Below are 42,764 nucleotides of genomic sequence, written 5' to 3'. Positions count from 1 at the left end.
AGGCGGAATTCCGCCTCGCCCTCTGTGTTCGGGAAATCTGGTCTGAACTAGGCCATCTTCTTGGCCGCGTCGACCATTGCCTGGCGTGTGGCCAGCTTGATGCGCTCACGGCCGTGAGGTTCACCGGCGGCCTTTTCGGCAGCCTCAATGCGGTGGTAGCCCTCCCAGTCGATGTAGTCGATGCCCTTGTCGGCCAGCAGGTCGACAATCGCGTCTTCTTCCGGCTTCGCCGGCTGGGGCAGGCGGCCTGCTTCGTAGTCTTCGATGATGTGGCCGATGGTCTCCAGGGCATCACCCTTCGTGTGGCCGATCAGGCCGACCGGACCGCGCTTGATCCAACCGGTGGTGTACAGGCCGGGAATGTGGTCTTCCGCCTGGGCGGTGGCCATTGATTCACCGTCGATGACGCGGCCTTCGATGTTCGTGATGACACCCCGGCGCTCATCAAACGGCAGCTCCGGCAGCTTGGTGCCGAAGTACCCGACCGCGCGGTACACGGCGTCCATCGGCCAGTCGGTGGTCTTGCCGGTGCCGTTGACACCGCCGGATCCGTCGAGTTCCTGACGCTCCGTGCGCAGGGCTGTCACACCGGTTTCTTCGTCGCCGACGATTTCGACCGGAGCTTCCAGGAAGTGCAGGTGCAGGCGGCGCTTAGCGCCGGTGTCTTCGCGCAGTGTGAAGTCGGTGAGGGTTTTGGTGACCTGTTTGACCTGGTTGGATGTGCGGATGGCCTCCATGGAGCCTTCGTCGAACTCGAAGTCCTCCGGGTACACCACAATGTCGACGTCGTCCGCCTGACCGAGTTCGCGGATTTCCAGCGGGGTGAACTTCGCCTGCGCCGGACCGCGACGGCCGAAGATGTGCACGTCGGTGACAGCACTCTTCTTCAGACCTTCGTACACGTGGTCGGGAATCTCTGTCGACAGGAGGTCATCAGCCTGCTTGGCGAGGATGCGCGCAACGTCCAGAGCGACGTTTCCGTTGCCGATGACGGCGACCTTTTCAGCTTCCAGCGGCCATTCCTGTGACACGTCCGGGTGGGAGTCGTACCAGTTGACGAACTCTGCGGCACCGTAGGACCGTGGAAGGTCCACACCGGGGATCGGCAGCTTCGTGTCGATGAAGCAGCCGGTGGAGAAGATGACCGCGTCGTAGTGCTCCTGCAGTTCCTCCAGCGTGATGTCCGTGCCATAGTCGACATTGCCGAACAGGCGCAGCTGGTGGCGGTCCATTACGCGGATGAGCGCGTTCGTGATGCCTTTGATGCGGGGGTGGTCGGGTGCGACACCGTAGCGAACAAGACCGAAGGGCGCCGGCAGGCGCTCGAAAAGATCGATGCTGACATCGAAGTCACGTTCTTCTTTGGTCATGAGATCAGCGGCGTAGATACCCGCCGGACCAGCACCGACAATGGCCAAGCGCAGAGGACGACTCAAAGTATCACCTTTCCCTATATCCGACCGTCAATTGTACGCACCGCGATTTAGGAAATGAAGCTGTGCTCTATTAAGGAATACTTGCTTTCCCATCCACATGCGGGTCTACACTCGCGAATGTGACCGACGACTCAGCTTCTTCACCGATTCAGGCCACTGCGGCAACGACGCCCGCCAGCAGCGCGTCCACCGCGAGCACAGAGCTTCCCTTTGACGAAGCGCGCCGCCGCCGCGATGGGCTCATTCTGGGCATTGGCGGATACCTGTTCTGGGGAAGCATGCCGCTCATATTCGCGGCAGCCGCCCCGGCAGGTGCCTTCGAAATCCTGGCCCACCGGATCATCTGGTGCTTGGTGTTCTGCACACTGCTGCTGGTTTTTGCCCGCGGACTAGGGCGCACGTGGACGCTTGCGAGCAAACCGAAGATCTTCGGCACTCTGGCAGCCGCATCTCTTTTTGTAGGCATCAACTGGCTGGTGTTCATCCTCGGCGTACAAGCCGGCCGCGTGACAGAAGTCGCGCTCGGCTACTACATCAACCCGCTGATCACAGTGGCGCTTGGCATCATCTTCCTGCGTGAGCGCCTGCGGCCCCTGCAGTGGGCCGCAATGGGACTGGGGCTCGTCTCGGTTCTCGTGATCACAATCTCCGAGGGCATCGTGCCCTGGCTGGGCCTGGCCGTAGCTGTCAGCTTCGGCCTCTACGGTCTTGTGAAGTCCAAGGTCGGTTCCCGCGTCGGCGCACTCGAAGGCCTGACAATCGAGTCCTTCATCCTCACGCTCCCCAGCATCGCCATGCTCGCTGTCGTGGAATCACAGGGGCTCGGCACTTTCACGACGGAAGGCGCCTGGCACGCCGTCCTGCTTGTATTCATGGGACCGATCACCGCCATTCCCCTGCTGCTGTTCTCTGCGGCCACCCGCCGGATTCCGCTCAGCTGGGTTGGCATGATGCAGTACATCACCCCGACCTTGCAGTTCCTCACCGCACTGCTGATCTTCGGTGAACACATGTCGCGCGGACAGTGGTGGGGCTTCATCATCATCTGGGTGACGGTCGCACTCATCGGTGCGGATTCGATTCACGCCGGCAATCGCGCACGCCGGGCAAAGCGGGCGGTGCTGCACACCGCTGCAAACGTGGACGAACCGACTGCCGGCTGAAGTCGGCTATGCCACGGGCGCTGAACGGGAATGGGTCAGCCCACCCGGTTGACCACACCGGCGGCGAACAGTTCGAAAGCCGACTTGATGGGCCCGTCAGGAAGGTCGCGCAGAGCGTCAACGGCCTTGGCCGACCAACGGCGAGCCTCAGCGCGAGCAGCCTCCATTACGGGGTGGGCAACAAGTGCCGTGCGCGCAGCTTCAAGAGCTTCGTCCGAGGACAGGTCGGCATCCAGCAGCTCGACGATCTGCTGCGCTTCGGAATCCCCCGCCGCGGCTTCGCGGCGCAGCAGCAGCGTCGGCATTGTGGGCACGCCCTCGCGCAGGTCAGTGCCGGGAGTCTTGCCGGAATCGGCTTCGTCTGAGGCCAGATCGATGATGTCGTCAGCCAGCTGGAAGGCAACGCCGACGTTTTCGCCGTACTCGCGCAAAGGCTCCACAAGTTCGGGCGAACCGCCGGAAGCCAGAACCGCAAACTCACCGCACGCGGCAATGAGCGAGCCGGTTTTGTCCGACAGGACGCGGATGTGGTGCGCAATCGGGTCGGCCTCGTCTTCAGGGCCGGTGTACTCACTGAGCTGGCCGAGAACCAAACGCTCAAAGGTTTCAGACTGCAGCAGCACGGCACGCGGCCCCAGTTCAGAGCACAGGCTGGAGGCCCGGGCCAGAAGAACATCGCCTGTGAGGATGGCCACCGAGTTGTTCCACACGTGGTGCGCTGCCGGGGCTCCGCGGCGAACGGGAGCTTCGTCCATGACGTCATCGTGGTAGAGCGTGGCCAGGTGCGTCAGTTCGACAACGGCACCGGCTTTCACAACGTCAAAGCTGTCAGCGTCAGCCCCGGGGGTCAGCTGAGCTGCCCACTGCGCGGCCAGAAGAACCAGCGACGGGCGTACGCGCTTGCCGCCGGCAGACAGAAGATAACGGGACGATTCGTCAGCCAGACGGCTGGTCTGGCGCACGGTTTCGTTCAGGAGCGTCTCAACCTGCTGAAGCTGACGATCGAGGTTGGCGCTGAGATCAGCGCCGACAGCGGCGAAAGCACCCGGTTTGGGCTGTGTCCCCGGCTGTGCGGAGGGCGCGCTGGCTTCGCCAGAAGGTGCCATCGTCGTCTTCTCTTTCCTCAGGTTGTCAGTCGTTTCGGCTGTGCCGTGGGTCTACGACCCCTCAGTCTACGTTCACTCCGCTATTGATTCGAGGTGGCCGGCACAGCGGTGATGAGTGCCTGAACCGCGCGGTCGTGCAGGTCGCGGTGTGCCCGCGGATCGTCTTCGTAAAGATTAGCCAACAGTTTGACCGCAAAATTCATCAGGTGGCGCGAACCCATACCGTATTTGAGTCCCAGTTCCATGACCTTCGGCTGGCCGATGAGGTGGGCGAAGCCCCGCCCCAGCGTGAAGTAGCTGCCGTACTCGTCCTTAACGGCTTTGCTGAACCCGGCGAGCTTGTTCCTGTAGGCCGCCTGCGGGAAGCCGCGGTAGGTGGTGATGATCTCGGCGGCAATCCGTGCCTGCTCGAAGGCGTAGTCGATGCCCTCGCCGTTGAACGGATTGACCATGCCCGCGGCATCGCCCAGCAGCATGACGCCGCGGTCAAAGTGCGGAGTGCGGTTGAACGCCATCGGCAGCGCGGCGGAGCGGATGGGCTGGCGCATTCCCTCGGTGCCGTCCGCACCGCCGATGCCCCATTCGCCGCCCATTGCGGCAATCCAGTCCTTGAGCACGTTCTGGTAGTTGACCTTGCCGAACTGCGGGCTGGTGTTGAGGATGCCGAGCCCCACGTTGACGGTTCCGTCTCCCAAGGGGAAGAGCCACCCGTAACCGGGCATGGGTTCCCCGTCGGGGCTGCGCAGCTCAAGCCACGATTCGATGAAAGGGTCGTCATGCCGCGGTGAGTCGTAGTAGGTGCGCACTGCCACGCCCATGGGTCGATCGTCGCGTTTGCGGTGGCCCATCTGCACTGCGGTGCGGGCGCTCACGCCGTCTGCCGCAATCACGATGGGAGCACGAAAGAAGACTTCCTCCGCTGCCTCACCGTCCTTGTCAGCACGCAGCTTCCTGCCCTTGGCGTCAGCGGGAACTGCGCGGATGCCGGCAATCCACCCGTTGTTGAAAACGGGTTCTTCCGCTGACATCTGCTGGTACACGACAGCACCCTGCTTTTCGGCATGCCGGGCCAGCTGTTCGTCGAGGTCCATGCGAGCGCGCGTCAGACCGTAGGACGGGAAGCCCGTCACGTCCGGCCACGGGATTTCCATTCGGTGGCCCCCGCCGATCAGCCGCAGGCCGCGGTTGCGGTGCCAGCCCGCCTCATCGGGCAGCGAGAAGCCCAGGTGACCGAGCTCTTTGACCGCGCGGGGTGTCAGCGCATCACCGCAGATTTTGTCGCGCGGGAACGCGGTCTTCTCCAGCAGCGCCACATCGAGCCCGGCGTGAGCCAAGTGTGCGGCCGCCGCGGATCCAGCGGGCCCGGCGCCGACGATGACAACATCGGCATCGACGTTTTTCACAGTGCATCACCGGAGGGCTTGAGAGCGTGGTGGATGGCGACGATACCGCCGGTGAGGTTGCGGTACTTGACCTGATCAAAGCCTGCGTCGCGGATCATGTGGGCAAGCGGCAGCTGGGCCGGCCACGCGCGGATCGACTCAGCGAGGTACACGTAGGCTTCCGGGTTCGAGCTCACGGCCTTTGCCACTGCCGGCAGCGCCCGCATGATGTACTCCTTGTAGAAGCGCGCAAACGGCGTGAACGTCGGGGTGGAGAACTCCGCGATGACCAGCCGGCCGCCGGGTTTGAGAACGCGCAGCATTTCCTTCAGCGCCTTCTGCGGCTCCTGCACGTTCCGGAAGCCGTAGGTGATGGTGACAACGTCGAAGGTGTTGTCGTCGAACTCGAGGTCAGTCGCATCGGCGTACTGGAACTGGATTTCGGGATGACGGCGCCGGCCCACAGCAAGCATTCCCTCACTGATGTCACCGGCGATGACGGTGGCTCCGCGCTGGGCGTACGGCACCGAGCTGGAGCCGGTTCCAGCCGCCAGGTCGAGGATGAGCTCACCGGGCTTCGGGTCGACCGATCGGGTGATCTCCACGCGCCACCAGCGCGAAATGCCGAAGGTCATGGCGTCGTTGGTGATGTCGTAGCGTTCGGCAACAGCGTCGAACATCGATGCGACGTCCGCCTTGTTCTTATCCAGGTGAGCGCGATTCATGTGTCTCATAATCTCAGCCCCGCCCCGCGGGGAGCTAATCGGGCCGGTACAAGCACCGTGTCAGCGCCGATGTCAGCGCCCCCTCATTAGACTGGCCGTGTGCTCAGCGATTCAGTTTCCCTGCGGGTGCGCTCGTGGTTCATTGACGGTGTTGACCCCCACGCGCCGGCGCCCTTTGCCCACGGTCTGCCGTCGACCGTACACGAATTCTTGGCACAGCTGCCCCAAGACACGTTCAACTGCTGGGTGCGCGGCCACTCTGGTCTGGTGGGCTTCGGCCGGGTTGCACGACTGCGCGCCACAGGCGGTGAAACCGTTGAAGGCCGCACGCGTTTCGACCAGCTGTCACAGCAGTGGCGTACGGTGGCACAGCGCGCGCTGGTCGAAGACTCGGTGAATCTGCCGGGATCGGGCCTGGTGGGCTTCACGGCAATTTCCTTCACGGATGATTCCGACACGGATTCCGTCATTGACATTCCGCGCTTCATCATGGGCCGCCGGCACGAACGCGTATGGCTGACCTCCATCAGCCCGGAAGGCGGCGCTGACGACGATTTCACGCTTGAAGCCGCAGCTCTGACCCCGGTTACGGGTGCCTCCCTGCACGATGGGCGCATCAGCCAGGAACAGCACATCCGCAATGTGTCCGAAGCCGTCGAACTCATGCGGGCGCCCGGCAGCCAGTTCAAGAAGATCGTTGTTGCTCGCGACGCGGTTGTCGATACAGAGCACGACATCGATGTGCGTGCGGTGCTCGGCGCACTCAACGCCGCCTACCCCGCCACGTGGACATTCAATGTGGCCGGCCTGATCGGGGCGACACCGGAACTTCTGGTGGGCGTGCAGGACGGCGTTGTGCGCTCTCGCGTTCTTGCCGGCACTTATCAGGTGCGCGATGACGCCCAAGCTGAACTTGCGCAGGCCCGCCAGCAGCTCGCCGGTGCGAAAGACTCCCAGGAGCACGTCTACGCCACCCGCTCCCTGGAAGAGTGCCTGCGGCCCTACAGCAGCGACCTCCACGTTGACGAACAGCCGTATCTGTTGACCCTGCCCAATGTCATTCACCTGGCCAGCGATGCCCACGGCACTCTCGATTCCCCGTCCGGCAGGCCAGAAGACCGCCCGTCGATCATCGATCTGGCCAAGAGCATTCACCCCACAGCTGCGGTCGGCGGAGTGCCACGCAACGAGGCCATGCGCGAAATCGCACGCATCGAACGGGCTGACCGCGGTCGCTACGCAGGGCCAGTCGGATGGATTGACGGCGCGGGCAACGGCCAGCTGGGCATCGCTCTGCGCTGCGGCCAGCTGGAATCGCGCACCCGCATTCGGCTGTGGGCCGGCGGCGGAATCATGCCGGATTCAGACCCGCAGTCAGAACTCGCAGAGTCATGGGCGAAGCTTGGCCCCATGTTGCAGGCGCTCGGCCTCAGCCGTCCCTAACGGTCCATGGCTGACAGCTCAGCCTCAACAAACGCCCCGCAGCAGATTCAGTCCAGCGGCACTTCGCAAAGCCCAGCGCTGCCGGCCTTCGCCAGGCGGCGCAGACCATCGACCGTCGCCGGCTGATACGGCCAGTCATAGGCTTCGGCGAGAGCGCGGAAGTTCCGTCCGTGCCGGGTGGCGAAATACCGCGCAAAATGTCCGCTGAGGTGCTCGGCACCGTGTTCCAGACCGCCGAAAATCGCTCCGCCGTCGTCATTGAGGACGAAAATCTGCAGGGTGGGCAGACCGTCATCTGCACCCTCGCGCAGCAGTCCGCCCACGTCGTGCAGGGCGGCAACGTCCCCGATGATCAACCGCAGCGGGCACTCCTTCGATACGGGCCCGGTCAGCGCCATACCGGCCGCTGTCGCGATCAGCCCGTCAATTCCCGCGAGTCCCCGGCTTGCGCTCATCTGCACGTGTTCCAGGGCCTCGTCCCCGGCGAGCGCGGAAGCGTAGCGGCCCGAATTCGAACTGGCGAGGAAAACCTGAGCCACGGTGCCGTGCTCGGCAGCATTCTGGGCGGCCCCGTGGACAATCTCCCCGACCACTGCGGCTCCGGTCGGCTGTTCTGCCGAGGTGGGCGGCACCTCGTGCCATTTGGCTGCTGCTGCACGGTGCTGGGAGTGGATGTCCGAGGTGACGCTCAGCTGATCTGCGATCTCACCTGTGCTGCGGCTCAGCAGGGTTTCGCGCACGCCGGCGGCCCGCTGGATGTGAGATTCCGATGCGGCGCTGCGAGCCCACCGCTGCGTGTCAGCGTCTGCGGCCTGGCCGGCGAGCCCGGCCGAGGCCAGGTAGGAGCCGTATTCATCTGCGAGCGCCCAGTCGAGGTCAGCTTGGATTTCTGCTGTGGGCAGGTTCGCCAACAGCCGCTGGTCCTGACGGTACTGGGTGAGCCTGCCGGTGCGCACAACACCCGTGATGGTTTCGGTCAGATTGCCATCAAGAACCCCCGGGTGGCCTGGCACCGACAAGTGGAACAAGGGTGAGGAAGGTTCCGCAAAAACCGGCACCCCGAAGGCTGCGGCAAGCTCTTCGACCCTGCGTGCGCCGTAGTCACAGTCGTTGCCTGCCAGCAGAACAGTTCCCGGACGGCTGAGCATTTCGAGTGCCTGCGCAAAGCCGGCATGTACGTGCGGGCGGTGTTCGAGGCGCTCGACCTCGCCGAATTCCGGACGCCACGGCATGTCTTCTGCCTCCGGCGTGAGTTCCCCGTCGAACTGCACGTTGAACTGGACGGGCCCCGGTGTGGACAGGCCGCGCAGTCCAGAGCTCATGGCGTAGGGGGCGTTCATGCCCGCTCCGGCACCCTCAGAGCCGACCGCAGCGGCAGCCGCCGCGTGCACGGCGGAGGTGAGCGACGCCTCGTCAGCTTCGACCGGAACATCAAAGCGCAGCCGAACATCGCTCAGCAGGTGCGACTGCCTGTCAATGGTCTGGTTGGCTCCCGTGCGGCGCAGCCGCTCGGGCCGGTCAGCGCTGAGGATGAGCAGCGGAATCTGCGAGTACGAGGCCTCCAGCACCGCTGGGTGGAGGTTCGCGACCGCGGTGCCCGATGTGGTGAGCACTGCGACCAGGCCCGGTGTGCGCGGGGCGGTGTCCCCAGCGGCACTGCCGGTCTCACCGGCCGCCTCTGCCACAGCCGCTTCAGCCACCGCCGTCCGGCGCAGCCCCTTGGCCAGTCCCAGCCCGAAGAAAGCGGCATCGCGTTCGTCAATGCGCACGTGGGTGTTCACCAGCCCGGCGTCGGCGAGTTCGGCGAAGGCGTAGGTCAGCGGTGCCGAACGGGAGCCGGGAGCAATGACAACGTGCTCAAAACCGCGCTGGATGAGGTTCAGAGCGATCGTGCGCGCAGCTGCGGTGGAAGTATTCACGCACCCGATTCAACCAGACTCTAGAATGGCCCTCATGGTCTACCCTCCCAACCCCTATGCGGACGCGCCGACGCCGGAGATCCCGGATTTCAAGCGTCCCGACTCCCACCGAATCTGGCAGCTGGTTGCCGGCATCGCAGCTTTTGTCATTGCACAGGTGGTGACGATTCTCGTCTACGCGGCGATTGTGGGGGTTGGCCGGCTGGACTCCCTGACCGCTGGTTTGGGCCCAGAGGCCACGGATTCGTACGGCTTCGGGTTCGGGCTGATGGCCGGCGCTGTCACCATGTTCGTCCTGTACCTGCTGATCATGCGGTTTATTGCGGGCGCTCCCGGCCACGGCCTGCGGGGTAAGAACAAGGTGACGGAAATCCTCATGGGTACCGGTCTCGCTACTGCTGTTCTCGGTGTTTCTGTTGGTGTTATCGCGCTGTTCGGTGGCTTCCGAATCACTGGTATTACGCCGCGTGAGGAGCTTCTGCCGGCTTTTGTCCTGGCTCTGGGGGTTGGTCTTGGGCCGGCGTTTACGGAGGAGCTGCTGTTCCGCGGTTTCCTCCTGCGCATCTTCGACGCCTGGTGGGGCTGGGTGCCCTCCCTGCTCATCACCAGCGCGATCTTCGGCCTTGTGCACCTGGGCAACCCCGATGCAACGCTGTCGGGTGCGATCTTCATTGCGATCGAGGCGGGGCTCCTGCTGGGTGGGGCCTACCTCCTGACCCGCCGCCTGTGGTTGGCAATCGCCATTCACGCCGCGTGGAACTTTGTGCAGGCGTTCATCTTCGTGTCCCCGGTTTCCGGAACGGGCGAGGCGGTGGGCCTGTTCCAGGTTGAATGGTCGGGCTCGCCATGGCTGACGGGAGGGGCAATGGGCCTGGAAGGCTCTGTCATCACGGCCGTCCTCGGTCTGCTGGCCGGCATTGGGCTGCTGCTTCTGGCTGGCAAGCACGGAACTCTGCTGCCGCGCGAAGCTGTCATCCGCAGGGAAAAAGCAGCCAAGCGCTGAAGGCTCTCTGCTGACCGCTTCCGGGGCATCGCAGATTTTGCCGCCGCCAGTGCGGTTCCAAGGACAGTCCAAGGTGACCGTTACTTCCAGTTCATGCATGCGCCGTAGCCTGAGGGCTGCGGAGGTGGTCCATGGTGAAGCGCAGTCTGCGAATGTCCGTCGGAGCACGCGCGGTGCGAGCACTCACAGCCCGCCGCAGTGCGGCCGGCCTCTACCCGGCGTACAGCGAATCAACATCGTTTCTCGGCCCTGAGCCCACCGGCTTCGAAGCCGCCCATGTTCACGTGCGCGAAAAGCGCAAACTCTCACGCCGCCTGCGGGAGTTCTTCGTCTATTCGCCGGCTCTCGGCAGGACCGTCGGCGTGCGAGTTCTTCTGCCCGGCATCCCGCAGGAGCACGCTGTGCCGCTGTTCCTGTTCCACGGCGGGGGCGATGACTTCCGTTCGTGGACGGACTTGGGGCGGGCGGAACTGCACACCCGCGGCAGCCGTTTCCTCGTGGTCATGCCCGACGCCGGGGCGGCCGTCTACTCGCGTCACGAACTGGCACCCGGCCATGTCGAGGACTGGCCCGAATTCCATGTGCGCGAACTGCCCATGCTGATAGGCGACCTCTATTCGACATGCCCCGAACTGCGCGTGGCCGCGGGGCTTTCCATGGGCGGCTACGGAGCCATGAAGTACGCCGCCTGGCGGCCCGACCTCTACGCTGCCGCCGCTGCGTTTTCCTCCCCGCTCATCCCACAGGCCGCTCCCCCGCTGTTTGAAATCCTCGCGCTGCGCGCCGGAGCACCCGCGGATTCGCTGTTCGGTTCGTTCAAAGACGGCGATGCCCGGTGGGAGGCGAACTCGCCGTATGACCTCGCAGAAAACCTCCGCGGGCTCGACATCTGGCTGTCAGCCGGGTCCGGAACTCCCGACGACGCTGAAAACAGCAGCGAAAGCGCCGACGTCATGGAAGCCCACCTGCACAACCACGGCGGGCGCTTTGCCGAAAGGCTCGGCGAACTGGGCATCAAACACGCGTGGGCTCCCCGCGAGACCGGGATGCACAACTGGTTTGCCTGGCAGCGCGAACTCAAGGCGTGGCTTGCCCACGCCACACAGGCGGACCTCGATCGCAGCCCCACCGGCACACCCAGCCGCGATCCCCGGCCGCGATTCTGGACGAGTGTGGCAGACGGGGCGCCGTTCACCTTCATCAGCGGTCTGCCCGTCTTTGAGATCTACGGGTGGAAAGTCGAAATATCGCGCCGCCGCCCGCAGATCGTCACCTTCGGCGATGTGAGCCCCTCCGGCTTCACACTCAACGGCGCCGGGACCTTCCGAGTCACCTCCCCGCCCATGTTCATGCCCGGCGCGGAAGCATCCATCACCGTCAGGAGCCCGCTGGGAGTCAACCCGTACACAACCCGGGCCGACGCCTCGGGAGCCATTTCGATCACCGGACAGATGGGAGCGGCCCTGCACGACCCGATCGTGCCCGGCAACCGCACAAAGCACTTCCGCACGTGGGGCCAGGCCGCGGTGACAGAAGTCATCATCCGGGGGCAGAGAAAAGACTCAGACAAATCTGCAACCATGGAACGCTCACGCAAACCAAAAAAGCTGCCCAAAGGCGGCGGCTGACAACAGAAGGGATCCGGATGAAGCGGCTCACAGCAAGTCTGGCAGTCACCGCACTCGCACTGACGGGATGCGGCCAAGCCGGGAACGAGCAGAGCGGTCCGGCAGCTGAGCAGACAACGGCCAGCAACTCCCAACAGGGCGCAGATGAAGCCGTGCACTCCACCGGAGACCTGCGCCGGGCCATGGAAGCCGCAGGAATGGAGCCGTCCGAAGTCAGTCCCGAAAACGCCGATCCCGGACAGCTTCTCGAAAGCGCATCCGTCGAACCAGAACAGTGCCGTGTGCTGCTCGATGCCACTCAGGGTGCAGATCTGGGCACAGACGCCGGGCTGAGCGCAAAAACTGATTCGGCATCCTACTTCGCAGCCGCCAACGCGGAGGGCGCCAAGCTCACGTCCGTCGTTGAGAACGCGCGCAAAGCCGGGCAGGACTGCTCAACCATGAAAGTGACAATCGCCGACGAAACGGTTGAAACCAGTGTCACGGTTGAGGACGTCGAGGTCGACGGGGCTGACGACGCTGTATCGACGTCTGCTGACGTTGACTTCCACGGGCAGAAGCTCAGCATCACCACCATCACCGCGGCAAAGGACAATACGGTCGTCGCGGCAGTCATCAACCACAGCGGCAAGCCGGAAACTGCCGCGAAGACCATCAGCAGCATCGTCAGCAAGCTCGACTGATCACGCTTCCCGCAGCAGCTTCCAGCAGGCGGCCAGGCGGGCAAGCCACCACTCTTGCGCTTCTGCCGGGGCCCGGTGGTCTTCGGCCAGCTGAACGCTCACGTCCATCGGGTCGGTGCTGATGGTGCCGCCGTGAGGCCTGCGCGGGTGATCAACAACATCGGCGGCCAACAGGGACGCAGTGCCCAGACCGGCAGCCCAGGGTTCACGTTGCCCGCCGAGCTGTGCAAGGGCGAGCGCCAGCTGAGCTCCCGCAGCCAAACCGATGGATGATTCCAGAGCGCTCGACACGGTTGCCGGCAGACCGCAGGACTGAACAATCCTGACCGCCGCGGCAACCCCGCCCAGCGGTTGGGCCTTAACGACAATGTGATCGGCCGCGCCCAACTGTGCGACCCGCAGAGGGTCATCAGAGCGGCGAATGTTTTCATCCGCCGCAATCCTGATGCCGCACAGTTCGCTGTCGGCCTGCAGTCGTTCGCGCAGCCGAGCCATGTCCTCGACGTTCGCAACCGGCTGTTCGACGTACTCCAGCCGCTGCACAAAACCGTCCAGGGTAATAAGTTTCCGCAGGTGTGCCACGGCTTCGTCAATGCTGAGTTTGCCGTTGGCGTCCAGGCGGATCTTCGCGTTCGGGGCTGCTGCCAGGACTGCCCGCACGCGCGCCACGTCAGCGTCTTTGCTGGCAGCACCGTGTTCGGCGATTTTGATTTTGAAAACGCCCACGCCGTCAAAGCGGTCAAGCACCCCAGGAACGTCTTCCGCACTGACCGCGGGGACGGTGCCGTTGACCGGCACCCGGGCCCCCGACAACCGTCCGGAATAAGCGGGTGCCGGCGGCACCTCGTGAGCTTTGGCAGGTGAGGCTGACGAGGTGGAGGTCCCCGGGGTCAGCAGACCCGCGGACCCGTGCGGGTTGAGTGAGAACTCGATGGCCGCGGCCAGCCAGCGGTGAGCCTCCTGTGGCCCGTATTCGGGGAAGGGGCTGAACTCGGCCCAGCCTTCCGGTCCGCGCAGCAGGCACACCTGCCGCGATGTGATGCCGCGAAACCGGGTGGTCATCGGCAGTTCGACCACGCGAACATCGGTGAAGAACTCGCGCGGGTCAGCTGGCAAATCAGAAGGCAGATCAGCGGGCAGATGGGCGGCAGACAGCGAATACGGCATGGCCCCAGAGTAGCGATCGCGGGCTGCAGGCGGCGGTGTTCGGCCGTTATGTGCGGCGGAACCAGGTGAGCCTAATAGAGTGGGAGCATGAGCGTTTCGGAAATCTTCAACCCCAGCCGCTGGCGCGAAGTCCAGGGCTTTGACTTCACCGACATCACGTACCACCGGGCCATTGACGAAAACGGTGCGGACATCGGCGCGGTGCGCATCGCCTTCGACAGGCCCGAAGTGCGCAACGCCTTCCGCCCCCACACGGTCGACGAGCTCTACCGCGCCCTCGACCACGCCCGCCAGACATCCGACGTCGGCGCGGTGCTGCTGACCGGCAACGGCCCCAGCCCCAAGGACGGCGGTTGGGCGTTCTGCTCCGGCGGTGACCAGCGCATTCGCGGTCGTTCCGGCTACCAGTACGCATCCGGTGAAACCGCCGAATCGGTCGACCCGGCACGTGCAGGCCGTCTGCACATTCTTGAAGTTCAGCGTCTCATCCGCACCATGCCGAAAATCGTCATTGCTGTTGTGCCCGGTTGGGCTGCCGGCGGCGGTCACTCGCTGCACGTGGTGTGCGACATGACGATCGCCAGCCGCGAACACGCCAAGTTCAAGCAGACCGATGCTGATGTCGGCTCCTATGACGCGGGCTACGGTTCGGCGTACCTGGCGAAGATGGTCGGCCAGAAGAAGGCACGCGAAATCTTCTTCCTGGGCCGCACCTACTCGGCGCAGGACATGGCCGATATGGGTGCTGTCAACGAGGTCGTCGACCACGCTGATCTCGAAGAGGCCGCCCTGCAGATGGCTCGCGAAATCTTGGGCAAGTCCCCCAACGCTCAGCGCATGCTGAAGTTCGCGTTCAACCTGGTGGACGATGGACTCATGGGCCAGCAGGTGTTTGCCGGCGAGGCCACCCGCCTGGGCTACATGACGGACGAAGCCGTTGAGGGCCGGGACAGCTTCCTTCAGAAGCGCGACCCCGACTGGACACCGTTCCCCTGGTACTACTGACGGCCGCCAGTGCCCACCGCATTCCCCTCACCCACACCGGCTGAGGCCAGCCGCGTCTTCGCTGACGCGCTGGCAGGCCGGCACATTGCCGTGCTGCCAGGCGGTGGTGTCAAGCACCTGACCGCCTACCCGCTTTCCAGCTGGCGAGGCGCCGGGAGCGCTGGCAGCGCCGACTCACCTGGGAACGGGGGGACTGAGGGTGTTGCGAGCGCACCGCCGGCGCTGGTTGTATTCACTTCCGGTTCGACCGGCCGTCCGAAGGGCGTGGCGCTGTCAGCTGAGGCGCTGCGGGCGTCAGCGGCGGCGACCGAGGACGCCCTGTCCGGGCCTGGCCGCTGGTTTCTGTGCTTGGCACCGGACCACATTGCCGGAGCCCAGGTGATTCTTCGTTCGCTGCGCTCTGGCACCGTACCGTTTGACGGCCGTGGGCACTTCACGGCTGAAAGTTTTGCTGACCAAGCCGAGGAATTCTTCGGTGCCGGTCAGTCAGAACCCGCCTACGCCTCGTTGGTTCCAACCCAGCTGACCCGCATCCTGCGTGATCCGCGGGCGGTCTCGCAAGCGGCAAGGTTCGATGCTCTGCTCGTCGGCGGAGCGTCGTTGCACCCCCACACGGCTCAGGCCGCACGGCAGGCTGGCCTGAGGATTGTCCGCACCTACGGCATGTCTGAGACCGGCGGAGGGTGCGTCTATGACGGCCGCGCGTTCCCGCAGGTTGACGTGCGCATTGAGGATGACGGGCGGGTCGCCCTGAGCGGCCCCGTTGTCGCTGACGGCTACGTCGAGGTGGAACCCGACTCGATTACGCCCAAACCAGACCCCAGTTTCACTGCTGACACCAGCGGAAGGCGCACGTTCCTCACCTCGGACATGGGGCGCCTCGACAGTGCGGGAGTGCTGTCGATTACCGGGCGGGTCGACGATGTCTTCCAGTCCGGCGGCACTAACGTGTCTCCCCTGGCTGTCGAGGCGGTGCTGCTTTCTGAACTGGCCGATGACGGGATTGACGAGGTTCTTCTGGTACCCGTTGAGGACCGCGAATGGGGACAACTTGGAGCTCTCCTCGTGCGCGGTCGGGGCGCGGAGTACTATCGAAACTCGGCAGTAAGTCTGAAGACCAGATTCCGGCACCTTTTGGGCCCGGCTGAAATCCCCCGATGGGTGCTCCCCGTCGATGCGATTCCGGCCAAGGGCATCGGAAAACCCGACCGTGCGGCGGCGCGCGCGCTTGCTGCGCGGATGGTGTACGGCGATGCGGAGCCGGACGTGGCAGAGGTGAGGCCAGCTGGTGCAGAAGAAGCTGACCTGGCAGAGTCACCGCCTGAGCTGATACAGGATTCAACTGATACGAGGACGGACGAACGTGGCGAATAAATTGCAGCTGTGGATTTCCGGAGCACGGCTTCGGACGCTGCCTTTGGCATTCGCGCCCGTCGTCCTCGGCGCTGGTGCGGCACTCGGCCAGCTGGGCGGCCTGTCTGACCTGGTGATCGGCTCAGTGGACCCCACGGTCGACGACAACGTCAACGGCTGGATGCTTCTGTTCAAGGCGCTTCTGGCCCTCATTGTGGCTTTGGCGCTGCAGATCGGCTCGAACTACGCGAATGACTATTCCGACGGCATTCGCGGCACCGACGACGACCGCGTGGGCCCTATGCGACTGACCGCCAGCGGGCTCATCCCACCCGAACAGGTCAAGCGGGCAGCCTTCATCTGTTTTGGCATTGCCGGCTTTGCGGGGCTCCTGTTGACGATCCTGTCGGCCGCCTGGTGGATGCTCCTGGTGGGCGTGGCCGCGGTTCTTGCAGCCTGGTACTACACGGGCGGCAAACACCCCTACGGCTACATGGCCCTGGGCGAAGTCTTTGTTTTCATCTTCTTTGGGCTCGTGGCGACTCTCGGCACCACGTACACGATGGCCGGCGGTGTCAGTGCTGCCGCCTGGGCCGGAGCCGTTGCCGTGGGCCTCTATGCGTGCGCTGTGCTCATGGTGAACAATCTGCGCGATATCCCCACCGATATCGAGGCAGGCAAGCGCACACTCGCGGTGCTTCTAGGTGATCGTCGTTCGCGCATCGCCTATCTAGCGCTTGTGTTCCTGCCGTATCCGCTGCTGATCGTGCCGATCCTCACCGGCTATTCGGGCGCACTTCTGGCAATCGCATCAGTCGCCCTCGTGATGAAGCCGGTACGCGCACTCGTCCACCAGCAGACCGGTCAGGCGCTGGTTCCGGCGATTAAGCACACCAGTGTGGCCGCACTCGTCTACGCGGTGCTGTTGAGCATGGGCCTAGCGCTCTGAGCGAGCATGCTGCCCGCGGGTGGGTTCAGCGGTGCTGTTCGTCGATTTCGTCTTCGATCGCTTCGTCGCTGCCAGCCTTAGGACCGCGGTTCCTGCGCTGAGCAGTCCACTCCGTCATTGACTGGACGGCCTTCTGCTTCATCCCGTTGAGCAGCAGGTAGCTGAGCAGGGTTGCGACAATGACGGCCACGACAGTCGACAGCAGGCTGGGGCCGCTGAAGTACCAGATGACAGCAACAGAAACGGCCAGCAGGCCAATCCGGGCGGCGTTGTACAGAAGGAAATCACGCATGGTGCCTACATTGTAGTCGGGTGGGTGCCATTACCATGGGGTGCATGGCCCGCCTGCTGATCGCAATCATCGTCATCTACACGGCTCTTGCCCTGTACAGCCTTTTCGACTGCATTTCCTTTGAATCCTCTCGGGTCAAGATGATGCCGAAGGCTGCCTGGGCTGCGAGCATCATCTTCCTGCCGATTGTGGGAATTGTGCTGTGGTACCTGTTCGGACGCGGAGGCCTCGCACAGAAAGCCGATGCTGGCAAGGCTGCGCCCGCCGCACCTGACAACGACCCGGAGTACCTCAAGAAGATCTCCGACGACCTTGAGCTGCGCCGCCTGCGCGAACTGCAGCGCCAGCAGGAAGAACAGCGCAGGGCCGAAAAACTCCGCGGCAACGGACCCGAACCGCGCACATACTCGAAGGGTGATGGCAACGGTTCGGAAGATGACGGGCCTGAACCTGATGAAGAGGCGCCCCGCAGCGACAGCTGACCGGCACCTCGTGCCCTTTTCAGCACCCACACACCGCTTAGCCGGAATCTGCGCCTTAGCAACAACTGCTAAAGCGCAGATCCGTTGCTAAGGGGTGTGCGCATGCGGCTAACGGGTGTTTTCGTTGCTAACCGGTGGATACCGGCCCAAGCGCGGATCCCAGCTAACGGGTGTTTTCGTTGCTAACGGGTGTGACCGAGCCAAGTGCGGGTCCTGGCCAACGGATGTGACCGACCCACCCATACACAAAACTCGACGGGTGCATCCGCATAAAGCAGATGCACCCGTCGAGTGCTGCACAGCCGAGACCGCCCAGCGAAGCCCTCACTTAGGGGCGAGCCATGCGTGGGTTCACAGGCCCGAATACGAGTGCAGGCCGTTGAAGTACACGTTGACGATCGTGAAGTTGAAGATGATCGTGATGAAGCCGATCAGGTTGAGCCAGGCGATCGTCGTCAGACGCAGACCACGGGTGGCACGCGAGTGCAGGTACGCAGCGTAGACAACCCAGATGACGAACGTCCAGATCTCTTTGGCATCCCAACCCCAGTAGCGGCCCCAGGCGACTTCAGCCCAGATGGCTCCGGCGATCAGGGTGAAGGTCCACGTGATGAAGCCGACCGCGGCCAGGCGGTAGGACACCGATTCGATCGATGCGGCACGCGGCATGCGCTCGAGGAACGACAGCCAGCCGGCGCCGCGGCCAGCAGCAACCCGCTTTTCCCGCGCACCCTGAAGCAGCTGCACCGTGGCCAACGCCGCCGAAACAGTCAGCAGGCCGGTCGACAGAATGGCGATCGGAACGTGAATGAGAATCCAGTACGACTGCAGTGCCGGTACGAGCGGAGCCGCAGGCGTGTAGAAGACCGTTGTCGCAAGGCCGATTGACACCAGCAGGAACCCGGTGACGAATGTGCCCAGGTAGCGAACATCCTTGTAGCGCAGCGTCACAACATAGACGACACCGGCAACAGCGCTGGCAATCAGCGCGTACTCCATCATGTTGCCCCACGGTGCGCGCATGACCGAAATGCCGCGCGTGACAATCGAAGCGATGTGCAGAAGCAGCGCCAGAACTGTCAGAGACGTGCCGACATTGGCAAACACGCGACGCTTGGCATCGGCGGCGGAACCATCGCCGTGACCGCTGCCGTCACCCGCATCGTCAACGCGGTTGGAGTACACCCGGTCAGCAGGTCCGTCGAGGTTTTCCTGCACGAGCGTGCCGACAGCACCGCCCTCGTCTGCAGATCCGCCTTCAGCCGAAGTGCGCGTACGCGCTGTGCGCTTCGCACCTTTCACCGACCCCTTCGCCGCACCAGCCGAAGAACCAGCCGAGCCGGCGGCCTTCCCAGTGCGCTTCTTCTTGCCTCCGAAAAGGTCAAAAGCGTAGACGATGAAGGCGAGCGCATAGACCGCACCAGCTGAATAGATCAGAAGCATTGACCAGCTGGCGAGCGTGACGTTGACTTCCACTTATCCCTCCGCGGATTGGTGATCAGCAGACGAAAGTCTGTCTTTCAATTCTACGCCACAGCGTTCTGCCGCCTGCTTGACGCGTGGGTCTTCGCTGCGGGCAAGAGCGCCGACTTCGACTTCTCCGTCGCGCACGCGCACCCACATGCGGCGGCGCGGAATGAACATTGCCAGCGCAAGGCCAATGAACATCACCGTGGTCACCACAAGCATGAGCCCCTGCACGGGGTCGTGGCGCACATCGAGGCTGACGAACTTCGCGATCCGCTCGAACTCGATTGTGCCCAGCCCGTCGGGCAGCTCTGCCGTGTCTCCCGGCTGCATCTGGGTGATCCACTGCTGACCGTCGGGACCGTTGACGGCTTCCATGCCCGCGGTGTCGAGTTCGTAGACGTTCTGCGGAATGCCGGTATCCAGGCCGAGGTCGCCCTTGTAGAGGTTCATGACGAGTACGGGGTTGCGCAGCTCTGCGAACTGCGAGTACAGCTCGCCCTTGTCGTTGACGCCGGCTGTCGGCAGCAGGATGCCGGAAAAGCCCAGCTGGTCTTTGCCGGCCCCTGTGTCGGGAACTTTGATGACACCGCGGGATGTGTAGACGCCGTCTTCGGGCACGAACACCACGGGTCCGGAGTAGGTCACCTTGCCCTGTGCGTCGCGCACTGTCACGACTGGCGCATAGCCGTTGCCGGTCAGGTACACGCCTGCGCCGCCCACGCGGATGGGCTCGTTGACCTTGAGGTTGTGCTTGGTTGAAACGCCGTCTTTCGTTTCCGTGATGACGGCTTCGAATGCGCGCGGCTGACCGAACTGGGCGCCTTCGCTGGTCGAGTCGAACTTCGAGTCGAAGCTGTCCAGGCGCAGGCGGAAGTTCGTCAGGTTGTCGGCGTCGAAGTATCGGCCGGGCTCAAAGGAGTCGTAGGACACGAGCGAGTTGGTGAACGTGTCACCTTCGACAAGCACGCGCTGGCCGCCGTAGCCGAAGATCGCGCCGATCGCCATGACGATCGTCGCGCCCAGAATGCCGAGGTGGAAGAGCAGGTTGCCGGTTTCTCTCAGGTATCCGCGTTCGGCGGCGATGTGGTCGCCGCGGCTGACTGTGCGATAGCCGTTCTTCTTCAGGTACTCCTGTGCGGTGTCGAGGATCTCCTCAGCCGGCGCGGTGCTGGCAAAGGTCTGGTAGCCGGGCATCCGGGTGAGCCTGCGCGGGGCCTTCGGCGGCTGCGAGCGCATGGCCTTCCAGTGCTGTTTGGTTCGCGGCAGAACACAGCCCACCAGAGAGATCATCAGCAGAATGTAGACGGCGGAAAACCAGAACGACGAATAGACGTCGAACATCTGGAACTTGTCGAGGATTTCACCGGTCCGGCCGTTGTCGATGATGAAGTTCTGAACCTTCGCCGGGTCCTGGATCCGCTGCGGCAGGAGCGATCCGGGGATCGCCGCCAGTGCCAGGACAAGCAGCAGGATGAGTGCGAACTTCATGGTGGTCAGCTGGCGCCACGCCCACCGGAGCATGCCGACAAAACCGATGTCCGGCGCTTTCTGGGACGACTTTCGCGCCGCAGTGCTTGTCGCGGTCGCGTCTTGTGTCGTCGGTTTGTCAGTCATCACACCACCGTTTCGAATCCGCCGATGAGGTTCTGCATGTTGTTCATGATGATGGTCCACACCCCGGTGATCATGAGCAGGCCAAGCAGGATGAGCATGACACCGCCGAAGATCACGATGCTCCGCTGGTGCCTGCGGAGGAATTCCAGGCGCCCCATGCCCTTGTTCAACAGGTAGGCCACGATCAGGAAGGGCAGGCCAAGCCCCACACAGTAGGTGAAGGTCAGAAGCATCCCGCGACCGGTGCCGCCGTCAGCACCGAAGCCCGTTGACAGGGCCAGCACCGCCGCCAGGGTGGGGCCGATGCAGGGCGCCCAGCTGAGTGCGAACGCCGCACCGAGCAGCGGCGCACCCCACAGTCCGGCCTTGGGTTTTTTGGCAATCGGCTTATTGGTCTGAAAAGCGCGAATACCGCCCAAGAAGACAACACCGGCCAGGATGACGACAACGCCCATAACGCGGGTGACTATGTCGATCCAGTCGTGGAGCAGACTGCCGAGCGCCCCAAAAGCTGCGCCCAGGGCAACGTAAACAGTTGCAAAGCCCAGCACGAACAGACCAACCCCGCCGAGTACTGCCGAGGTGCGTTTCTGTTCGACCGTTGTCCCGGTCATCCCGGTGACATAGCCGATGTAGCCGGGCACCAGCGGCAGCACGCAGGGCGACAGGAATGACACAACGCCGGCAATCGCCGCGACCGCCATGGCCAGCAGCAGCGGTCCGTTGAGAACCGTCTGTGCGAAAGCCGAACCAAGATCAGCGGCCTGCACGAGTCCAGAGGCATGCACCACCTCGACCGCCTGTACCGTCCCGCCGGGGATCACCGTCAGTCTTCTTTCATCGCGTCGTCAATGAGGCCGCTGAGCGTGGATGCCTCAACGGCGCCGACGACGCGCGCAGCCGGCCGGCCCTCAGAATCGAGGACGACGGTCGACGGGGTTGCTCGAGGCGGCAGAACATCAGACAGCAGTCCGACCATTTCGCCGTCACTGTCAAGCATGACGGGATAGGACACATTGAAGTTTTCGACAAAAGCCTGCGCGGCAGCTTCCTGGTCACGCACGTTTGCGCCGATCAGCTGGGCTTTGCCCTCGTACTTTTCCGCAACTTCTTCGAGTTCGGGCGCTTCTTTGCGGCAAGGCGGGCATGCGGCATACCACAGGTTGATCACCGTGATGGTGCCGTCCTTGCGAATGTCCGCAAGCGAGGTCTTCTTACCGTCCAGCAGAGTGAATTCGAGGTCGATCGGCTCTGTGCGCTCGCTCTTCGGGATCTGTGTGACAACCCCGCTGCCGGACACGTAGCCCTGCTGGGATCCTGCCTGTTCGGCCACTCCCCCGGTTTCTGTGTTGCTGCACGCTGCGAGTCCTGCTGCGAGAGCACAGGCAAAAACAGCGCCCACTGCGCGGCGGGTGTGCTTGCGAATTCCGGTGCGCATTGCTGATGACGATGCGGGCCTCATGCTCCTGCCACCGCTTTCTTGGGCTGCAGGTCGGCGTTGACGTCGGTGTAGTCAACTCCGACGAGCTTGGCGCCGTCAAAGCTCAGAGTGGTCACAGAACCCAGGTTGCATTCGCGGTTGCGCGGATCGTGTGCCAAGGGCCTACCCTCGGCTGCCATGCGCGACATCCAGATGGGCAGCTGGTGGCTGACGATGACACCGTCGACCACATCGAGACCCTCCGCCTTTGCCACCCCCTCAACCCTGTTGCGCAGAGTGAACACCGCAGCCTGCATGCGGCGCACCTGGCTGATGTACGGTTCTCCCCACGACGGGCGCAGCGGGTTCCACACCAGCGGCAGATTGGCCGGTGCGAAAACCGAGGAACGGTTGACCTTCTGACCCTCAAAGCGGTTGCCAGCTTCGATCACGCGCTCATCGACAACGGGTTCGAGCCCGGTGGACTGTGCCAGCGGCGCAATCGTCTGGGCTGTGCGCAGCAGCGGCGAGCGCACCAGGCCGCGCACGTTAAAGCGGTCGTCAGCGAAGTAGTCGCTGATCCGCTCGCCCATCTGGCGTCCGCGGGCTGTCAGCCCGAAGCCGGGCAGCCGCCCGTAGAGGATGCCGTCGGGGTTGTCGACTTCGCCGTGGCGGACCAGGTGGATGCGCGAGGTGGTCATGCGGACTCCCCGTCTGTCACCTGGGCTGCTGCCTTGGCTGCGGCAGGCAGCGCGGAGACCACGCGGTCAAGGATCTGCGGGGTGTGAGCTGCTGAGAGGAACCACACTTCGAAAGCGCTCGGCGGCAGGTGGACTCCCTGTTCGAGCATCGAGGTGAAGAACGCCGAGTAGGCAGCGGTGTTCTGTGCCTGAGCATCGGCAAAGGTGCGCACTTCGCGGTCGGTGAAGAACACCGAGAACATGGAGTTCGCCGACTGGATAGTGTGGGGAACGCCCTCTGCGCTCAGTGCTTCCGTGATGGCCGGACGCAGAACATCGGCGGCGGCCTCGATCGTCGGGTAGACGTCGAGTTCGCGGGTCAGCTGCAGAGTGCGAAGGCCCGCGGCCGAGGCCACCGGGTTGCCGGAGAGCGTGCCCGCCTGGTAGACCCCGCCCTTGGGAGCCAACGCGTCCATGACGTCCTGGCGACCTCCGAAGGCTGCGATCGGGAAGCCGCCGCCCATGACCTTGCCGAATGTGAACAGGTCAGCCGGGCCATCGGGGTAGCCCAGGGTTTCGCTTTCGTAGCCGTACCAGCCGGCTTCGGAAACGCGGAAGCCGGTCATGACCTCATCCGAGATCATGAGTGCGCCGTGTTCCTTGGTGAGCGAACGGATGAGGTTGGTGAAGCCATCACGCGGCGGGACGACACCCATGTTGCCCGGGGAGGCTTCCGTGATGACAGCGGCGATTTCGCTGCCGTGCTCTTCGAAGGCCCTGCGCAGACCGTCCTGGTCGTTGTAGTCGAGGATGATGGTGTCTTCCGCGGTGCCCTTCGTAACACCGGGGGTGTCCGGCAGACCAAAGGTGGCAAGGCCGGAACCGGCAGCGACGAGCAGCGAATCGACGTGCCCGTGGTAGCAGCCGGCGAACTTCACGATCTTGTCGCGGCCGGTGTAGCCGCGGGCCAGGCGGATAGCCGACATGGTGGCTTCCGTACCGGAGTTGACCAGCCGCACCTCGTCAACCGGAGCAACCCTGTTTGAGATCTCCTGGGCCAGTTCGACTTCCGGAACCGAGGGGGTGCCGAACGAAAAGCCGCGCGCAGCGGTTTCCTGAACCGTGCTGAGGACTTCCGGGTGTGCGTGGCCGACGATCATGGGCCCCCACGAGCCGATGAGGTCAACGTATTCGTTGCCGTCGACATCGGTCAGCAGCGCACCGTCGGCAGAGTGCATGAACCGCGGGGTTCCGCCGACAGCGCCGAAAGCGCGCACCGGCGAGTTCACACCTCCGGGAATGGCTTTCAGGGCGCGTTCAAAGAGTTCCTGGGACTTCTGCGTGGGCTGGGTCATCACACTGCCTTTCTCAGATGTTCAGCTGCCCGGGTGAAGACGTCTGCCAATACCTGGGTCTCTTCGGGAGACATGAGGTCGATGAGGTGCTCGCGCACGCCTTCGACGTGAATGGGGGCGATCTTCTGCATCAGCTCCCACCCTTCGTCGGTCATGCTGCAGTTGACACCGCGGCCGTCACCGCGCGTGGAGGTGCGCTTGAGGATGCCGCGCTTCTCCAGCCGAGCGACGGTGTGCGACAGGCGGGACCGGGAAACGCCGACTTCTTCGGCGATTTCTGCCATGCGTCTGGTGTGGCCGGGTGATTCCGACACGATGACGAGGACTTCATAATCAGCCAGCGCAATGCCGGCGAGTTCGCGCAGTTCGCGGTCGAGGACAGTCTGCAGAAGCGATTGCCCCTGCAGCATCGCCCTCCAGAAACGCTGCTGCGTTTCATCCAGCCATCGTGTGGAAGTCATTGTTCATTAAGCCATTCAGCGGCTTGTGTCGCGTAGTAGGTCATAACTGCGTCAGCCCCTGCGCGTTTGAATGCGAGGAGCGATTCCAAGACCGCGGGTTTGCGGTCAATCGCACCGGCTGCCGAGGCGAACTCCAGCATGGCGTACTCACCGGAGATCTGGTAGCTCCACACCGGCACCGGCGAGGCTTCTGCGACATCTTTCAGGATGTCCAGATAGGGCAGACCAGGCTTGACCATGACGATGTCTGCACCCTCGGCCAGGTCGAGCTGGAGCTCGTGCAGTGCTTCGCGCGCATTCGCGGGATCCTGCTGGTAGGTGCGACGGTCACCGGAGAGCTGTGAATCAACAGCCTCGCGGAACGGACCGTAGAACGCCGAGGCGTACTTGGCTGTGTAGGCCATGATGACGGTGTTCGTGAAGCCGGCTTCGTCAAGAGCTTCGCGCACAGCGCCGACTTGGCCGTCCATCATGCCCGACAGCCCCAGAACATCTGAGCCGGCACGAGCCTGGGCAACAGCGATCGAGGCGTAGCGCTCCAGCGTGGCGTCGTTGTCGACATCGCCGTGTTCGTCGAGCACACCGCAGTGGCCGTGACTGGTGAATTCATCCAGGCAGAGGTCCGTCATGACGACGGTGCGATCACCGACGGCGTCCTTCACCCGGCGCACGGCAACGTTGAGAATGCCGTTCGGGTCATCAGCCTGAGATCCGCGCTCGTCGTATTCAAGCGGAATGCCGAACAGCATGATGCCCCCGACCCCCGCCTCGACCGCGCGTTCAGCGGCCTCAACCAGGGAGTCAAGAGTGTGTTGGCGCACGCCCGGCATCGAGGTCAGGTCAACGGGAGTCTCGAGTCCCTCCTTGACGAACAGCACCTCGATGAGGTCCTCGGGCTGCAGCTTCGTTTCCGATGTCAGCCGGCGCATAGCCGCCGACTGGCGCAGACGACGCGGGCGAACCGCACCGGTTGGGAGGGACCTGTCAGACATCAGCCTCTGCTCCTTCGTGAATTCCTGCGGTCCTGCGAGGGGCGGACCGGAACAATTCCTTCGGCCAGCGCGTCATCGCGGCGTTTGCGGGCGAAGTCAGACAGACCGGCGATGAGCACCGGGAGGCTGGCTTCGTCTGCCAGGACATCGACGTGCAGGCCGTGATCCTGTGCCGTCTGAGCCGTGGCCGGCCCGATGGCTGCGATAACAGTAGACGGGTGGGGTTTTCCGGCGATGCCCACCAGGTTGCGGACCGTTGAGGACGACGTGAACAGCACGGCGTCGAAGTCGCCTCCCTTGATGGACTCGCGGATGGGCTTCGGCGGCGGGGCGGCGCGCACGGTGCGGTAGGCGGTGACGTCGTCAACCTTCCAGCCGCGTTCCGTCAGGCCCTCCACGAGCACGTCCGTGGCGATGTCGGCACGCGGCAGGAGGACCCTGTTGAAGCCCTCTTCGTCGTCAAACACCGGCCAGTCTTCAAGCATGCCGCGGGCAGACTGTTCGCCGCTGGGCAGAAGCTCCGGTTCGATGCCCCACTCGCGCAGGGCCTCAGCGGTCTTATCGCCGACAGCGGCAACCTTCACGCCCGCGAGGCTGCGCACGTCCAGGCCGAGGTCGGCAAGCCACATTTTGACCGCGCGGACCGCATTGACCGAGGTCAGGCCCAGCCACTGGTAGTCGCCGTCGACAAGAGCGTGAATTGCCCGCTCCATCTGGCGAGGTGAACGGGGAGGCTGGATGGCGATGGTCGGCACCACCGTGCCCTCGGCACCGTACTCGGCGAGCGCCTCGACGGTTTCGGCTCCCTGTTCGCGTGTGCGGGGTACGAGAACCTGCCAGCCGAACAGCGGCTTGGACTCAAACCACGACAGTTCGCGGCGCTGCTCAACAACCGCGCCGAAGATCGTCTGCACAACCGTGTCGGCGTCAAACTCTTCGCGCAGTCGGTCCGGCAGCTGACCCAACGTGGTTTCGATTGAGTGCTGGTGGACGGTCGACACACCGGCGACGACCAGTGCGGGAGTGTCGGCCTCCCATTCGTCGCCGAGCATGCCCTCAACAGCCGTGATGGTGTCGGTGACAGTGCCGCTGATGACATGACCGGTGTTGGCAAACCGCGAAACATCGCTGCGGGTCATGTCAGTTGCAGACACGTAGCGCACCGAACGGACGTTTGCGTTCGTCAGGGGTGTTCCCGTGAACGCGGCGGCCGACGACGACGCCCCGACACCCGGGACGATCTCAAAGCCGACGTCACTGCCCGACAGCACCTGCGCCTCGGCGGTCGTCGACGTGAACAGCAGCCCGTCATCGGCTGCCAGTCGTACGACCATGCCGTGCTCCTGGGCGAGTTCGCCCAGTCGGCGACCGCGGGTGTGCGGCTGCACGCCCATTTCCGAAACGGGACGCAGCAGTGTGTCTTCCGGCACGTAGGTCTCAATGATGTCCCGGTGGAGTTCGTCTTCGTGGACGACAACGGCCGCAGATGCCAGGAGCTCGGCACCGCGGATGGTCAGCAGGGAGGGATCGCCGGGGCCAGCACCCAGGAAGAACACCTTGGGCACGGCCTGCTGCGGGCGGTTCTGCACAGAATCACCGCTGGTCACGGTCACCTCCGGGAGTCATAACAAGATTCGTTTCTGGGGCGTTGGCACCGCTTGCCGTGCCGGGTACAGCACCGAGGGTGCTGAGAAGTTCGTCTGCTGTCCGATAGCCGAGTTCCCGGGCAATCCGGCGCGATTCCGACTGGATTCCGCGGGACAGTTCGACCATGTTGTCGGTGACTTCGTCCGGCAGGGTGGCGATTGTGGACAGCCGGCTGAGCTTGCCTTCGTCATCGGCCATGACCGCTGCGAGTGTCAGCGCGGTTCCGTCAATCGAGGCCAGAGCGCCGATGGGGGCCGAACAGCCGGCCTGCGAACGTTCGAGGATGGCGCGTTCGGCGTAGACGGCGAGGCTCGTAGCCGGGTCGTGAAGGCCTTCGAGGGCTTCGCGGATCTCCTGGTCGAAATCGCCGTGCGCAGCATCGGGTGCGCGGCATTCCACGGCGAGGGCTCCCTGGCCTGGGGCCGGAAGCATGACCGAGGAGTCGAGGAAATCGGTGACTTCGCCCAGGCGACCCAGACGGCGCACACCCGCGGCTGCCAGGACGACACCGTCGAGCCGGCCTTCCGTCACGTGGTTGATGCGGGTTCCCACATTGCCGCGGACTCCAGTGACGGTGATGTCGGGGCGGGCGGCCCGCAGCTGGGAGGCACGGCGGGGTGAACCGGTGCCGACGACCGAGCCGGGCGGCAGTTCGACCAGGCTGAGACCGTTGCGGGCGATGAGCACGTCGGAGGGATCCACACGAGGTGGAACCGCCGCCATCTCGATTCCTGCGGCTGGGGCTGTGGGCAGGTCTTTCAGCGAGTGGACCGCAATGTCGACCTTGCCGGTCAGCAGGGCGGTGCGCACCGAGGACACGAAGACGCCGGAACCGCCCAGGCGGGCCAGCGGCGTCATGTTGACGTCGCCTTCTGTGACGACTTCGACGATCTCGATGCGCCAGCCGGTGCGGGCGGCCAGCTGCTGGGCGATCGCGGTCGACTGGCTGCGCGCCAGCTGACTGCGGCGGGTGCCCAGGCGAACGGTGCGGCCCGTGAAGTGTTCGGGTTCGACCACGTCGAGGGTGTGGTCGGCCACCGGCGTTGTGCCGTCGGCTTCGATGTGGCCGCTGCTGCCCTCTTCTGTCTGTGCGACAGAGCCGACCTTGCTGGCGCGGCGGTCCGTTTCGGGTTCGCGGGTGCGGGCACTCAGGTCGAACAGCATGTTGAGCGCGGCCGCGTAGTCAACGCCGGAATCCGCAGAAGCGAGTTCTTTCACCTTGACGGTCGGCGTGTGGATGATCTTGTCGGCCGTGCGGTGCAGGGTTTTGCTGATTTCGGCGATTGCCGCGTCGCTGACAGATGCGCCGAGTTTGTTCTTCAGGCGCTCGAATTCAGCATCGACGATCATGATGGCCTGTTCGCGCAGCGCTGTGACGGTCGGTGAGACCCGGCGGGCTGCGCGGCGCGCGGCGTCGTCGACCATGGCCTGCTCGATGAGGGCGCGGGCTTCTGCGATCACGCTGAGCACAGATTCAGACTGCGCGTGTTCATTGGCCGCAATGAGACGGCTGATGCCGTCGAGGTTGAGCACCCGGATGTGCGGAAGTTCGCCGACTTCCACCGCGATGTCATAGGGCAGCGCCAGGTCGACGAAGAACTTGTTGAGTTTCTGGTCGAGGTCCTGCTGCAGCGAGGCGATGACGGTGTCTTCGTCCAGCACAGTGCCCCGGGCTCCGGTGACCGACACGATGACGTCAGCCTGGGCGATTTCGCGCACCAGGTTTTCCTGTGTCAGTTCGACGGCTTCACCGTTAACGGACTGAGCCAGACGCTGAGCCTTGTCGAGGGTGCGGTTGATGACCCGAATGCGCTTGAGCCCGTGATCTTTCAGCGTTTTGACCGTCAGCCCGGACATCGCACCGGCACCGACGACGAGGGCGTTTGTACCGGCGAGGTCACCAACGTGGCCTTCGGCTTCTGCCAGAGCGGTGTCGAGCAGTGACAGCGAAACGGACGACAGCTTGGTTTCTGAGTGCACGCGCTTGCCGACTTCAAGAGCCGACTGGAGAGCTTCGCTCAGACCTCCGCCGACTGAACCGCCGCGTTCGCCTTCGTGCAGGGATGCGCGCAGCTGGCCGAGGATTTGGGTCTCCCCCAGGGCCATGGAGTCAAGACCTGCTGCCAGCAGGAACAGGTGCTCCTGGGCCTTGTCGTCGAAGTGGACGTAGGTGTGGGAGAAGAGTTCGGACCACGGAATTCCGCTGACGTCGACCAAGGCCGTGCCCAGGTCTGCCAGTCCGCCGTGGAAGGACGTGACGTCGGCGATGATTTCGAGCCTGTTGCAGGTGGACAGCACAACGGCGCTGTTGACGAAATCGCGCTCTGCCGCCGATCGGCGCAGCAGATCTGCGCGCTCAGCGTCCAAGGCGAGCGCGTCAAGCACGTCAAGAGGTGCTGAGTGATGGGATATCCCCAGAACCAGCAGTGTCAATGGTCTTGCTCCCTCATTGCGAACGACTCCCGTCGATCGCGGTTTTTACGCTCACCGGACTCCCGTGAGCACAACGGCGCCTGAGCGCTGTTTCATTCCCGTTCAGCAGCGTTCGTGCGCTGCGCGCAAAGCCTGCGTGAACCGCTTGGGGTCCACGCGGTGGAAGCTGTGCTGACGGCCGTTGATGAGAACAACCGGAACGTCCCAGTCGTATTTGGCCTGCAGCTGTGCATCGGAATCGATGTCGATGACGCTCAGCCGCACATCGATGGATTCCGGCAAGTCTGCGAGCACGCCGTCGACGACTTCGCGGGCTGTGTCGCACAGACCGCATTGCTGACGGGTGAGGAACTCAACAACGACGCCCATATGAGCCTTCCCGCGCTGCTCCCGGGCACCTGCCCTGGGTGCGGCGCGTCCGCGGTGCGGCTAAAATCCGCACCGGTTCATTCAGCACGAAACCCCGCCGGATCGCTTCGACGGGGACGTGCGGAGTTGATTACTTCTTGTTGCGGCGCTGGTGGCGGGTCTTGCGAAGCAGCTTGCGGTGCTTCTTCTTGGACATACGCTTACGACGCTTCTTGACTACCGAACCCACGTTTAACCCTCGCGTTTCCGACGATTTCCCCCGCTTACAGCGGGCTGACTTAACCGCTCAATCCTAACGGGCAACCGGGTGGAAACCCAAACTTAAACAACCGGTCATATGAACTCAAGGCTCGCGGTCTGGTATAAGGGCCCACACCGCGGGCACACTGTGGGCGGTGAAATCAGTCGTAGTAGGCGTCCAGCCCGTAGAACGGGAAGATGTTCTTCCGCGTGCTCATGACGGTCCGGTCAAGGTCGGATTCGGGATCGTAGCCGCGCTCCCACGTGGAGAAAGCGGCGTCGGAACCGTCGGTCATCCGCTTGGGGGCATCGCGGCCGGTGAGGCTGTAGACGTAGTCGCGCCAGCGGTCGGGCATTTCTGTTGCGGGCTTGAGTTCGATGCCGCCGGCGATCGCCACGAGGTTCGTCCATGCGCGCGGCACAACGTCGATGATGGCGTATCCGCCGCCGCCAACGGCCAGCCACTTGCCGTCCGCGTGCTCTTCTGCGAGATCGCGCACCCACTCTGCTGCCCGGCGCATAGCGTCAACCGACAGGCGCAGGTGCGTGAGCGGATCGAGGTTGTGCCCGTCGCAGCCGTGCTGGGAGACGATTGCCTGCGGTTTGAATTCGCGGATCACCTGGGGCACGACACCGTCGAGCGCGCGCAGCCAGTCGGCGTCGGAAGTGCGCGGCGGCAGGGCGATGTTGACGGCGCTGGCAGCTGCCTTCATCCCGCCGATTTCAGACGCGTACCCGGTGCCGGGGAACAGGAAGCGTCCGTTTTCGTGCAGGCTGATGGTGAGCACGCGGGGGTCGTCCCAGAAGAAGTGCTCGGTTCCATCGCCGTGGTGGGCATCAAGGTCGAGGTAGACCACACGTTCGTAGCCTGCGTCCAAGAACTCTTGGATTGCCGCCGCGCAGTCGTTGTAGACGCAGAAGCCGGCGGCTTTGCCGGGCATCGCGTGGTGCATTCCTCCGCAGAAGTTGACTGCGCGGTTATACCGGCCGGACGTGATCGCCTTGGCCGCTTCGATGCTGGCCTGGAAGAGCCGGCCGGAAGCTTCGTGGATCTGATCGAAGCGGGGAACGTCTTCTGTTCCCACCCCGTAGACCTGCTGGTCTTCTTCCGAAATCGAGGAGGAGGCTCCCGCCGCTTTGACGGCGTCAATGAACTCCTGCGTGTGCAGACGGGCGAGCGCTTCTTCGTCGACCTGCGGAACGGACTCAATGTGAATGTTGGATGCGTCGAACAGTCCGAAGTCCTGCGACAGTTTGGCCGTCAGGTCCAGCCGCAGCGGGTGCATGGGGTGATGAGGGCCGAAATTGTATTCGGTGAGGGATTCATCCCACATCACCAGAACTTCTTCTCTGCTCATACTCGTACTGTAGCCAAACGTGATCCGGTTCACGCACAGCGGCCCACCCACACTGTCCCCTGTGTTTCTGGGCGCGTACGTGCGCGTGAGACTATGCTGACTCACTGTGAAGAAGAACGGCGAAAAGAAGCGCAGTCTGCTCACTGCGGCAGCGCTGCCGGCCCGTGCTGCGCGCGACTTTGTCGACAGAGTCGCCGAACAGTCCCCCGCCCGGCTGGCGATGGTCGCGTTCATCATCGTCATCGCTTTCTTCACGGCGCTTCTCTGTCTGCCGGCAGCCCACCGGGATCCGTCTCAGTTCTCCTTCGCCAACAGCCTGTTCGTTGCCACCTCGGCCGTGTGCGTGACGGGACTGACTCCGGTGACCCTGCACGAGTACTTTTCAGATTTCGGGCTCACGATCATCGCCGCCGGCGCGCAGATCGGCGGTATGGGCATTCTGACTATTGCGTCGATGCTCGGCATGCTCGTATCCAAGAAGCTCGGGGTACGGCAGCGGCTCATCGCCGCACAGGCAACCAACACCTTCAAACTCGGCCAAATGGGCACCCTGCTGCGCACCGTCATCAGCACGGTCCTCATTGTGGAAACCGTCGTGTTCTTCGGCCTGCTCATCGGCTTTCTGCGCCGCGGCGCCCAGTTAGGCGACGCTGCGGCCAACGCGGCCTTCTACGCCATTTCCACCTACAACAACGCCGGCTTCTCGATTCACGATTCGGGCATGATCGCCTTCGCTGACGACTACTGGATCATCTCCGTGGTGATGTTTTCGGCGTTTGTCGGTTCGCTGGGCTTCCCTGTGGTGCTCATCATGGGAGTTCTGTGGAATCGCCCCCGCCAGTGGGACCTCCACACCAAGCTGACTCTGACGACTTCGCTCATTCTGCTGGCCGTGGGAAGTGTTCTCATTGCGGTCTTCGAGTGGGGCAACGAGAAGACGATGGCCGGAAGCGGCTTCGTCAACTACGGGTTCCAGTCTGTTTTCATGTCGCTGACCGCCAGGTCTTTGGGCATGAACACGGTCGATGTGTCGGCAATGTCCGACGCCAGCCACTTGGCTCTTGATGTGCTCATGTTCATCGGCGGCGGTTCGTCGTCAACCGCCGGCGGCATCAAGGTCACCACCCTGGCTGTGCTCGTGCTTGCAGCGTGGGCGGAAGCGCGCGGTGCCCGTGATGCTGTGGCTTTCAAGCGCCGCATCGACCCTTCGGCTATTCGCCTGGCGATCTCTGTGACGATTGCCGGGTTCATCATCGTAATCGGCGGAACCATGGCGATGCTGGCCATGACGCACGAAGATCTCGATGATGCGCTCATGGACGTCATATCCGCTTTCGGCACGTGCGGGCTGTCGTCCGGGTTCACTGAAAGGGCCCCGGAGCCCGCACTGTACATTCTGAGTCTCCTCATGTTCTTGGGCCGACTGGGTACGATCTCACTGGCAGCCGCTCTGTCCCAGCGCGACTCGCTGACCCATTTCCGCCACCCGGAAGAAAGGCCGATCATTGGCTAAGCGCAAACAGAAGATCGACAACTCCTCTGTGCTTGTCGTCGGCTTGGGCCGTTTCGGCGCTTCGACCGCTGAAAACCTGATGAAGCTCGGCCGGCAGGTGCTGGCCATTGAGCGCGACCCGAACAAGGTCGCGGAGTTCACGGGCAAGCTCACCCACATTGTCGAAGCCGACGCCACCAATCTCGAAGCGCTGCGCCAGCTGGGTGCCGAGGACTTTTCGACCGCTGTTGTCGGCATCGGCACCTCGATCGAGGCGTCTGTGCTCACGACCGCGAACCTCGTCGACATCGGTGTTGAGCAGGTGTGGGCGAAGGCGATTTCGAATTCGCACGGCAAGATTCTGCACCGCATCGGCGCTGAGCACGTGCTCTACCCGGAATCTGAAGCCGGTGCGCGTGTGGCCCACCTGGTGTCATCGCGCATGCTCGACTACATCGAGTTCGACGACGGCCACTTTGCGGTCGTGAAAATGCGTCCGCCGAAAGAAGTGCAGGGCTTTACGCTGGGCGAATCGAAGATCCGCGACGACTACGGGGTCACGGTTGTGGGCATCAAGTCTCCCGGCCGCGATTTCACCTATGCGGAGCCGAGTTCGCGCATCGGCGAACACGATGTTCTGATCGTCGCCGGGCACGTGGAGCTGCTGGGTCGCTTCGCCGGCCGCCCGTAACGGGGCACCCGAGGCGCCAGCGCCGGGTGCTCGCAAGCTCGGTTGAGCGGGGCTCCGGTCAGCGGTTTTCGCGCTCCATGTCAGCGGCTTTTTCAGCTGCGGCCCGTGCCGCGCGGACGACGCTCGCTTCGAAGCTGTCGGCTTCAAAGGAGTCGACCGCAGCGGCCGTAGTGCCGCCGGGGTGGGCGACAGCAGCGCGCAGCTTCGCGGGGTCGGGGTCGCCGGCCAGCAGCAGACCCGCGCCTTCAGCGGTGGCAACTGCCATGCGACGGGCGGTGTCTTCGTCCAAACCGAGTTCCTGACCGGCGGTGATGAGCTTTTCTGCCAGCAGGAAGAAGTAGGCGACACCCGAACCTGAAATGCCGATCATGCCGCCGATAGCCGATTCGGGAACCGTGAAGACCTCCCCGGCACCCGACAGGAGCTTCGTGAGCTCCTCGACCTGAACCTCGGGAGCCTTGTCATCAGGAGACACCGTGATGACGCCCTTGCCGATTGCAGAAGGCGTGTTCGGCATGATCCGCACAACCGGGTTGTTCGGGAAGGCGGCGGCGAGCGTTTCCAGCGACACCCCGGCGGCCATAGACACAATGACGGTGTCTTCGCTGACCGCATCTGCAAAGCTCTGAGCTGTTTCGCGGATCGACCAGGGCTTCACGCCCAGGAACACGAAGTCCGCACCTTGCACGGCCTCAGCGTTGGCATTCGCGTTGTCTTCGGCAGCAATGGCGCGGATGCCGAGTTCCTGCGCCAGCTTCTGCGCCGAAGCGTGCGAATGCGTGGTGGCGCGAACGTTCTCATTACTGAGCGCATCCGTGCTCAACATGCCTTTGAGCAGGGACGACCCCATGCTTCCCGCTCCGATGATCGCAACTGTGACAGCCATGTCTGCTCCTTCGTGTTCCAACCTCGCCCTAGCCGTTCAGGCCCAAATGCTTCCGGGTGAACGCCAAGGACTCCGCGAGCATTTCCATGCGCGTGGACTTCTTGGCCACAAAGCGCGTGTTGACTTCAATGACGGCCTCACCCGACCAGTTGACCTTCGCCAAGTACTGCAGGCACTCTTTGACCGGCATTTTTCCGCGCCCCGGAACCAGGTGTTCGTCCATGAGGGAACCCGCGCCGTCTGTCACGTGCAGCACCCGCACGCGGTCGTGGATGCCCTGCAGGGTTTCCAGCGCGTTCATTCCGGCTGTCGCGGCGTGTGAAAAGTCGAACGTCATGTGGTCGTAGTCTTCGTCCAGCGGGTTCCAGTCCGGGTAGTAGATCTGCAGTTCCCGCACGCCCGCCCGCCACGGGTACATGTTCTCCACGGCCAGGCGCACACCGGTTTCCTGTGTCAAGCGGCGCACCCCGTCGACGAAGCCGCGCGCGTAGTCGCCCTGCCACCGAAAAGGCGGGTGCAGGACAACGGTTTCGGCCCCCACGTCGGTTGCCAGCTTTGCGGTCAGGCGCAGCTTTTCCCAGTTGTCTTTGTGCATCACGCGCGGCAGCAGCAGGAGTGTGGGTGCGTGCAGCGAAAGCACCGGCAGGCCGGTGCGCTGGGAGTGCTCCAGAATGTGCGAAGCGCTCTGGGTACCGGGGTTGTCGGTGATCATGATTTCGACACCGTCATAGCCCAGTCCGGCCGCGATGTTGAACGTGTTCTCCACCGTCATGGGGTACACCGATGATGACGACAGCCCCACGCGGATCCGCCCTTCGGAGCTGTGCGAAGCTCCGCGTTCGTAGACGGGGTTGTTCTCGAAATAGGCGCGGTGGCGCAGGGAGTCTGCGCGGGCGCGGTTCTTCTTCGTGAACGCCTTACGAGGTGTCTTGTCTGTCACGCTCTCAGTCTAGGCACACTCTTCTCACCGGAGCAGGCCGCTGTGGTTTTACCTGACCGCCTGGTTGCCGTTTGTGGTGGTGGGGGTTTCGTCGCCGTCGAGCGTGTGGCGGACCGAAACGTGCTCTGCCGTGTCCAGCAGGTCCAGCTGGCGCATGATGATGCCCTCGCGCAGAGCCCACGGTGAGATCGCCATCTTTTCGACGCCGAAGATGGTGAACGCCGCGTCGGCGACGATCGCGCCGGCGAGCACCTGTCCCCCGCGGTTTTCGGAAACACCGGGCAGCTCGGCACGTTCGGCCGGGGTGCGGGAGGCCAGAGCATCGATTATGCCGGGCATGTCTTTTCTGTACAGGTAGCGCGGCACGTAGATGCCGTGACTGGACGAGGCGGCGCCGGCAATGCGGGCCAGGGAGCGGAAGGTCTTGGACGAACCGACGATGTGGTCAGGTTTGCCGACCCGGTTGATCTGACCGGCCACTTTGCCGATGGTGTGGCGGGCGTGCCTGCGCAGCTGCGCGATTTCTTCCGGGTTGGGAAGTTCGTGGCTCAGGTAGTGGTTGAGCATGCGGCCGGCGCCCAGTGGAACCGAAACTGCGGCATCCGGGTATTCGTCAGTTCCTGCAGCCAGTTCAAATGAGCCCCCGCCGATGTCCATCAGCAGGATCTTGCCGGCCGACCAGCCAAACCAGCGGCGGACCGCAAGGAACGTGATGCGCGCTTCGTCCTGACCGGACATGACATTGAGGATCAAGCCGGTCTCTTCGTGGATTCTGTCGATGAGCTTCTGCCCGTTGGGGGCTTCGCGCAGTGCCGAGGTGGCAAAGGCCAGGATTCGCTCAGCGCCCTGTTCTTCGGCTACGACGATGGCTTCGCGGCAGAAGTGCAGCAGCCTGTTGGCTCCGTATTTCGACAGCGAACCGTCGTCTTTGAGGTGTTCGGCCAGCCGCAGAACTTCCTTGTGGGATGACGCCGGAAGCGGCGGGGCACCCTCGTGAGCGTCGACCACAAGAAGGTGAATGCTGTTGGACCCGATATCGAGGACGGCTAAGCGCATGGTCAGCATATTACCGCGCGGCCCTATTATCGAAGGTATGCAGAACACCCGAGCACCGTGGATTGTGGCGACTTTCATCATGACCGTCGCAGCTGTTGTGTTCTCCAGACTGCCTCAGCTGCGGGATCTGCGGCTGTTCCTCCTGCTTGCCGCGCTGGCGTTCTTCTTGGCCGGCGTCGTCATGGCCGGCCGCTCGCTGCGCGAGGCGTGGGCCCGTAAGCGCAGCGAGCGGCGGCGCTGACGTAAGCCTCAGATCACCACATGGGCGGGCGCTCGTCGCTGTCGTACGGGTAGCGTTCACGGAAGTCCGTCGCCATGGTCTGCATGTCGACAAAGCGCACGCCGTCGTGACCGCCGATGTAGTCAATCAGACGCTCCAGCATGAGCAGCACCTGTGGGCGGCCCGCGACGTCCGGGTGGATGGTGATCGGGAAGATCGCGTAGTCGAGTTCCCTATACACCCAGTCGAACTGGTCTTTCCACAGTTCTTCGATCGACCGGGGGTTGACGAAGCCGTGCGAGTTCGGGCTGCCCTTGATGAACATCATCGGCGGGAGGTCGTCGACGTACCAGTTGGCAGGGATCTCCACCAGGTTGACGGTGTTGCCGTATTCCATCGGCACCATCCATTCGGAGGCCTGCTTGGAGTAGTCGATCTTCGTCCACTTTTCGCCGGTCCGCGCATAGTAGGGAACGAAGTCGCCGTGACTCTGCGAGTGGTCGTAGTCGAAACCGAACTCCAGCAGAAGGTCTGCCGTGCGGGCTGACATTTCCCACCACGGGGCAACATAGCCCTTCGGCTGTGAGCCGGAGAGCTTAGTCAGAACCTCCAGGGAGCGCTCCATGACATCGCGTTCCTGCTGGGCTGTCATGTCGACGGGGTTTTCGTGGCTGTAGCCGTGCGCGCCGATTTCGTGTCCGGCATCGACGATCATTTTGACCTGTTCGGGGAAGGTTTCGGCCGAGTGTCCCGGCACGAACCAGGTTGCGGGAAGTTCCCGTTTCGTGAGCATCTTCAACAGGCGGGGAACACCGATTTCACCTGCATAGATGCCACGTTGAATGTCATTGGGCGAATCCTGGCCGCCGTAGGAGCCCAACCAGCCGGACACCGCATCAATGTCGATGCCGAAGGCTACGAAGATTTCTTTATCCGCCATAGCGAGACCTCCTTGTCAGTGTGCGGTGAAGTCTGTGATGCTTTGTGGCGCCTCACCGCTGGCATGAGCAGTCTTTCACGAAGCAGTAAACGACAGGCGTAGGGTCACTGTATGAACGGAACACAGGTACTTACTGAGGCCGCCGGGCGCATCAGCGGACTGGCGGAGCAGCTGAAAAACTTAGCCCGCAGCAGCTCAACGCACACCTAGGCGGACACCCCAATGCAATTGCGTGGCAGCTGTGGCACACGGGCCGCGAAATCGACATCCAAGTGGTCGAAATGACCGGTGGGACCGAAGTCTGGGAGTCCGTCGGCTTTGCGGAGAAGACCGGGCTGGGCGCCAAGGGCACCGAACTAGGCCTGGGGCACTCGCCAGAGGATGCCTGGGCCATCCACGGTGAGGACCCACGCGCTTTTGTCGAGTACGCGCAGGCTGCCGCTCAGGTTTTGGTCGACTACATTGCAACACTGCACGACGATGACCTCGATGCCATCGTCGATGACCGCTGGGACCCACCGGTCAGCCGCGGCACCAGGCTGGTGAGCATCATTGAAGACGCCACCATCCACTTAGGCCAGGCGCTGTTCATCCTGGGCGCTATTGCTGACTAACGTTGCAGCACTTCGCCGGGGTTCCAGAGCTGGAGCGCTTCCGGTCCTTTCAATTGATGTGTAATCCAGATGCTCAAAGCCGCAGCTTCTGGCGTCGCAATGCGCAGAGGTACGCAATCGTTGCCAAAGTCGAGCACAAGCACGCCCTCGTTGGCATAGGGGTACATAGCTGTAATGCAGTCGAACCAAAACTCCAGCCACCGGCCACCGACGTGGGCCAACAACCGGCGGTCTGTGACAACAAGATCTGTGAACTGGTGTTCGCGCCACTGAGTAGCTGCCATGGCTTGCGCTGAAGCGCGCGCTCTGGAATTTCCAATACTGCTACCCACAACCCCGCCCAGCATTAGCAACGGGTTGCCAAAGATTAAGGTTGAGCGCTCGGTGTAATTAACGGTCATGCCGTAAAACCGGCTGTACTGAATCCTCGTCTGGGCCAAGATACCTTCACCTGGCTTCAATGCCAGGTATGCGCTTGGATGGAGCGCTGGAAAATTCCCATCGACGAGCTGCTGACGCAAGTGCTGCGCAGTTGTCCGTGCACGCAGCATCGCGGCTTTAGTGAGATCAGGTCCGCCCTGTACAACGATCTGCCCCGCGCGTCTTTCATGGGCACGTTCCGCAGCGATTCGCTGCCTTTCCAAACTCAGCGCGCTGGTCCGCCATGCACGGTAGGCGTACTTCACGAACAAGAACAGAAATACGATTGGAACAACATTGGAGAGGAATAAAAGTAACGAAGCTAAAAAGCCAAAGCCCAGGGTCGCCAAGTACGCATCTAGTGACTTACCAAGAAAGCCCAGCGCATAGTAGCTGGCAGGCACACCCCCAAGACAAATAATCCATTTCAGATGAGCAACACGCCTGGTCTGGGCCTTCTTTCTTGTCATTGCGGACCACCTTTGGTTTCGCTACTTTCTGCCACAATAAACTGCTGCGCACGAATTGTTAAGGGGCAGACTCGTTTGCTTGGCCTGCTCAAAGACGCCCGCAACGCCGCTGCACCAGGTTCGAAACTCTCCCGCCACGCAGCCGAAAGCTTCAGAAGCTACCTCTGACTAGCCCCTTAAGCTAATTCACTCAGGTTTCCAGGATTGCTGAAACTTGACGCTGGAATTTGGCCGCAAAGATAGAATCTTGAGTGAATTGGCGCATCCCGGTTTCAGTCTTTAGGCCAATCTGCCCGGTTGGTGGTGAAATCGGGCTGCTCACGCTCGAAGAACGCCTCCTGCCCCCTGCTGATCTCAGAGGAGTAGCTTTCAGCCAGCCAGCTGCCCTCGGCAGCCGTGAGGTCCTCTCCGCGCAGAATCCGCTTGGCGGCCGTCTGCGACAGAGCAGACCGCCCCGCAATTGTCTTGGCCTTTTCGATTGCCGTGGCCAGCGGGTCGTCGGACACTTCGTGGAAGAAGCCCAGGTTGTTCATCCGGTCGAAGTCGACGATGTCTGCTGTGAGCAGAATGTAGCGGGCAAAAGACTCCCCCAGAACGGCCGCGAGTCTGCGCGTGGGTCCGGGCGGGTAGACGAGTCCCAGACGGCCTGCGGTCACACCGTAGATCGAACCGGGCTTGGCAATCCGCACATCGCACGCGGCAGCGATTTCCGTACCGCCGCCAACGCAGTTGCCCTCAATCGCGGCGATCGTCGGAATGTCGACGTTTTCAATTGCGGCTTCGGCGTTTGCGTTCGTGTTCCAGAATTCGTGCAGCGGCACGTTGAGGTCGTTGATGTCCGAACCTGCCGAAAAGTGGCCGCCGGCACCGGTGATGATGAGCACCGACACGTTCGGGTCTGCATCAATTGCCGGGAGGATCTCCGGCAGCGCCAACCACATTTCACGCGACAGCGCGTTGCGCTTCTCCGGGCGGGAAATCGTGAGTGTGGCAATGCCGTCTTCGACACCGTATTCGAAGCCGTCCACCAGGGGAATTTCTGCGGGGGTGGGCTGCTGACCGGTCATTTCTCTCCTCTGTTTGGCAAGTTCTGTGTGTGCGGAAGGTGCCGATATGCACACGAGGCGGAGCCCAGGAAAGCCGGACTCCGCCTCGGGTATGCTGCTTGGGTCAGCGGTCGGTGGGAACCTCGCGCTGGTCGTAGCCCGAGTAGGCCGACAGCGGGCGGATCAGAGCATTATTCGCGGTCTGCTCCATGATGTGTGCCGTCCAGCCGGTGATGCGGGCCATGACGAAGATGGGCGTGAACTGTTCAGTGTCGAAGCCCATCAGGTGGTAGGCCGGACCCGACGGGTAGTCGAGGTTCGGGTAGATGCCCTTGCGGGACACGAACTCTTCTTCGAACGTGTTGTAGAGGTCCAGAAGTTCGTTCGCACCCTTGACCTTGACCATGTCTTCAAACGCTGCGCGCATGGTGGGAACGCGCGAATCGCCGTTCTTGTACACGCGGTGGCCGAAGCCCATGATCTTCTGCTTGTTGGCAAGCGCGTTGTCGATGTACTCCTTAGCCTTGTCAGCCGTGCCGACTTCGGCCAGTGTCGCCATGACGGCTTCGTTTGCACCGCCGTGCAGGGCGCCCTTGAGCGCACCGATTGCGCCGGCGACCGAGGAGTGCATGTCAGAGGTCGTCGACGTGATGACGCGAGCGGTGAAGGTCGATGCGTTGAAGGAGTGCTCGGCGTAGAGGATGAGCGAAATGTCGAAGCAGCGAACGACTTCCTTCGCCGGAACTTCGCCGAAGACCATGTGGAAGAAGTTCTCCGCGTAGGTCAGGTCTTCCTTCGGGGCGATCGGGTCGAGCCCGTGGCGACGACGGTGGTCGATGGCCACAACGGTCGGCAGCTGAGCGTAGAGGCGCTCGGCCTTTGCACGGTCGGCTTCCGGGCTGTTGTCTTCAGCCTGCGGGTCAACGGCGCCGAGGTAGGCCACCGCGGTCTGCACGACGTGCATGGGGTGGGTGTCCTTCGGCAGACCCAGGATCAGGTCGACCAGCTTGGGGTCGATGTCGCGCTGGCTGCGTTCGCGCTTGGTGAACTCAGCGAGCTGTTCAGCGTTGGGCAGTTCGCCGTTCCAGATGAGGTAGGCAACTTCCTCAAAGCTGCAGTTGGCGGCGAGTTCCTGCACGGGGTAGCCGCGGTAGGTCAGCGAGTTGGTTTCCTGAACGACCTTCGAGATTTCGGTGGTGTCGACGACAACACCGGCCAGGCCCTTCTTGATTTCCTGTTCGGTCACTGGTGACCCTCCTGTGAGAAGTTGAAGACGTGGGCGTCGAACTCGTTGTACGCCGAGTAGTCAATCGTTTCGTAGAGGTCAGCACGGGTCTGCATGGTGCTGACGAGGCTTTCCTGCGTGCCCTCCTTGCGGATGACCTGCAGACCGCGCTTGATGGCGCCCATTGCCAGGCGCAGCGTGGTGACGGGGTAGATGACGAGCTTGACGCCGGCCGATTCGAGCTGCTGCGTGGTGAACAGTTCGCTCTTGCCGAACTCGGTCATGTTGGCAAGGATCGGGGCGTCGACGGCCTTGGCGAACTTTTCGAATTCGCCGAGGTCGCGCATAGCTTCGGGGAAGATGAGGTCCGCACCGGCATCGATGTAGGCCTTGGCGCGGTCGATTGCAGCATCGAGGCCTTCACCCGCGCGAGCGTCGGTGCGGGCGCACAGGACGAAGTTTTCATCGCGGCGGCCGCGCACTGCAGCGGAAATGCGCTTGACCATTTCCTCGGTGCTGACGATCTCTTTGCCGTCCAGGTGGCCGCAGCGCTTGGGGTTGACCTGGTCTTCCAGGTGCATACCGGCGATTCCGGCGTCTTCCATTTCCTGCACCGTGCGGGCGACGTTCATCGCTTCGCCCCAACCGGTGTCGGCGTCGATGAAGGTGGGCAGGTTGGTCACGCGGGAAATGGCGCGACCGTGCTCGGCGACTTCCGTCAGCGTGGTCAGACCGATGTCGGGCAGGCCCTGATCAGCGGAGAAAGCACCGCCGGAGATGTATACGCCTTCGAAGCCCTCCTGCTCGATGATCTGAGCGTTGATCGGGTTGATGGCTCCGGGGAACTGAACGATTTTGTCTCCGGCCAGCAGCCGACGGAACTCTTCGCGGCGCTTGTGTGCCGGAGTGGTTGCTCCAAGCATGTGTTTCCCTTCTGATGGTTTCCAGTGGGCTTCGGTGTGCGCCTGCCGCGTCCGCGCGGACGCGGC

40 protein-coding genes and 1 pseudogene are annotated in these 42,764 nt (G+C 63.2%); 13 read left to right on the top strand and 28 right to left on the bottom strand.

Translation table 11 applies throughout. From position 1 onward, the window contains the following. Positions 1-47: 47 nt before the first annotated feature. Complete coding sequence (locus tag HMPREF3087_RS00980) at positions 48-1,436, bottom strand: FAD-dependent oxidoreductase (protein WP_256173007.1); 1,389 nt, start codon at positions 1,434-1,436, stop codon at positions 48-50. A gap of 119 nt (positions 1,437-1,555) precedes the next feature. Here HMPREF3087_RS00980 and rarD point away from each other — a divergent pair, with 119 nt between their 5' ends. Then, a complete protein-coding gene (gene rarD, locus HMPREF3087_RS00975) occupies positions 1,556-2,599 on the top strand; it encodes an EamA family transporter RarD (RefSeq protein ID WP_070427730.1) in 1,044 nt (347 codons plus the stop codon). A gap of 35 nt (positions 2,600-2,634) precedes the next feature. Here the strand turns inward: rarD and HMPREF3087_RS00970 are convergent, their stop codons facing one another. From HMPREF3087_RS00970 to HMPREF3087_RS00960, 3 genes are all read right to left on the bottom strand, one after another. Beyond that, on the bottom strand, positions 2,635-3,705 hold the full coding sequence (locus tag HMPREF3087_RS00970) for a polyprenyl synthetase family protein (RefSeq protein WP_070427729.1): 1,071 nt from the start codon (positions 3,703-3,705) through the stop codon (positions 2,635-2,637). A gap of 80 nt (positions 3,706-3,785) precedes the next feature. Next, entirely contained in the window at positions 3,786-5,108 is a 1,323-nt protein-coding gene (locus tag HMPREF3087_RS00965) for a geranylgeranyl reductase family protein (RefSeq protein ID WP_070427728.1), read from the bottom strand. Next, positions 5,105-5,812 carry a demethylmenaquinone methyltransferase gene (locus tag HMPREF3087_RS00960; RefSeq protein ID WP_019174606.1) on the bottom strand — a complete coding sequence of 236 codons (708 nt, stop codon included), beginning with the start codon at positions 5,810-5,812 and terminating at the stop codon, positions 5,105-5,107. Before HMPREF3087_RS00960 ends, HMPREF3087_RS00965 begins: the two co-directional genes overlap by 4 nt. Before the next feature lie 99 nt (positions 5,813-5,911). Between HMPREF3087_RS00960 and HMPREF3087_RS00955 the strand changes: the two genes are divergently transcribed. Next, entirely contained in the window at positions 5,912-7,255 is a 1,344-nt protein-coding gene (locus HMPREF3087_RS00955) for an isochorismate synthase (RefSeq protein ID WP_070427727.1), read from the top strand. Between the two features lie 47 nt (positions 7,256-7,302). Here HMPREF3087_RS00955 and HMPREF3087_RS00950 read toward each other — a convergent pair whose 3' ends face one another. Continuing rightward, positions 7,303-9,174, bottom strand: a complete 1,872-nt coding sequence (locus tag HMPREF3087_RS00950) for a thiamine pyrophosphate-binding protein (protein WP_070427726.1) — start codon at positions 9,172-9,174, stop codon at positions 7,303-7,305. A 34-nt stretch (positions 9,175-9,208) separates the two neighbouring features. Here HMPREF3087_RS00950 and HMPREF3087_RS00945 point away from each other — a divergent pair, with 34 nt between their 5' ends. From HMPREF3087_RS00945 to HMPREF3087_RS00935, 3 genes are all read left to right on the top strand, one after another. Continuing rightward, positions 9,209-10,177: a CPBP family intramembrane glutamic endopeptidase gene (locus HMPREF3087_RS00945; RefSeq protein WP_070427735.1), complete on the top strand. Its 969-nt coding sequence runs from the start codon at positions 9,209-9,211 to the stop codon at positions 10,175-10,177. Positions 10,178-10,308: 131 nt separating this feature from the next. Continuing rightward, entirely contained in the window at positions 10,309-11,805 is a 1,497-nt protein-coding gene (locus HMPREF3087_RS00940) for an alpha/beta hydrolase (RefSeq protein WP_070427725.1), read from the top strand. 17 nt (positions 11,806-11,822) lie between these two features. Continuing rightward, positions 11,823-12,488, top strand: a complete 666-nt coding sequence (locus HMPREF3087_RS00935; RefSeq protein WP_070427724.1) for a hypothetical protein — start codon at positions 11,823-11,825, stop codon at positions 12,486-12,488. On the opposite strand, the gene HMPREF3087_RS00930 is transcribed toward HMPREF3087_RS00935, so the two are convergent. Beyond that, entirely contained in the window at positions 12,489-13,655 is a 1,167-nt protein-coding gene (locus HMPREF3087_RS00930) for an o-succinylbenzoate synthase (protein ID WP_083271954.1), read from the bottom strand. A gap of 87 nt (positions 13,656-13,742) precedes the next feature. Between HMPREF3087_RS00930 and HMPREF3087_RS00925 the strand changes: the two genes are divergently transcribed. Genes HMPREF3087_RS00925 through HMPREF3087_RS00915 form a run of 3 tightly spaced genes read left to right on the top strand, consistent with a single transcriptional unit; the run spans position 13,743 to position 16,962 of the window. Continuing rightward, positions 13,743-14,660 carry a 1,4-dihydroxy-2-naphthoyl-CoA synthase gene (locus HMPREF3087_RS00925; protein ID WP_019174599.1) on the top strand — a complete coding sequence of 306 codons (918 nt, stop codon included), beginning with the start codon at positions 13,743-13,745 and terminating at the stop codon, positions 14,658-14,660. Positions 14,661-14,669: 9 nt separating this feature from the next. Further along, positions 14,670-16,034, top strand: coding sequence for an AMP-binding protein (locus HMPREF3087_RS00920; RefSeq protein WP_070427723.1), 1,365 nt, complete (start codon positions 14,670-14,672; stop codon positions 16,032-16,034). Beyond that, complete coding sequence (locus HMPREF3087_RS00915) at positions 16,024-16,962, top strand: 1,4-dihydroxy-2-naphthoate polyprenyltransferase (RefSeq protein ID WP_070427722.1); 939 nt, start codon at positions 16,024-16,026, stop codon at positions 16,960-16,962. The genes HMPREF3087_RS00920 and HMPREF3087_RS00915 overlap by 11 nt, the downstream gene beginning before the upstream one ends. Before the next feature lie 25 nt (positions 16,963-16,987). Here the strand turns inward: HMPREF3087_RS00915 and HMPREF3087_RS00910 are convergent, their stop codons facing one another. Continuing rightward, the gene (locus HMPREF3087_RS00910) at positions 16,988-17,254 is read right to left on the bottom strand and encodes a DUF4229 domain-containing protein (protein WP_019174596.1); all 267 of its coding nucleotides are present in this window, start codon (positions 17,252-17,254) and stop codon (positions 16,988-16,990) included. A 44-nt stretch (positions 17,255-17,298) separates the two neighbouring features. Here HMPREF3087_RS00910 and HMPREF3087_RS00905 point away from each other — a divergent pair, with 44 nt between their 5' ends. Then, positions 17,299-17,736: a PLD nuclease N-terminal domain-containing protein gene (locus HMPREF3087_RS00905; protein ID WP_176744991.1), complete on the top strand. Its 438-nt coding sequence runs from the start codon at positions 17,299-17,301 to the stop codon at positions 17,734-17,736. A gap of 351 nt (positions 17,737-18,087) precedes the next feature. On the opposite strand, the gene ccsB is transcribed toward HMPREF3087_RS00905, so the two are convergent. From ccsB to HMPREF3087_RS00845, 13 genes are all read right to left on the bottom strand, one after another. Then, entirely contained in the window at positions 18,088-19,212 is a 1,125-nt protein-coding gene (gene ccsB / locus HMPREF3087_RS00900; protein WP_070427720.1) for a c-type cytochrome biogenesis protein CcsB, read from the bottom strand. Then, on the bottom strand, positions 19,213-20,820 hold the full coding sequence (locus HMPREF3087_RS00895; RefSeq protein ID WP_070427719.1) for a cytochrome c biogenesis protein ResB: 1,608 nt from the start codon (positions 20,818-20,820) through the stop codon (positions 19,213-19,215). It abuts the gene before it with no gap. Then, positions 20,820-21,644 (bottom strand): cytochrome c biogenesis CcdA family protein, encoded by an 825-nt coding sequence (locus HMPREF3087_RS00890; RefSeq protein WP_083271953.1) that lies wholly within the window; start codon positions 21,642-21,644, stop codon positions 20,820-20,822. Before HMPREF3087_RS00890 ends, HMPREF3087_RS00895 begins: the two co-directional genes overlap by 1 nt. A gap of 2 nt (positions 21,645-21,646) precedes the next feature. Further along, positions 21,647-22,282: a TlpA family protein disulfide reductase gene (locus tag HMPREF3087_RS00885; protein WP_256172998.1), complete on the bottom strand. Its 636-nt coding sequence runs from the start codon at positions 22,280-22,282 to the stop codon at positions 21,647-21,649. Then, the gene (locus HMPREF3087_RS00880) at positions 22,279-22,941 is read right to left on the bottom strand and encodes a histidine phosphatase family protein (RefSeq protein WP_019174590.1); all 663 of its coding nucleotides are present in this window, start codon (positions 22,939-22,941) and stop codon (positions 22,279-22,281) included. The genes HMPREF3087_RS00885 and HMPREF3087_RS00880 overlap by 4 nt, the downstream gene beginning before the upstream one ends. Beyond that, the gene (hemL, locus tag HMPREF3087_RS00875) at positions 22,938-24,275 is read right to left on the bottom strand and encodes a glutamate-1-semialdehyde 2,1-aminomutase (RefSeq protein WP_070427717.1); all 1,338 of its coding nucleotides are present in this window, start codon (positions 24,273-24,275) and stop codon (positions 22,938-22,940) included. Before hemL ends, HMPREF3087_RS00880 begins: the two co-directional genes overlap by 4 nt. Further along, the gene (locus HMPREF3087_RS00870) at positions 24,275-24,736 is read right to left on the bottom strand and encodes a MarR family winged helix-turn-helix transcriptional regulator (protein WP_019174588.1); all 462 of its coding nucleotides are present in this window, start codon (positions 24,734-24,736) and stop codon (positions 24,275-24,277) included. Before HMPREF3087_RS00870 ends, hemL begins: the two co-directional genes overlap by 1 nt. Next, the gene (hemB, locus tag HMPREF3087_RS00865) at positions 24,733-25,728 is read right to left on the bottom strand and encodes a porphobilinogen synthase (RefSeq protein ID WP_070427716.1); all 996 of its coding nucleotides are present in this window, start codon (positions 25,726-25,728) and stop codon (positions 24,733-24,735) included. Before hemB ends, HMPREF3087_RS00870 begins: the two co-directional genes overlap by 4 nt. Beyond that, positions 25,728-27,335 (bottom strand): bifunctional uroporphyrinogen-III C-methyltransferase/uroporphyrinogen-III synthase, encoded by a 1,608-nt coding sequence (locus tag HMPREF3087_RS00860; protein WP_370919309.1) that lies wholly within the window; start codon positions 27,333-27,335, stop codon positions 25,728-25,730. The genes hemB and HMPREF3087_RS00860 overlap by 1 nt, the downstream gene beginning before the upstream one ends. Next, positions 27,322-29,808, bottom strand: a complete 2,487-nt coding sequence (gene hemA / locus HMPREF3087_RS00855; protein WP_083271952.1) for a glutamyl-tRNA reductase — start codon at positions 29,806-29,808, stop codon at positions 27,322-27,324. Before hemA ends, HMPREF3087_RS00860 begins: the two co-directional genes overlap by 14 nt. 102 nt (positions 29,809-29,910) lie before the next feature. After that, complete coding sequence (locus HMPREF3087_RS00850; RefSeq protein ID WP_061940711.1) at positions 29,911-30,177, bottom strand: glutaredoxin family protein; 267 nt, start codon at positions 30,175-30,177, stop codon at positions 29,911-29,913. A gap of 130 nt (positions 30,178-30,307) precedes the next feature. Continuing rightward, complete coding sequence (locus tag HMPREF3087_RS10320) at positions 30,308-30,406, bottom strand: 30S ribosomal protein bS22 (protein WP_019174583.1); 99 nt, start codon at positions 30,404-30,406, stop codon at positions 30,308-30,310. Positions 30,407-30,578: 172 nt separating this feature from the next. Then, the gene (locus HMPREF3087_RS00845; protein ID WP_070427713.1) at positions 30,579-31,775 is read right to left on the bottom strand and encodes an acetoin utilization protein AcuC; all 1,197 of its coding nucleotides are present in this window, start codon (positions 31,773-31,775) and stop codon (positions 30,579-30,581) included. 106 nt (positions 31,776-31,881) lie between these two features. Here HMPREF3087_RS00845 and HMPREF3087_RS00840 point away from each other — a divergent pair, with 106 nt between their 5' ends. Both HMPREF3087_RS00840 and HMPREF3087_RS00835 read left to right on the top strand, forming a co-directional pair. Beyond that, complete coding sequence (locus tag HMPREF3087_RS00840) at positions 31,882-33,288, top strand: TrkH family potassium uptake protein (protein WP_083271950.1); 1,407 nt, start codon at positions 31,882-31,884, stop codon at positions 33,286-33,288. Beyond that, positions 33,281-33,958 carry a potassium channel family protein gene (locus tag HMPREF3087_RS00835; RefSeq protein WP_070427712.1) on the top strand — a complete coding sequence of 226 codons (678 nt, stop codon included), beginning with the start codon at positions 33,281-33,283 and terminating at the stop codon, positions 33,956-33,958. The genes HMPREF3087_RS00840 and HMPREF3087_RS00835 overlap by 8 nt, the downstream gene beginning before the upstream one ends. Before the next feature lie 58 nt (positions 33,959-34,016). On the opposite strand, the gene proC is transcribed toward HMPREF3087_RS00835, so the two are convergent. From proC to HMPREF3087_RS00820, 3 genes are read right to left on the bottom strand one after another with little or no spacing between them, the layout of a single operon-like run. Beyond that, the gene (gene proC, locus HMPREF3087_RS00830; protein ID WP_070427711.1) at positions 34,017-34,844 is read right to left on the bottom strand and encodes a pyrroline-5-carboxylate reductase; all 828 of its coding nucleotides are present in this window, start codon (positions 34,842-34,844) and stop codon (positions 34,017-34,019) included. Positions 34,845-34,872: 28 nt separating this feature from the next. Then, positions 34,873-35,784, bottom strand: a complete 912-nt coding sequence (locus tag HMPREF3087_RS00825) for a sugar phosphate isomerase/epimerase family protein (RefSeq protein ID WP_061940726.1) — start codon at positions 35,782-35,784, stop codon at positions 34,873-34,875. Positions 35,785-35,832: 48 nt separating this feature from the next. After that, positions 35,833-36,840: a Ppx/GppA phosphatase family protein gene (locus HMPREF3087_RS00820; protein ID WP_061940999.1), complete on the bottom strand. Its 1,008-nt coding sequence runs from the start codon at positions 36,838-36,840 to the stop codon at positions 35,833-35,835. A 37-nt stretch (positions 36,841-36,877) separates the two neighbouring features. On the opposite strand from HMPREF3087_RS00820, the gene HMPREF3087_RS00815 reads away from it, so the two are divergent. After that, complete coding sequence (locus tag HMPREF3087_RS00815; protein WP_070427710.1) at positions 36,878-37,081, top strand: hypothetical protein; 204 nt, start codon at positions 36,878-36,880, stop codon at positions 37,079-37,081. A 13-nt stretch (positions 37,082-37,094) separates the two neighbouring features. Here the strand turns inward: HMPREF3087_RS00815 and HMPREF3087_RS00810 are convergent, their stop codons facing one another. Continuing rightward, the gene (locus HMPREF3087_RS00810) at positions 37,095-38,000 is read right to left on the bottom strand and encodes a polysaccharide deacetylase family protein (RefSeq protein ID WP_070427709.1); all 906 of its coding nucleotides are present in this window, start codon (positions 37,998-38,000) and stop codon (positions 37,095-37,097) included. 155 nt (positions 38,001-38,155) lie between these two features. Here HMPREF3087_RS00810 and HMPREF3087_RS00805 point away from each other — a divergent pair. Beyond that, positions 38,156-38,614: pseudogene (locus HMPREF3087_RS00805) on the top strand (DinB family protein); the annotation flags it as partial. Here HMPREF3087_RS00805 and HMPREF3087_RS10315 read toward each other — a convergent pair. The 4 genes from HMPREF3087_RS10315 to prpB all read right to left on the bottom strand — a co-directional run bounded on the left by HMPREF3087_RS10315 (position 38,611) and on the right by prpB (position 42,698). Beyond that, a complete protein-coding gene (locus tag HMPREF3087_RS10315; protein ID WP_083271949.1) occupies positions 38,611-39,504 on the bottom strand; it encodes a hypothetical protein in 894 nt (297 codons plus the stop codon). The pseudogene HMPREF3087_RS00805 and the gene HMPREF3087_RS10315 overlap by 4 nt on opposite strands. 272 nt (positions 39,505-39,776) lie before the next feature. After that, entirely contained in the window at positions 39,777-40,571 is a 795-nt protein-coding gene (locus HMPREF3087_RS00795; RefSeq protein ID WP_070427708.1) for an enoyl-CoA hydratase/isomerase family protein, read from the bottom strand. Positions 40,572-40,674: 103 nt separating this feature from the next. Beyond that, entirely contained in the window at positions 40,675-41,796 is a 1,122-nt protein-coding gene (locus HMPREF3087_RS00790; RefSeq protein ID WP_019174569.1) for a bifunctional 2-methylcitrate synthase/citrate synthase, read from the bottom strand. Further along, positions 41,793-42,698: a methylisocitrate lyase gene (gene prpB, locus HMPREF3087_RS00785; RefSeq protein WP_061940743.1), complete on the bottom strand. Its 906-nt coding sequence runs from the start codon at positions 42,696-42,698 to the stop codon at positions 41,793-41,795. Before prpB ends, HMPREF3087_RS00790 begins: the two co-directional genes overlap by 4 nt. Positions 42,699-42,764 lie beyond the last annotated feature (66 nt).

This window comes from Brevibacterium sp. HMSC22B09 (genome assembly GCF_001806795.1).
GTDB lineage: Bacteria > Actinomycetota > Actinomycetes > Actinomycetales > Brevibacteriaceae > Brevibacterium > Brevibacterium ravenspurgense.
Note: the sequence above shows the minus strand (reverse complement) of the source record. Positions and strands in the feature narration are given on the sequence as shown.

Excerpts from the sequence above, each read along its gene's own strand:
- HMPREF3087_RS00970 (WP_070427729.1), bottom strand. The coding sequence starts at position 3,705 with ATGGCACCTTCTGGCGAAGCCAGCGCGCCCTCCGCACAGCCGGGGACA.
- HMPREF3087_RS00960 (WP_019174606.1), bottom strand. The coding sequence starts at position 5,812 with ATGAATCGCGCTCACCTGGATAAGAACAAGGCGGACGTCGCATCGATG.
- HMPREF3087_RS00945 (WP_070427735.1), top strand. The coding sequence starts at position 9,209 with ATGGTCTACCCTCCCAACCCCTATGCGGACGCGCCGACGCCGGAGATC.
- HMPREF3087_RS00940 (WP_070427725.1), top strand. The coding sequence starts at position 10,309 with ATGGTGAAGCGCAGTCTGCGAATGTCCGTCGGAGCACGCGCGGTGCGA.
- HMPREF3087_RS00935 (WP_070427724.1), top strand. The coding sequence starts at position 11,823 with ATGAAGCGGCTCACAGCAAGTCTGGCAGTCACCGCACTCGCACTGACG.
- HMPREF3087_RS00930 (WP_083271954.1), bottom strand. The coding sequence starts at position 13,655 with ATGCCGTATTCGCTGTCTGCCGCCCATCTGCCCGCTGATCTGCCTTCT.
- HMPREF3087_RS00925 (WP_019174599.1), top strand. The coding sequence starts at position 13,743 with ATGAGCGTTTCGGAAATCTTCAACCCCAGCCGCTGGCGCGAAGTCCAG.
- HMPREF3087_RS00910 (WP_019174596.1), bottom strand. The coding sequence starts at position 17,254 with ATGCGTGATTTCCTTCTGTACAACGCCGCCCGGATTGGCCTGCTGGCC.
- HMPREF3087_RS00905 (WP_176744991.1), top strand. The coding sequence starts at position 17,299 with ATGGCCCGCCTGCTGATCGCAATCATCGTCATCTACACGGCTCTTGCC.
- HMPREF3087_RS00895 (WP_070427719.1), bottom strand. The coding sequence starts at position 20,820 with ATGACTGACAAACCGACGACACAAGACGCGACCGCGACAAGCACTGCG.
- HMPREF3087_RS00885 (WP_256172998.1), bottom strand. The coding sequence starts at position 22,282 with ATGAGGCCCGCATCGTCATCAGCAATGCGCACCGGAATTCGCAAGCAC.
- HMPREF3087_RS00880 (WP_019174590.1), bottom strand. The coding sequence starts at position 22,941 with ATGACCACCTCGCGCATCCACCTGGTCCGCCACGGCGAAGTCGACAAC.
- hemL (WP_070427717.1), bottom strand. The coding sequence starts at position 24,275 with ATGACCCAGCCCACGCAGAAGTCCCAGGAACTCTTTGAACGCGCCCTG.
- HMPREF3087_RS00870 (WP_019174588.1), bottom strand. The coding sequence starts at position 24,736 with ATGACTTCCACACGATGGCTGGATGAAACGCAGCAGCGTTTCTGGAGG.
- hemB (WP_070427716.1), bottom strand. The coding sequence starts at position 25,728 with ATGTCTGACAGGTCCCTCCCAACCGGTGCGGTTCGCCCGCGTCGTCTG.
- HMPREF3087_RS00850 (WP_061940711.1), bottom strand. The coding sequence starts at position 30,177 with ATGGGCGTCGTTGTTGAGTTCCTCACCCGTCAGCAATGCGGTCTGTGC.
- HMPREF3087_RS00845 (WP_070427713.1), bottom strand. The coding sequence starts at position 31,775 with ATGAGCAGAGAAGAAGTTCTGGTGATGTGGGATGAATCCCTCACCGAA.
- proC (WP_070427711.1), bottom strand. The coding sequence starts at position 34,844 with ATGGCTGTCACAGTTGCGATCATCGGAGCGGGAAGCATGGGGTCGTCC.
- HMPREF3087_RS00820 (WP_061940999.1), bottom strand. The coding sequence starts at position 36,840 with ATGCGCTTAGCCGTCCTCGATATCGGGTCCAACAGCATTCACCTTCTT.
- HMPREF3087_RS00815 (WP_070427710.1), top strand. The coding sequence starts at position 36,878 with ATGCAGAACACCCGAGCACCGTGGATTGTGGCGACTTTCATCATGACC.
- HMPREF3087_RS00810 (WP_070427709.1), bottom strand. The coding sequence starts at position 38,000 with ATGGCGGATAAAGAAATCTTCGTAGCCTTCGGCATCGACATTGATGCG.
- HMPREF3087_RS10315 (WP_083271949.1), bottom strand. The coding sequence starts at position 39,504 with ATGACAAGAAAGAAGGCCCAGACCAGGCGTGTTGCTCATCTGAAATGG.
- HMPREF3087_RS00795 (WP_070427708.1), bottom strand. The coding sequence starts at position 40,571 with ATGACCGGTCAGCAGCCCACCCCCGCAGAAATTCCCCTGGTGGACGGC.
- prpB (WP_061940743.1), bottom strand. The coding sequence starts at position 42,698 with ATGCTTGGAGCAACCACTCCGGCACACAAGCGCCGCGAAGAGTTCCGT.